Genomic DNA, 57,671 nt, shown 5'->3' with positions numbered 1-57,671 from the left:
TCAGCTTTTAGTATTAAAAACCCCAATAAAGTCCGTGCGCTGATCGGTGCATTTTGTATGGCAAATCCACGCAATTTTCATGCTCTTGATGGAAGTGGTTATCATTTTTTAACTGAAATGTTGGTAACACTCGATAAAATTAACCCACAAGTTGCCGCGCGTTTAGCAAATCCATTTACTCGCTGGAAACGTTATGACAAGCCCAGACAAACGTTGATGCGAGAGCAATTGGAGCAATTAGCTAAGCTCGATTTATCACGTGATTTAGCTGAAGTAGTTTCTAAAAGCCTGATGGTAAGCTAAGAAGCAGTTTTTAGCCTGGGTTACGGCGTTGCTTGTCCTGGGCTGCAACATAGAACTTGGCTGTCCTGTATCTCATTGCTAGAATGCAACTTTTGTATTTTCAGCGGGAAGCGAATTCAAATGGTTACAAAAATCAGTGGGATTTAAAGTGTAATAAAGTCCTAAACCCACCTCACATAAGAAAACGACAAGAATGAGCATACCAAACAGGATGCAAATAAACTGTTTATTTTTCCTCTTTTTTTCATGTATTTTATTGAGAATGGTTTCGTTACTGTGAAATAAGCGGTCGCTTATTATTTTAATTACTGATTCTACGATAGCATCATGACATTGATGATTTTCCAATGCATGTAATCTACTTATAGAGGTTTGTAGTACAACTATAGGTTCAGTTGCGATCACCGTTAGTGTGCATGTGCGGTTTTGAATAACCCTCATTTCATCAAGTGTTTGACCTGAGGTCAGGGTGTCGATCAATTCAGGGACCGCATTTTCATTTTCTTTTTTATAGAGTCCAACTGTTCCTGAAACAATAATAAAAAAATCATCATTTAGCTCTCCTTCCTTAAGCAAAATATCGCCTTTTCCGAAAGTAGATCGTGATGAAATTGCCATGAATGCTTGATAGTTTTCCTCAGATAAATGATTTAATAATGGGCTGTTCCTCAGGATATTATTTTCATTTTCGGAAAAGTCGCTCATTGAATTTTCCCTTAACTCAACAAGAGTATCTTATTATATCTCTCTGCTCTTCAGTATCATTAGGATATTGAGGAACAAAAGAGATCAGTTACTTTAATTATTTGTAGAGAGATACGTTTTTTTCAAGAAATTAATTATTTATTCGGTGATTACTTCATTGAAATATAGCTAATTCCTTGATAATTTGCCCTGTACATCTACTCACGCTTAATATCGCATAAGCAGTGTGGTTAGGATTAAATTACGACGAGGAAAGGAGTATAGGGTTCTGTTGCTTTACCAATTCTCTTGTTTTTCTGATAATGCAGTAATTTGTTGTGAGTTATAGTGCTTCAGATACAATCAACTAACCAGAATAGGAGGGTAAAGGTGTCTCAGCGTTTTGCAGTTATTGGTAATCCTATTGCACATAGTTTATCTCCGATAATTCATCAGTGTTTTGCTAAACAAATGAATGTGCAACTGACTTACGAAAAAATTAAGGCAGATGATTCGTCCTTTGAGCAACAAGTATCTGATTTTTTTACTCAAAATGGCAAGGGGATGAATGTTACTTTACCTTTCAAGCAGCGCGCTTTTGCGATGGCGCAACAGCATAGTCTACGGTGTAAAAAGGCTGGGGCTGCAAATACATTATGGATGCAAGCAAATCAATTACATGCAGACAATACTGATGGTGTGGGATTAATTCGTGATTTGCATCGACATATCTTGGTTGAGGGAAAGCGTGTATTAATCTTAGGGGCAGGCGGAGCGGCACGCGGAATAGTTTATCCCCTATTGGAGCATCAGCCTGCTGAACTGCTTATTGGGAATCGTACTTTATCCAAAGCGGAGGAGTTTCAACGTGCTTTTCCGCAAACTCGATGTGTGAGCTTGAATGAGATTGAGGGCCCCTTTGATATCGTGATTAATGCGACTTCTGCCAGTTTGGCAGGAGAGTTTGTAGTGTTGCCGACCGCATGCATGTCAGCAAAACCATTTTGTTATGATTTATCTTATAAGCAAAACGGCATAACAGCATTTGTCCAATATGCTAGAGAGTCAGGTTGTGACGCGGTAGACGGCCTGGGAATGTTGGTAGAACAAGCTGCTGAGGCTTTTTTTATTTGGCACGGCATGAAGCCTGAAACCCAAGAGGTACTGACCTTTTTGCATGAGTTAGCGTAGCTTGCTGAGGAAAAAGCGGAGAGTCACTTCCTGTTTAGGACACAAAAAGCATTCTTATGCCTATTTTGTCGAACACACGTTAATTAATTAAGTGATTCAAATCCGATACTAAAGTTTTTACTTGAATAGGATGGTAAAAATAAGCCTGCATCTTTGCTTTTGGACTGATGAGTATAATTTCTGCTCCATGACTCATTGGGGTGGTTGAGATCGTAACATGCAGCTGCTTTTGTAAGGAATTTATCGTCGACATTTCTCCTCTAAGGGCTATAAAATTTGAATTAAATTGATGAATAAATTGGTTTAACCTTTGCAAGGAATCATGTTCAGGATCAACCGAAATGAAAATAATTCGAGGCCTTTTCTTTTTAGCCAGGCTTTCATAAGTTTGATTTAGCGTTTGCATAGTAAAAGGACAAATCATGGGACACAAACTAAAGCCAAAAAATAGTAAAGACCAATGACCTTCTAGTTGTTTTTCTGTAAATAAATTCCCATGATGATCAATTAGTTCAAAATGAGTGATGGATTGAGGTTGATCGAAATAAATTCCACCATCCAGTTTGACTGCGCTTTGATGAAAGGCAAAGTAAACAATGAGACTTATTGTGAGAATTAAATAGAAAAGGATTATCGTAATAATTTTAGTCGATTTTTTAGTCACTTTATGCAAAATATTCAATATAAAATCCTGCTACACTTAAAACAAAATATAAAGAATATTAACGGAAATGTATACTGATACTGACTTTTTTCAAGTGAATCCCCTGCCACTTAATCAATTAATAGGGGTCTATGATCCCAAATTGGTTGTTCTCTCTTTTTTAGTGGCAATAATGGCCTCTTATATAGCACTTGATTCAACAGGTCGCTTAAGAGATCACAATAATACAAAACAAGATGCGAGACTCTGGTTAGTGGGTGGTTCTATTGCCATGGGATCTGGAATTTGGTCTATGCATTTTATTGGGATGCTCTCATTCTCTATCCCTGGTCTCATTTTAGAGTACGATTTGATTTGGACCGTTTTTTCTCTTTTTGTTGCTATTTTGGCTTCTTGGTTCGCCTTGTTTTTATTAAAAAAATCAATAATTAATATAATTCATCTTCTTGCAGGTGGTTTCATTTTAGGATTAGCGATTGCTTCTATGCATTACACTGGAATGGCAGCAATGCTTATTTCTTTAAATATTGCTTACCTGCCTAGTCTATTTTTGTTATCAATCCTAGTGGCAATTCTTGCTTCAGTAGCAGCGATTTGGTTTGCCCTAAAAAGTAATACGGTTATTTTAAAATTAAGAAGCAGGATTAAAATTTTATCGGCAATCACTATGGGCTTGGCGATTTGTGGGATGCATTATACAGGAATGGCTGCGTCAGTGTTTACTCCCCTATGTACGCCCATCAGTATAAGCAGTTACCAAGGGCTTAATCAAACCGTCTTGGCAACTATAATTGCTGCATTGACTATAGTCATTTTAGGGGTTGCCTTTTTGGCTTCTTCTTATAAAGAAGCTAAAAATCAGCATCAGTTTGAAAAAGCACGTGAATTAGGTATGGCGGAAATCTCAGCCTCTGTTTTGCACAATGTGGGTAACGTACTGAATTCGGTTAATATTTCAGTCGAAACGGTGATAGCGAGCCAGAATTCATCACCCTTAAAAGATATAAAAAAATTAGCTGATCTATTTAACACTCATAAAGAAGATTTAGCCCTCTTTCTAAGTCAAGATCCGCACGGCATTCATGTGGTGGCGTATATTAATGAATTAGCTCAGTGTTGGAGCAAAGAACATGAACTGCAGTCAGGAGAATTAAAAGAAATTTCTAAAAATGTGGGACTTATCAAAAGCATCATATCTACCCAACAAAATGTTATCAAAGTGGATGACTTTGAGGAGATTATTTCTATTAATGATCTAGTTGATGAGACGCTTCTCTTATCAGGCATTTACCTAAAAAAAGATATTAAAATTACGAAAGAATATGGTGATATCAAACCTATTGTGGTGGACAAGATAAAATTGTTTCAAGTTCTAGGTAATCTTATGTCTAATGCAAAGGATGCGCTACTCGAATCGTCAAATCTAAATAAAACGCTAATTGTTAAAACGAGTTTGACAAATTATAAAGATAAAATTGAAATCCAGGTTTTTGATAATGGTATTGGTATTGAAAAAGAAAATTTAGATAAAATTTTTATTTTTGGTTTTACAACGAAACAATCGGGTCATGGATTTGGCCTTCATGCCTCTGCACTTGCTATAAATGAGTTGGGGGGAGAAATTCATGCTAATAGTGAGGGTATTGAAAAGGGTGCTACTTTTACCATTTACTTACCTAATCGCAAAGCAAGTTTTCTCAAAAAGATGAGAGGAGTAAATCATGAATAATCAAAATGATTTTAAAATCTTAATTATTGATGATAATCCTGCCATTCATCTTGACTTTCAAAAAATATTAAAAATAAGAGAATCAAGTGTTGCACTTAACAAACTCAATCACCTGGTTTTTGGGGATAATATAGAAGACGACTTGAAAAAATCAGAATTTGATGAAATTGATTTTCCTGCTTTTCAAATAGACTGCGTTTCTCAAGGAGAGGAAGGGGTTCAATACGTTCAACGGGCTTTAGAGCAGGGAGCTCCTTATGCCCTAGCTTTTGTTGATATTCGCATGCCTCCTGGGTTAGACGGGATTGAAACCATTAAACGTCTTTGGGCATTAGATGAGGAAATACAGATTGTAATTTGCACTGCATACTCCGATTATACATGGGAGAAAACTGTAGCAGAATTAGGGCTGAGCGACAATTTATTAATTCTCAAAAAACCCTTTGATAGTATTTCTGTAAGGCAATTAGCCTGTTCTTTAACAAAAAAATGGCGATTGATGCAAGAATCAAAAAATCGCGAGAAAATTTTGGAAAAAACTGTTGAAGAACGAACGGTTTCCTTACAAAAAACATTAGCAGTGCTGGAATATCAGTCAACCCATGATAGCTTAACCAAATTACCCAATCGGACTTGGCTTGTCGACAGGATGAGGCAGGAAATTTCTCGGGCTCAAAAACATCATTCAATGTTTGCCGTGATTTTTATCGATCTTGATCGATTTAAACTTATCAATGATAGTTTTAACCATGAGACAGGCGATATCCTATTGAAATTAATAGCAGAACGCCTGACTGAGGCCACAAGAAATGAAGATATCATTGGACGTTTAAGTGGTGATGAATTTATTTTTATTTCTGTTTCAGCAGAAATACATAAAATTGAACATGTCGAACATATTGCAAAAAGAATTTTAGATACAATCAATAAAAGTCTACATATCGGCCATCAAGATATTATAATTTCTGCAAGTCTTGGGATCAGCATTTATCCCCAAGATGGTTCAACAGTTGAAGAGCTTTTGCATAATGCTGATCTAGCGATGTATCGGGCAAAGGGCTTAGGTGGGAATCAATTTCAATTATATACCTCTGAATTGCAAGAAAAATGTATTGGGCGTTTAGAAAAAGAATCCGATCTTCGTCGTGGACTAATTGAAAACGAATTTTTTTTAGAATATCAACCCCAATATGACAGTAAGAATCAGAAGTTAATTGGGGTCGAAGCATTAATTCGCTGGCAACATCCGCAAAAGGGTCTTGTATTACCTACGGATTTTATACCAGTTGCGGAAGAAACGGGGCTTATTGTACCAATAGGTGAATGGGTTATTCAGACTGCTTGCACTCAAAATAAAGATTGGCAAGACAAAGGAATCCAGCCCTTTCCTATTTCAGTAAATATTGCAACGAAACAACTCATACAACCTAATTTTGCTACTATGGTTAAAAAGATATTAAAAACAAGCAAATTAGAGCCTAAATATCTGAAAGTAGAAGTCACTGAAAATGTCATTATCAATACAGAAAATGTGATTGAATCAATTAATGAATTGAAGAAACTTGGTGTAAGTATTGTACTGGATGATTTTGGTATGGGTAATTCAGGGTTCAATTATCTGAATAAACTGCCCATTGATCAATTAAAAATTGCTCAATCATTTATAAAAAATATTAATTTTAACCGATCAGATGAAGTGATTCTGCAAGCAATTATCGATATAGCAAGCAATTTACACTTGGATTTAATTGCCGAGGGTGTTGAAACCCCCGCTCAGTTGGAGTATTTAGAATCACATAATTGCCATAAATTCCAAGGGTTTTATTTTAATAAACCGATGTCAGCCAAACGGCTAGAACATTACCTAAAAATTTGACACTGAAATAGGAGAGGCGCGGTTATTGCCCTGTTACGGATGGCTGTCGGATAATTTGGTTACTAAGAAAGTTACTCGAAAAAAGCCGTAACTTCCTTGGCATTATTAATCGTATCTTGAAAACCAAGCTCAAGTAATTCTCTTGTGTAGTCACGTTCGAAAAGCACAAAACTTAAAAGATCGCCTGAATGCTTTTTCTCTCCTAAGAAATTGAGGAGGTACCGCAGTAATGTAGGCAAGGCTTTAAAATGTATTTGAGCCAACGGTGCCAAGTCTCTACTGGGTCGTAAATGTAATGTTGTAATGGGGCGCCATGGCGAGCGGCGTTTTTTCCATATCGACAGAAGCATGGCAATTTCGTTCATTCGATTGACCATTTCAATATCGCGGTCAAGGTTATCTAAAAAAAGCGCATTTAACATATTCCCAAAAATATGAGAAAAGGGAATGTCATCATGATTGCGTAAATTTTCTTGCTCTACAAATGTGGGTAGTGCTCGAGTTCCTAAAATTAGGATTTTGTCTACTTCAAAACGAATGGAGCCGCGAAGAGGGGCAGCTAGGCCCACACTGCCATCGCCATAATGAAATCCATCGAGCAAAACTGTTGGAAAAAATAAAGGCAAGGCGCTGGATGCTAAAATATGCTCTGCCTCGAAGCTAACGCGCTTGCTGCCGTGCCGCGGGTAATTCCAGTCCGTGAATTCGGGATTGCTGTGCTCGTAAAAAGAAATAGTTTGGCGTGTTTCGTAACAACTACTAATTATTTCCAGTGTATTCAGATATCCATCGCTTATATTTTGCGCAATTTTGGTGAAATCAAGACCACCTTCAATCATTTCTTTCAGGGGGGTAGTATCAAGTAAATGAGCTGCCTGCCGCTGCTTGAGCATCATGGTGCTCATATTCCGCATCACGGATTTGCTTAATGCGAAGTTACTGGCTTTATAGACTTGTTGGCAATGAATTTCACTCCAAATGGTCTCTAGTTTATCAAGTGCCGTTGGAAAATCATCTGCATTTTCAGCAAGTACTGCTGCATTGATACTTCCCACGCTAACCCCGCTGACCATTTCAAAGGGTAACGTTTTAACTTGCAAAATATGACCAATTGCTTTCAGAACACCAGCCTGGTAGGCGCCTCGAGCACCACCACCTGCCAAATAAAGGGCTTTTTTAGACATAATGATTATTTTTATCGCATTTATTTAGTATCTATGTGAAATATAGTTGAATTTATGCTGAATTAGCAAGTCTACGTTTTTATTGTAAAAATTTCCACCAAAACGGAAAAGAAAATGGTATAGTATATGTTTTTGCGCAAAATGGTCAATTGGTGGTCGATATGGGAGAATTTGAGATTGCAAATACTCTATACAAGGCATCTGTACTACTTGAAGACATACAGCGTCCACTCGATTCTGATTTAGAGATCTCCACGAATAGGAAAAAACCTAAGAAATTTTTAAAAAAAATAGTGTCTTTAGCACAAATTATCAAAACTATGGGCGACTCCGGCAAGGCAATGATGCAGATTGGTTCTTCCATAAGGACCTTTAGTAAAATCAAACCTACGGCATCACTTACACAAGGATTGAATATTGGCGCAATTGCTTTTGCTGCATTAGATTTTTTTCTTATCCCTTTCATTTACCTTACTGCCTATCTCTTAGATGGAAAAGCTCCTGTTAACCGGAGTAATAATGCCAGGTGGCTTTTTTCTGCAATAGTGTTAGGACTGACAATAACCTCAATATGTGTTCCTGCTATAGCAGTAGCAATTGCTTTTACCACCGCTTCAATCTCATTGACTTTGAGCCTTTTTTTATTGGGGCAGGCACTACATGAATGCTATCACTTAAGTAAGGAGCGAAGAGCAACTAGAAAGTTAATTGCCGGTGCACAATCGCAAATAGAAAAGAGTCAAAACAAAGCATCTCGATTGAGAGCTGCTTTAGACGATGCGAGCACAGAACAGCAGCTTCAGTTGCACTACGCACAGATTATCTCGTTACAAGAAATTTTTAATCCGCAAAAAGAATATTTAATTAAACTGAAGTTGAAAGAATCAAAGTTAGACAAGAAAATAAAAAATGTTGGACTTGTACAAGTCATGGATAAAGGAGTTGGTTTGAGTTTATGTACAATGGCCATGAGCGGTTTGATTGTATCTTTATATTTCCCAGTAGCGGGTTTAGGAATATTAACTGCAGTATCCGCTATTTCGCTTACCTACCTTTTACTTCGACTGGCGTTACCGCTGCTGCAACTACTAGGAAGATGGATGATGAGCAAATTGGGACCTGGAGCTGGTGAGCACAACTCAAAAGACGACCCAGGACAAAAATATGAGCATAACAAGGAACCTTCAACTGATTTGATGATAGAGCATTTTTTTGGTAGTAAAAAAAATGCAACTGAATTCTTAAAAAGAATCCCCCGAAAAGATGAAGATTTATCATTAAAGAGTACGAGCACAATTTTTCAAACTGAGAAAAGCTCATTGAAAAGAAGAGATAAAAAAGAGTTAATATGCTCGGAATTAATTATTTGAAAATGATTCCATAAACTGAATTAGTCGATTTCAGAATAGTTTTCCTTCGCCTCACATCATTTTTGCTCTGGCGAGTTGTCAACAGCCCCTGATTTTTTAGTCCAAAAGCTCATTGCAAAAAATAGAAAACTCCTTTAACTTAAAAACTTACCCCTCAAAGGAAGAATACTCATGCTGAATATACTTCGCGAACAACCCCGTGCATTTCACATGATTTTTATGTTGGAATTATGGGAGCGGTTTGGGTTTTATACAGTTCAGGGGATTTTGACCTTGTTTTTTATTCGCTACTTGGGTTACAGCGATACGATTTCTTATTATACATTTGGCGCTTATTCAGCGCTAGTTTACGGGATGGTGGTTATTGGCGGGTACTTGGGAGATAGAATATTAGGTACCAAACGTACCATAGTCCTTGGTCTTATAACTTTGGCAGCAGGCTATTTTTCTTTAGCAATTACTGATAAAGAACATGTATTTTTTGCACTGGGTTTAATTTGTGTCGGAAATGGTCTATTTAAGGCCAATCCCTCGAATTTACTTGCCAAGTGTTATGAGGAGAATGATCCTCGTTTGCATGGCGGTTTTACTTTGTATTATATGGCAATCAATTTGGGCAGTATGATTGCACTATTTGCCGGTCCGGCGATTTCGAGTCGATATGGTTATTCTTATGCCTATATGATGAGTGCGATCGGTTTGCTCATGGGATTAGCTAATTATTGGCTGCAACACCAATTTGTTGCACACATTAATACTGATGCAGATAGACGGAAAATCTCGTTATCCCAGTGGTTGATGATCTTGTTTGGAATATTTTTGCTCACTGCGTGTTCTTCTTATTTATTACAACATGTGATGCTTGCTAAAAACTTATTTTGGTTTATAACGATTGCCGTCATCATTTACTATATATTTATGACGCGTAAAGAAAGCAAAACCTCACGAATGCGCATGCTCGTTGCCTTGGCGTTGATGTTAGAAGCAATTATTTTCTTTACTTTGTATCAACAAATGCCAACCTCACTGAATTTATTTGCCGTACATAATGTTATCCCGGTTTTCTTTGGAATCACAATTGATGCACAAAGCTTTCAGGCATTAAATCCCATCTGGATAGTATTGATGAGTCCTGTTTTGGCTTATTTTTATAACTTTTTCCACAGGAAAGGCATAGAGTTTTCCATTCCTTATAAATTTTCTTTGGGCATGACCATGTGCGGTGTGAGCTTTTTAATGCTTTTTTTTGCTCGCTATTTTTATACAGATCAAGGTATGGTTTCTTCCTGGTGGTTAATTATAAGCTATTTATTTCAAAGTCTTGGTGAATTATTGGTATCCGCTCTTGGGGTGGCAATGGTTGCAGAATTAGTCCCAACGCAAATTGCAGGTTTTGTGATGGGAATGTGGTTTTTAACTTCTGCTATAGCGGGGTTTATTGGTGCCACAGTTGCTTCTTATACTGCACTTCCCGAGCAAATTAAACCGGGGGTGGGATCTTTGATGATTTATACGCATGTATTTGCCTGTATTGGTATCGTCACTTTAATTATTGCACTGTTTATGTGGCTTTTATCGCCGCGATTAAGCCGTTATATTGCAATAAAGAAAACAGATTTACAGCAAGAAGCAAAAGAAGCAGAATATTCTGTATCTAAATGCTTTATGAGGCATACGGAACTAGAGTATCGTTCCAATGCGTCTTAAGAAAAAAGTAAAAACGTGAATAGAACTTTTCAATTTCGGTTACTCCGATAACCATCTCGAAAACTAGTTAACCTAAATTTCAACTAGCGAATTTAGGTTAACTGAATGATTTAGGCAACTGAAATTGTTTTTTTATCGCCAATGACCGCGCCAACCGCCTCCCCAGCCGACACCGCGCCAACCGACACCACGCCAGCCACCATACAAACCACGGCCACCCCAATAACCCAAGCCGCCATAACCCAGGCCACCATAACGCCATCCTGAATAGTAACGCCTCGGATAATAGGAGTAACTCGAGTAAGAGTAAGGATAGTAACTAGAATAATAATAGCTACTAGGGGTTGTTGTAGTAACATAACAGCCACTTAGAAAAAGTGTAGGTACAAACACTAATACTGCGATAATAAGTTTTTTCATGATCGCTTTCCTTGGTCAATGTTCGCACATTAATTATACTTCATGGTCATATTTTAATCAAAAAATATATTTATTCATATTTCAATCGTCCAGTTGGTAATTGCTTATCAATTAAGGTTTGTTTTAATATAACTTGAATAAACCATGTTCATATCGATAAATTCTATTGTTCTATCGTGCGTTTTTATGAAGTACGGTTGTAAGCAGTTATGAGAAAATGAATATTGAAATAAGTCTGCGTTCTCAAAAATTGATAAAGAAATATTTATTAGCCTCTGGTGTTCATCCTCATGAACTCCCCTCTATATCTTTGCCTACTGATTTTATAACTTTGATGTCTTGGCTCGATGAACAGCACATAAAAAATTCCAGAGAAGTTTCAAAAGAAAAAAAACAAAAAATTGAATTTATTCTTGTATCCTTGCGCACTGAGTTATTGCAAAATCTTCTCCATTCCCTGCAAGGAGATGATACCAATCTACCAAAAGAGGTTGAAAATAATACGAAGGATAAAATTAAATTTGCCTTACTCACAATGGCAGGTATTTTGGTGGCAGCATGTCAGGGATTTGATGGTATCGTGACGATGTTGAGTATTTTCAGTTTACCTTCATCGATAATTCTTGGTATTGGATTTGCGTTTTCATTTCTTTCTGTAATTGTTTTTTGTGGATTCGATTTAGTAAAAGTTTCGAATGTTTTGGGAATTAAGCTTAGCGATGCGCATAAGTTATTAGATGCATACTTGTTGCAATTGCAAATGATTAAATCCATAAGGAAGAAAATAGCCGATTATTATCTTTCAGATTTGTCTTCAAGTGATTTGAAACAATTGAAGCTTATAATTTCCATGTTGCAAAAACATTTTGCATCACTTACTAAAGCCAGTAAGCAATTTGAAGAAGCGCTAAAGAGTGAAAGCATTCAAACATTTAAAACCCTGATTTCAGGTGTCTCCGCATTGCTTTTTTTTGGTGGTGGTTTTTTTACAGGTCAATCAGTAGCTTTTTTTATGTCAGGCCTTATTCTTAATTCAGCAATTCCTGCTTTTTGGCCGGTAATTATTTTTAGTGCCATAGTGGGGTTAGCGGCATTGGGTCTTTATTGGTATATAGAGCGCCCTATGCTTGACAAGCTAGTGAGCAGTTGGTTTGGTTTGAATGAAGAGAGTGTACAGAAATTATGTGATAAGCATCTGATCATTAAAGAAGAAAAAAAGTTGGGAAATTTGCAGGGGAAAGTCATCAGCGCTGCCAGAATATCTAAAAGAATTGCACAATCAGGGCAACGTATAGAAGGGCATGAGGAGCGGGGAAATAATGGCTCTGTTTCTGGAAGAGTTGTAATAGGTACAAGAGTAAGTGCTAATTATTACACTTTTATTAAATCACCAAAGCCTCCAGGTGCGATACCTGCAATTGCCGTTGAGGACGAACATTTAGAAGATGCCTCATGTTGTTTTATATGAAGAGTATGAAATGTATCTGAACCATCCATCCTTCTGTGGTGAAGACATGAAAACTTACTTACCAAAAAGGAATCTTGAATTAGTAGCAGATTTTATTGTGCAGTTATTTTGAGTGGTGCAGAATAAATCAGGCTATTATTGGAGCATAGAAAAAGTTTCGCAAAGATTGCATGCCATTATATCCTGTGAATTTAATAATATTTGGCAGTTGATAAAAAAGGCACTAAACCGACATGCGAGAAGTGCCTTTTATTCATACCTTGAGTCGATCTCATAAAGCGTTACGTTTCGTCATTTTCTTTCGAATTGCTGGAGTCTAAAGAATTGGTTTAGTAAATAATAATAAGTTAAATATTTAACGTATCCTTTACAAAAGGGATCGTTATTTTTCGCTGTGCTGCAAGAGAGGCATCATCCAATCTGTTGAGTAAATTATGCAGATCATGCATATTTCTAGAGCATCTGTTTAGCAGGAATTGTCCAACACTTTCTGGTAGGTCAAACCCTCGCTTTAAAGCATGAAGTTTTAGAGTGCTAATTTTATCTTCGTCATTTAATTCCATTAACTGAATCACTAATCCCCAACTTAATCTAGAGCGCAAGTCTGCCAGTTGGATGGGAATTGTAGTTGGTGATTGATTTCCAGAAATGATTAAAACACCTTTTTCCATATCTTTGATTTTATTATATAAATGAAATAAAGCTTCTTCCCAGGCAGGGTCTTTGGCGATTACATCAATATCGTCAATACAGATTAGATCTTGCTCTTCCAGTCCTTCTATAGTTTGTGGCCCCCATTCTTTGAGGAGCGTCAAAGGGAGATAGATAGAGGAATGAGCATGGGCTGCTTGGCAACATGCTTGCAATAAATGAGTTTTACCGCTACCGGTATTGCCCCAGAGATAAAGCAAGCGATCTTCTTTATTCGTAAGCATGTTATGTAATTGCTGTTGCAGCAATTTATTACTTCCCCAATTAAAATCAGCCAGGGTTGCTTCATCATTTAATTGTATAGCTAATGCTAACTGCTTGTTCATTATGATGATTCTTTTTTGGGCCATGCTTTTCTGCCCCAGGTCCAAATATAATCAACATAAGTTATTGCTGTAGTCAGTGTCGTCAAAATGATCAGAACATTAAGCAGATAGGGTGGAAATTCAAAATAAGCCAATTCAAATAAACAAAAAGTGACTAGAGTCAGCTGTAATGCTGTATTAATTTTACTAAGCGATGTGGGTTGAAAGTCCAACTTACGACGAATAAATTGATACCAGGCAATTACTCCTAAGGAAATTGTCAAATCCCTGAGGAATACTAGAGCTACTAACCACCAAGGTAATACACCGATTAAGGCTAAAGAGATAAAGCTGGAAGCGATTAATAATTTATCAGCCAGCGGATCAACAAAAGAGCCAAAAAAACTTTGCCAGTTAAAACTCCGGGCTAAAAAACCATCTAACCCATCACTCAACCCAGCTAAAATAAATAAATAAAAAGCAATAACATACTCATGACGATACAAATAAAATAAAAACGGTACGATTAATAGCAGCCGCAATAAAGTCAGAGCATTTGGAATGTATTTTAATATCATAGGCCATACGATAATTTAATTACCCCTTGTTTGCCCAGTACCTTTTCAATATTAATTTTAGGGATTGGCTTCATGAAGGGGATATACGTTTGCGAAACAATATAGTCTAGTGTATACAATACTCGCAGTTCTGTCACTTATGTTTGTCTTGATTTTTACGATACATAACTACGGTGTTGCCAATCATTTGTACGAGTTCAGCATGAAGGTGCTCACATAACTCAGCAGCCATAATAAGTCGGTCTTCTTTTTCTGCCCCATTAATTTTTACTTTTATTAATTCATGTGCAAGCAAGGCGATGTCTGTTTCCGCAATAACTGCTTCAGTTAACCCTTTAGCTCCAAGAAGCACAACGGGTTTCAAATGATGCGCCTGGGCTTTAAGAGATTTTTTGAGTGAAGTATCCACGTAATGTTCCTTAGTATAAACAGACCCTAATGCACTGATTTTGGAGACTGAATGATAAAATGGTAAATTATTGCACGTTTTGCTGGGAAAAGGTAGTAAAATTCAGTATCATAGATCAAATTGATACTCAGTATAAATTTATGAAACGTACTAAAAGCAGCAAGCGATGGTTGCAAGAGCACTTTGATGATGTCTATGTAAAAAAAGCACAATTAGAGGGCTATCGCAGTCGTGCGGTATACAAATTAAAAGAAGTAGATGAGAAAGAGTCATTGCTCAAGCCCGGGATGACTGTGGTTGATCTCGGTGCGGCTCCAGGAGGATGGACTCAATATGTATCTGAACGGTTACAAGGTCGCGGACGCATAGTCGCATTGGATATTTTGCCTATGGATGCCTTACCCGATGTGGATTTTGTTCTTGGTGATTTCCGGGAAGATGAAGTGTTGCAAAAGCTTATAGACTTAATCCCAGAACAAAGCGTCGACTTGATATTATCAGATATGGCCCCAAATATGAGTGGAACCACGGCAATTGATATTCCGCGAGCAATGTATTTGGTGGAGCTTGCCTTTGATTTTGCGGAGAAAATGCTAAAGCCTGGTGGCTCTATGCTTATTAAAATTTTTCATGGGGCTGGCTTTGATGAGTTAGTAAAGCAGGCGAGATTTTCTTTTGAGAAAGTCGTGATTCGAAAGCCTTCGGCTTCCCGAGCTCGCTCAAAAGAAACCTATTTGCTGGCAAAGGGATACAATTTATAGTAACTTTATGATTTAAGAATTTTGATCATAAAATAATAGCTGCACGTCACTAACGAGGTTAATACTTTGAACGACATGGTTAAGAATTTGTTTTTATGGCTGATTATAGCGATCGTGCTTGTTTCAGTTTTCAGTAATTTCGGCCCTCGGAACTCGGTTGCTGAGAAACTTTCTTACAGCCAATTTTTGAAAGAAGTCGATCAAGGTATGGTTAATTCAGTGACCATCGAGGATGATAAGATCATCAAAGGGATGACTAAAAATAATAAGCGCTTTATTACTTATATGCCCATGCAAGATAATGCTTTGTTAGGTGAGTTACTGAAAAGCAAGGTCGAAGTAAGCGGTCAAGAAAAACAACAGGAAAGTTTCCTCCTCCATTTATTTATTAATTGGTTCCCGATGCTGCTTTTAATTGGGGTTTGGGTATTTTTTATGCGCCAAATGCAAGGCGGGGGTGGTCGAGGTGCTATGTCGTTTGGTCGTTCACGAGCACGTTTGCTTGGTGAAGACCAGGTTAAGGTAACTTTTGCGGATGTTGCAGGTGTCGATGAAGCGAAAGAGGAAGTTAAGGAATTAGTTGACTTTTTACGCGATCCTACCAAATTCCAAAATTTGGGCGGACGCATTCCTCGTGGTGTATTGTTAGTTGGTTCTCCCGGAACAGGTAAAACCCTTTTAGCGCGAGCTGTTGCTGGTGAGGCTAAAGTTCCCTTCTTTACAATTTCCGGTTCAGATTTTGTTGAAATGTTTGTTGGTGTGGGTGCATCTCGTGTCCGTGATATGTTTGAACAAGCAAAAAAACATGCTCCTTGCATTATTTTCATTGATGAAATTGATGCGGTAGGTCGTCATCGTGGCGCTGGTCTTGGTGGAGGTCATGATGAGCGTGAGCAAACCTTAAATCAATTACTGGTCGAAATGGACGGTTTTGAAGGAAGTGAGGGAGTTATTGTTGTTGCAGCCACAAACCGCCCAGATGTTCTGGATCCTGCATTATTACGTCCGGGTCGTTTCGATCGCCAGGTTGTAGTCCCGTTACCGGATATCCGTGGTCGCGAACAAATATTAAGGGTGCATTTGCAAAAGGTTCCAGTAGAGAGCAATGTGGACATTATGGCGATTGCTCGAGGCACTCCAGGGTTTTCTGGGGCAGATCTCGCAAATCTGGTGAATGAAGCAGCTTTATTTGCTGCCCGCGCAAATAAACGCAAAGTCAATATGATAGAACTAGATAAAGCAAAAGATAAAATTATGATGGGCGCTGAACGACGCTCCATGGTGATGGATGACAATGAGAAAAAACTGACTGCATATCATGAAGCAGGTCACGCAATCGTTGGCTTATCTGTACCAGAACACGATCCAGTTTATAAAGTTTCTATTATTCCAAGGGGCCGTGCTCTTGGTGTGACAATGTTTCTACCTGAACAAGATAGGTACAGTCATAGTAAACGTCGTTTGGAAAGTCAATTATCCAGCCTGTTTGGGGGCCGCATTGCAGAAGAGCTTATTTTTGGTCCGGAAAGCGTCACCACCGGGGCATCAAATGACATTATGCGTTCTACTGAAATAGCACGTAAAATGGTCACCACTTGGGGACTGTCAACTTTAGGCCCACTTACTTTTGGCGAAGAAGAAGAAGAAGTGTTCTTGGGTCGCTCAATGAATAAACATAAAGAAATGTCAGATAGAACCGCACAACAAATTGATGAAGAGGTGCGTGCAATTATTGACAGAAACTACCAGCGAGCTAAAGAAATTCTTGTTTCCAATATGGATAAGTTGCATTTAATGGCTGAAAGTTTAATTAAATACGAAACTATAGATTTCAATCAAATACAAGAGATTATGTCTGGGAAGGAACCTTCTCCACCCGAGGACTGGGGGTCATCAAAACCTCTGGATGGAGCTGAGGTGACAAATAACCCGCCAGAAAAACCTACAGAACATGAAGTGAGTGTAAATCCTGCTGAAGAGCACTGAGATTATTAGTGAGAGAAGCAGGTGAATTCACAGCAATTTTTAGGTTGGCTTGCACGTCAACGCCAACCTTTATTAGATAATCTACCCGAAAAACCATTAATTATGGGCATCTTGAATGTTACTCCGGATTCTTTTTCCGATGGGGGTAAATTTTTATCTTCGGAGAGGGCTTGTGAACATGCATTCCAGATTATACGCCAAGGAGCTGATTTAATTGATATTGGGGGACAATCTACCAGACCAGGTGCACAGCATGTTCCACTCGAGGTAGAATTGAATCGAGTTATTCCTGTCATCGAACAAATTCGTACTAGTTCAGATATTTGCATCTCGATTGATACAAATAAACCAGCAGTAATGGAAGCTGCTGTAAGTGCTGGTGCCAACGTAATTAATGATATTTATGCTTTACGCACTGAGGGCGCTCTCGAAATGGCTGCGAAACTAGCAGTTCCTGTTTGTCTGATGCACATGCAAGGAGCACCACATAATATGCAACAAAATCCATATTACCCAGATGGTGTGCTAACTGAAGTGACGCGTTTTTTTACAGAACGTATTACAATGTGTGAGCGTGTCGGCATTAAAAGAAACAATATAATTTTAGATCCAGGCTTTGGATTTGGAAAACGAGTACGAGATAATTTGCTCTTAGTTAAAAATCTTGATAGTTTTGCACCATTTAAAAGGCCTCTGCTTTTAGGGGTATCGCGCAAAAGTACTATTGGAGCGGTGCTTGCCAAAGAAGTGGATCAGCGGTTAATAGGTAGTATAGCGGTCGCAGTTTATGCTGCACTGAAAGGTGCTGGAATCATTAGAACGCATGATGTCGATGAAACTAATCAAGCGTTACATATGATTACCATGTTAGAGAAGGCCAATATATCAGCTCATGAGAGCTAAAAATTCTTGATAAGAGGTGGTTAAGGATGAGTCAACGTAAATATTTTGGTACGGATGGTATACGCGGACACGTGGGTTTATCAAATATTAACCCAGAGTTTGTATTAAAACTGGGTTGGGCGGTTGGTCGTGTGCTCGCTAATGGCCAACGTAAAAAAGTAGTGATTGGAAAAGATACCAGAGTATCAGGCTATATGTTGGAATCTGCTCTTGAAGCAGGACTATCCGCTGCCGGTGTTGACGTTGCTTTGCTTGGACCTATGCCCACTCCTGCTATAGCTTATCTAACCCAAACACTAAGAGCAAATGCAGGTATAGTCATCAGTGCATCACACAATCTCTTTGAAGATAACGGGATCAAGTTTTTTTCCTCTGAAGGAGGTAAATTACCTGATAGCGTCGAGCTAGAAATTGAGGCCGAACTGGAAAAGAAAATGCAAACAGTGCCTTCTCAGAATTTAGGGAAAGCAACACGAATTAATGATGCAAGTGGACGATATATAGAGTTTTGTAAATCCACTATTCCGTCATTAACGCGGTTATCCGGATTAAAAATTGTAGTTGATTGTGCAAATGGTGCGACCTACCATATTGCCCCAAATGTATTTTCTGAGCTTGGAGCTCAAGTAATTTCTATAGGTAATCGCCCTGATGGGTTTAATATTAACGAAGATTGTGGTTCAACATCTCCTGAACTACTAAGACAAAAAGTCGTGAGTACAGGCGCAGATATTGGTATTGGCCTGGATGGTGATGGCGATCGTGTCATACTCATTGATTCAGATGGTCGTTTAATTGATGGGGATCAAATACTTTACATTATTGCCAAAGATAGGCATCAGCGAGGTGTACTCAACGGTGGTGTAGTTGGTACCCAGATGAGCAATTATGGCTTAGAAACCGCTATTAAGAGTTTAGGTATTCCCTTTGTCCGAACACGTGTAGGTGATCGATATGTTTTAGAGGCTTTACGGGAAAAAGACTGGAAAATAGGTGGCGAAACTTCGGGGCATATCGTCTGCCTGGATAAAACTACAACAGGTGATGGGATAGTTGCTGCATTACAAGTATTATCAATTATGGTGAAGCAGGGTAAAACGCTACAGCAATTAATTCAGGGCATCAATCTATTACCACAAAGTTTAGTGAATTTAAAAACCAATTACGCTACCTTACTTGCAGAACACTCACAAGTAATCGAGGTAGTAAGGGCTTTAGAGTCAAGTCTAAATGGAGAGGGAAGAGTATTGCTCAGACCCTCAGGAACTGAACCATTATTGCGTGTTATGGTAGAAGGTATGGATGAGTCTATAGTGAGACAACACGCGCAAAAGCTATGTGATGATATAAGTCAAATTGAAAGAACTTTAGACATTCAGTGATAAATCAGACTTATGTATTGAAGCTTTTGATAAAAAAAATTGCGATAGGACTACACATCAGCAATTAGTTTGGGTATAGTCCGCAGTTGAAAATGAAGAGGCATTCTGATGAGACACAAGATAGTTGCTGGCAACTGGAAAATGAACGGGCAGCTGCAGCAGGTGATTCAATTAAGTAAGGAACTTAAAGAATTACTTAAATCTATGAACAATGTGCAAGTGATCGTAATGCCTCCTGCGATTTATATTTCGCAAGCTAGAGATATTCTTGCTGACTGTACAATTGATATAGGTGCCCAGAATGTGTATCCCAAGGATTTTGGTGCTTACACTGGCGAGATATCAGCACCTATGTTAAAGGATTTTAACTGCCGCTATGTTTTGGTAGGGCACTCTGAGAGAAGACATTTTTTTCACGAGGATGAAAATTTTGTGGCACAAAAATTCCACCATGTAAAAGAACATGGTATGATACCGATTCTTTGTGTCGGTGAAACGTTAGCTGAACGTGAAAAGGGACAGACAGAACAAGCAATTGCCAAGCAACTGCTTGCAGTAAGTAAACACGATAAAAATTGTTTTCGTGATTGTGTTATAGCTTACGAACCCGTTTGGGCAATAGGTACAGGAAAAACTGCATCACCAGAACAGGCACAGGAAGTACATCAGTTCATTAGAAATCTGGTTGCAGAAATAAATCATAGCGATGCTGAGTGTTTATCACTTCTTTACGGAGGAAGTGTGAACGAAAATAATGCCAGGGAGTTATTTGCCATGCCCGATGTAGATGGTGGCTTGGTTGGCGGTGCATCGTTGAACGCGAAACAGTTTGTGGAAATTGTGAAATGTATCAATTGATATTAATGATTCATGTAATTGTTGCTGTAGTCTTAATAGGCCTGGTTCTTATCCAGCATGGTAAAGGTGCTGATATTGGTGCGGCTTTTGGATCTGGAGCTTCGAATACCTTATTTGGAAGCCAGGGTACAGGTGGATTTTTATTTAAACTAACTGGTGGTTTGGCGCTGACGTTTTTTGTCACCAGTTTATTGTTATCCTATTTGGTGTCTGTGCAATATCAAAAAGCGGATCAGCAAATAATTCCTCAACAAACAAGTGTACCTGCGAATTCAGTACCAGTACCAGTAGATAACGGTAAGAAAAAATAAATAAAATATTCTTTTTCTACACATAAATGTAGAGAAGATTAGGAATGAATTAATAATTATTAATAAAGAATTGCCGAAGTGGTGGAATTGGTAGACACGCCGTCTTGAGGGGGCGGTGGCGAAAGCCGTGCCGGTTCGAGTCCGGCCTTCGGCACCATTTTAATCCGTACAAGGTGAAAAAATGCTATCTCAATATTTACCTGTTCTTATTTTCATAATTATCGGATTGGCATTGGGCTTAGCAATGTTAGGGGCAGGTTCTCTTCTTTCAAAGCACAATCCCGATAGTGCCAAGAACGCTCCCTACGAATGTGGGTTTGGTGCATTTGAGAGTTCCCATATTCCATTTGATGTTCGCTTTTATCTAGTTGCAATATTATTTATTATTTTTGATTTAGAAACTGCATTTTTCTTTCCGTGGGCTTTAGCTTTACGCAAAATTGGTTGGTTTGGTTTTGCTGGAATGATGTTATTTTTAGGATTGTTAGTGATTGGCTTTATTTATGAATGGAAACGAGGCGCATTAGATTGGGAATAATCTAAGAATGCGAAATAGAACTTGTTTGCAATTCTACTGTCCTTACTGCAAGGCCGCGATTTCCTGTGCCCTGATATGCACCTACTTTTAAGTATGTTGCAGCGGTGCTCGAAATCAACGCCTCAGGACTTAATCAAGCTAATTGTAAACGGGTTTAATTCACTTCTGATCGTAACTTCATAAAGAAGAAATCAATCAGAAGTGGTTTTTTTTTATTAATAATTTTACTGCTTAGAGGCTAGCTATGGCGGTTGCAGAATTGCAAAAAAGTGGCTTTGTAACGACTTCAGTCGAAAAACTTCTCGGATGGGCACGTAGTGGTTCTATGTGGCCTATGACTTTTGGATTGGCATGTTGTGCAGTAGAAATGATGCATGTAGGTGCAGCACGCTATGACCTGGATCGGTTTGGAATTATATTTCGTCCCAGTCCACGGCAATCGGATGTAATGATAGTTGCTGGTACTTTATGCAATAAAATGGCTCCTGCCTTGCGTAAAGTTTACGATCAAATGCCTGAGCCACGATGGGTAATTTCCATGGGCTCTTGTGCGAATGGAGGTGGCTATTACCATTACTCCTATTCTGTAGTTCGAGGGTGTGATCGTATTGTGCCAGTTGATGTATACGTGCCAGGCTGTCCTCCAACTGCTGAAGCATTACTGTATGGCATTATTCAATTGCAGAACAAAATCAGGCATAAAAAAATCTTAGAAGCTTAAGCTCATCAAAGGTGCAAAATAGATGACAAAAAATGATTATTTGGTTGAACAACTCAAAACAGAACTGGCGACTCAAATTAATGATATTACTGTCGCTTATGATGAGGTAACCATTGAGTGTGATGCATCAAATTTAAAAGCAATAATGTTGGAGCTACGTGATCTAGAAGCGTTTTGTTTTGATCAGCTTATTGATTTGTGTGCCGTGGATTATTTGCTTTATGGTGAATATGATTGGGAAACTGATTCCGCGACTGAAAGCGGGTTTTCTCGGGGAGTAGAGCGTCAAGAATTTAAGGTTTATGCTCTCAATAAACCACGTTTTGCTGTAGTATATCATTTACTTTCAACAAAACTAAACCATCGATTACGTGTTAAGGTATTCGTTGATGAGTCTCATTTAATAGTTCCGTCAGTACATCATTTATGGAAAGGCGCAAATTGGTTTGAGCGCGAAGCCTATGATTTATATGGTATTTTATTTGAAGGACACCCTGATTTAAGACGTATTTTGACAGATTATGGCTTTATTGGACATCCATTTCGTAAAGATTTCCCACTCAGTGGTCATGTTGAAATGCGCTATGACGCAAAATTTGAAAAGGTCATATACGCTCCAGTAGATATTGAACCCAGAGTTTTAGTGCCCAAGGTTATTCGTAATGATAACCGTTATATTGGTGATGAAAGGGGCGAATAATGATTGAATTAAAGAATTACACCTTAAACTTTGGTCCACAACATCCTGCCGCGCATGGTGTTCTACGCTTAGTTCTCGAGCTTGAAGGTGAAACCATAGTTCGTGCAGACCCTCATATAGGATTATTGCATCGTGCTACAGAAAAACTAGCAGAAACAAAACCGTACATCCAATCGATCGGCTACATGGATAGACTCGATTACGTGTCCATGATGTGTAATGAGCATGCTTATGTGCGTGCAATCGAAAAACTTTTAGGTATAGAAGCTCCGATTCGCGCTCAATACATCCGTACAATGTTTGATGAAATAACTCGTATTTTGAATCATCTGTTATGGCTGGGTGCTATCGCACTGGATATTGGTGCGATGACTGTGTTTTTATATTGTTTCAGAGAGCGCGAAGATTTATTTGATTGCTATGAAGCTGTTTCAGGGGCACGAATGCATGCTACCTATTATAGACCTGGTGGTGTTGCACGAGATCTTCCTGATACTATGCCTAAATACAAAGCATCAAGATGGCATAACGAGCGTGAAGTTGACAAGCTTAATGAAGATAGAAGCGGTAGTTTGCTTGATTTTCTGTGGGCATTCACTGAACGATTCCCTCGCTGTGTTGATGAATATGAAACTTTATTAACCGAGAACAGAATTTGGAAACAACGTACCGTAGACATCGGTGTTGTTTCACCAGAAGAAGCTTTGCAATGGGGATTTACAGGGCCAATGCTTCGTGGTTCAGGTGTTGCTTGGGACTTACGTAAAAAGCAAAGTTATGCGGTATATGACCGCGTGGATTTTGATATCCCAGTAGGTAAAACGGGTGATTGTTATGATCGCTACTTGGTACGTGTTGAAGAGTTAAGACAATCAAATCGTATTATCAGACAATGCATCGAGTGGCTCAGAGCGAATCCCGGCCCTGTCCGTCTTGATGACCATAAGGTGACACCGCCGCGTCGTGTGGAAATGAAAGAAGATATGGAGTCATTAATTCATCACTTTAAATTGTTCACCGAAGGTTTTTGTGTGCCATGCGGGGAAGTTTATAGCGCGGTTGAGGCACCAAAGGGTGAGTTTGGTATTTATATGGTTTCAGATGGTGCTAATAAACCCTATAGACTGAAAATTCGCGCTCCTGGGTTTGCCCATCTGTCCAGCTACGATGCAATGACTCGCGGACACATGATCGCTGATGGAGTCGCTATTTTAGCGAGTCAGGATATAGTATTTGGTGAAATTGATCGTTAATTTGTGACATGTCAGTTCTTACGATTATTAAAATGACATTCCAGAAAATTGCAATTTAAATTAATAAAGGTTTAGAAATGTCTGATAATTCAGCAAAAATATTACATCAATTGGTGTCCGCTTCACGAATAAAGGACATTGATCATTGGATAGCGAAATATCCAAAAGATCAAAAGCAATCGGCTGTAATGAGTACTCTGCGTATTGTTCAAGAAGAGCACGGTCATTTAACGACAGAATTAATGGATGCTGTAGCTGAGTATCTCGAGATGCCTTCTATTGCCGTATATGAAGTTGCTAGTTTTTATACTATGTACGAACACAAGCAGGTTGGGAGACATTCGATAAACGTATGTACCAATATCTCGTGCATGTTACGTGACTCGGCTGCAATTGTTAATTATTTAGAAAAAAAATTAAGCATAAAATTAGGTGAAACGACAGATGATGGACGTTTTACTTTAAGATCTGTTGAGTGTTTAGGTGCCTGTGTTAACGCACCAATGATGCAGGTGGACAAGGATTATCATGAAAATCTGACTCCTGAATCTATAGATAAAGTGTTGGAAGAATACCAATAAAAGCTAGAGGTGGTTACCGTGGTTGAATTAAATCAAGTTTGTTATCGAACATTTCATCTACCAGAGCCTTGGACGCTATCTGCTTACGAAAGTGTTGGTGGGTATAGTGCATGGAGAAAAATACTAAAAGAGCAAACTTCTCCACAGGCAATTATTGATGAATTAAAAACATCTGCCTTGCGAGGTAGAGGAGGAGCAGGATTTCCAACCGGATTAAAATGGAGTTTTATGAATCGTAACAGTCCGGTACAGAAGTATGTGGTATGTAATTCCGACGAAGGCGAACCGGGTACATGTAAGGACCGTGAAATTCTTACATCAAATCCTCATCAGCTTATTGAAGGAATGGCGATTGCCGGATATACCATGGGCTCCACTGTAGGATATAACTACATTCGCGGTGAATTTTGGTTGCCTTATGAACGTACAGAAGCTGCGCTGCAAGAAGCTTATGCAGCAGGTTTGCTTGGTAAGAATATTTTAGGCTCCGGTATTGATTTTGATTTGTATAATCACTTGGGTGCTGGCGCTTATATATGCGGTGAAGAGACTGCATTGCTTAACTCCCTAGAAGGGAAAAAAGGTCAACCGAGATTTAAACCCCCATTTCCTGCTAACTATGGTTTATACGGCAAACCTACAACTATAAATAATACCGAAACCTTTGCTTCTGTTCCGGTTATTATGGAAAAAGGCGGCGAGTGGTTTTTAAAAATTGGCAAGCCCAATAATGGTGGAGCTAAATGCTTTAGCGTGAGCGGGCATGTTAATAAACCTGGAAATTATGAAATTCCCTTAGGAACGCCATTCAAAACACTTCTTGAACTTGCTGGTGGAGTGATCAAGGGGCGAAAAATTAAAGCAGTGATCCCTGGCGGTTCGTCCATGCGTGTACTACCTGGTGACATAATGATGGAACTTGATATGGACTATGACAGCATACAAAAAGCAGGTTCAGGATTAGGTTCTGGTGCGGTCATTATTATGGATGAAACAACCTGTATGGTTGATGCATTATACCGCATTTCTGAGTTTTATATGGATGAGTCTTGCGGTCAATGCACTCCATGTCGTGAGGGTACAGGCTGGTTAGTCCGATTATTGCACCGTATTAAAGAAGGCCATGGTGAGCCTGGGGATGTAGAAAAACTAGTCAATGTTGCGAATAATATCGAAGGACGCACTATTTGTGCACTAGGCGAGGCAGCAGCTTGGCCTGTACAAAGTTTTGTAAAGCATTTCCGCGATGAATTTGAATATTTCGTTAAGCATAAACGCTCGATCGTCGCAGCATAATTAAAAAGGTTTAACCATGACTACAACTATTGAAATCGACGGTAATACATTTGAAGCAGAAAACGGTAAAATGATCATCGAAGTTGCCGATGAGGCAGGTATTCATATTCCACGTTTTTGCTATCACAAAAAATTATCTGTAGCTGCAAATTGTCGCATGTGTTTAGTTGAGGTAGAAAATGGCCGCAAGCCAGTTCCTGCATGCGCAACTCCAATTACCGATGGAATGAAGGTATATACCAAATCGAAAGAAGCATTACATTCTCAAAAAGTAGTCATGGAGTTTCTTCTTATAAACCATCCCCTGGACTGTCCCATTTGCGATCAGGGTGGAGAGTGTGAATTGCAGGATATTTCAATGGGATATGGAGCTGATGAATCAGAATATAAAGAAACCAAAAGATCAGTAGATGATGATAACTTAGGAACGTTGATTTCAACTGAAATGACTCGCTGTATCCATTGTACGCGCTGTGTTCGCTTTGGTGAGGAAATCGCTGGATTAAGAGAGTTAGGTGCAACAGGCCGTGGTGAACACATGCAAATTGGAACCTATGTTCAGCACAGTATGAAATCAGAAGTTTCTGGTAATATTATCGATTTATGTCCTGTTGGTGCGTTAACTTCAAAACCATTTCGTTTTACTGCGAGAGCTTGGGAGCTTGCCCAGCATGATGGTGTAGCACCGCATGATTGTCTCGGTTCAAACATTTATCTGCACACGCGTCGAAATCAGTTAATGCGTATTGTTCCTAAGGAAAATGAGGCAATAAATGAAACTTGGCTTGCTGACAGAGACCGATTTAGTTATTTGGGATTAAATAGTCCACTAAGAGCCAGTAAACCTCAGATTAAGCGTAATGGACAATGGGAAATTGTCGATTGGGAAACGGCTCTAAAATTTACCGCAGAAGGACTGGCTCGTGTCATAAAACAAAATGGCACTGAGCAAGTGGCGGCTTTTTGTTCGAGCTCCTCTACATTGGAGGAAATGTATTTGCTGCAAAAATTAATGCGTGACATTGGTGTTCATAATCTTGATCACCGATTGCAGCAAGTAGATTTTAAAGATCAGGACCGTCAGGCGACCACACCAAAAAGCTCATTGCCATATGCAGAGGTTGAATTAAAAAATACAATAGTGCTTCTTGGCTGCAACATTGATCGAGAAGTTCCTCTAGCTGGTGTAAGAGTACGTAAGGCTGCTCGTAATGGAGCTCAAATTTATGCCATAAATCCAGTAGATTTTGAATATCGTTTTGAACTTAGTGATCGATTCATTATTTCACCCTTGGAAATGCCAATGCAGCTTGCTAAGCTGGCTTTAGCTCTTGCTGGCGATATAAAAAATCTACCTACAGAAGTGCAAAAACTATTGATAGGTCTTGAGCCAGATAAAGCAACTCAACGTGTTGCCAAAGCATTGAAAGACGAGCAGGCCTGCTTAATCACTGGTGCCCTTTGTGAAAATCATCCTGAGGCGGCTTTATTGCGCACATTAGTTTTCCATATCGAGAAATTAAGTGGGGCTAAAGTTTTAAGGCTTACCCATGGTGCAAACACAGCAGGTGCTTGGATGGCGGGAATGGTCCCTCATCGAACCACTGCCGGCAAAGCAGACTCGACTCCAGGTATGGATGTACAAACAGCACTGAACGCAAAACTTAAAGCATATTTTCTAATGGGAGTGGAGCCAGGTTTTGATTTTGCAAATCCTTATGGCGCAAGACAATCCATGTTGGGTGCGGAATTCGTTGTATTAATGTCAGCTTATAATCATGAGTCAATGCACGATTATGCCGATGTCATTTTACCCATGGCGCCATATGCTGAAACCTCTGGCACATACATTAATATTGATAATACCTGGCAAACAGTAAAAGGGGCTTTGACTCCTCATGGTGAATCTCGGCCTGCATGGAAAATATTGAGAGTACTTGGTAACTTATTGCATTGTGATGGCTTTGAATATCTGTCAACCGAAGATATCTTGTCAGAAATTAAAAATAGTGTTGCAATCACAATGGAGCAAGAATATAAACCCTATTATCCTGAGAGCTTGCCTCTAATTGATCAATCATTGATTCGAGTAGGTGAGTGGCCACTCTATCGTAGCGACGCAATTGTTAGAAACGCTATAGAGCTGCAATTATGCGCCGCTGCTGAATCAGCATGCATACGTATCAATCCGACGACTGCAGATAGATTGAAATTAGACGATGTTGCTACTGTATCTCAGGGAGATATTGAGATAACATTGCCGCTTAAACGTGATGAACGCATTGCGGCAGATGTTGTATGGGTAGCAAACGCGATGCCTGAAACAGTTGATTTGGGTCATTCATTTGCTGCAATAACTATTAAGCGCTAGGCAGGTAAGAAAATGCTGCAAGATATTGGCATATTAATTTGGATCATCATTAAAATATTAGTAATCGTAGTGCCATTGCTACTATGTGTTGCTTATTTAATCTATGCAGAGCGTAAGGTTATTGGCTACATACAAGCACGCATAGGACCAAATCGTGTGGGTGTACGCGGATTGCTCCAGCCAATTGCGGATTTAATAAAGCTAATTACTAAAGAAATTATTATACCTACACGTTCTAATAAATATCTTTTTATAGCTGCACCGTTGTTTGCATTGGTTCCTGCTTTGGCAGGTTGGGCCGTTATTCCCTTTCAGGAAGGCATAGTCCTAGCAAATATTAATGCGGGTGTACTTTATATTTTTGCAATGAGCTCACTTGGAGTCTATGGCGTTTTAATCGCTGGATGGGCGTCTAACTCCAAGTATGCTATGTTTGGCGCTTTAAGAAGTACTGCACAAACTGTGTCTTATGAGATTGCTATGGGCTTTGCTTTAGTAGGTGTGCTGTTGGCTGCAGGCAGCATGAATCTCACGGATATTGTTAATTCACAAAAAGGCGGCATTTTACATTGGTGGTTTATTCCCTTGCTTCCATTGTTTTTCGTGTTCTGGATTGCTGGAATCGCCGAAACAAATAGGGCGCCTTTCGATTTGGCTGAAGGTGAGTCTGAAATTGTTGCGGGATTCCATGTGGAATATTCTGGAATAGGGTTCGCACTGTTCTTTTTATCCGAGTATGCGAGCATGATCCTCATCTCGGTACTCCTCAGTATCCTGTTTTTAGGTGGTTGGATGTCACCATTTGAAGGGATTCCATTTTTAGAGAACATATTTTTTGTTGTACCCGGATTTGTTTGGTTAATCGTAAAAGTTTGCTTTTTCCTATATGTGTATTTATGGATAAGAGCTACTTTTCCTCGTTATCGTTATGACCAGCTTATGCGTTTAGGTTGGAAGGTACTCATTCCGGTCACCATTGTTTGGATTATTGTAACTGCGTTAATGGTTGTTACACATGTTAAACCTTGGTTTTAATGATTAATAGAGAAGCCGATGAAAAAAGCATATCAATATATTAAATACTACATACGCAGTTTTCTTTTAATAGAATTATTGCAGGGCTTAAAGCTAACTGGTAAATATTTTTTTAAGAAAAAAATAACAGTACAGTTTCCAGAGGAGCAAACCCCAATTTCTCCCCGTTTTAGAGGAGCACTTGCTTTACGCCGTTATCCAAATGGCGAAGAGCGTTGCATTGCGTGCAAATTATGTGAAGCAGTTTGTCCAGCGCTGGCAATAACCATAGAATCAGAACAACGTGAGGACGGCTCGCGTCGTACAACGAGATATGATATTGATGTGTTTAAATGCATTAATTGTGGTTTATGTGAAGAATCTTGCCCTGTAGATTCAATAGTTGTTACGCCAATACATCATTACCATGTCAGTGAACGTGGTCAAAATATTATGACTAAAGAGAAGCTCCTTGCTATTGGTGATTTGATGGAGCCGAAACTTGCAGCAGATAGAGCTGCAGACGAAAAATACCGATAACGGGGTAAAGTATGCATGAATTACTAATTCAGATTATTTTTTATGTTTTTGCAGCTATAGCAGTAGGTGCTGCGTTTATGGTAATTATTCAAGACAATCCTGTTCGCAGCGTTTTATTTCTTGTAGTTACTTTTTTTGCAAGCGCCATATTATGGATGCTAGCCCAAGCAGAGTTTCTCGCACTAATTTTAGTATTGGTGTATGTGGGAGCCGTGATGACACTGTTCCTGTTTGTTGTGATGATGCTTAATATTGATGTTGAAATCATTAAGAGTCATTACAGAAGATATTTACCTTTTGGTTTAATTCTTGTTGCTTTATTAACAGGGCTCTTAATGGTATCCATTCCTGAAGGTACATTTAAGGCAAATGTTGAAACGAAAAGCAACGAGGTAATGAGTACGCAATTCCTTAATAGCAGTACTAGCCAAAACAATTCTGAAGTACAGCCCATATCAAATACTGAAGCGTTGGGCCTGGTTCTGTATACAGACTATTTGCTCGCTTTTGAAATTGCGGCTGCACTGTTATTAATTGCAATTATTTCTGCAATTACCTTGGTACATAGAGGTCCCAGAAAATCGAAAAGGCAGGACGTAAAACAACAAATTTTGACACGTAGAAATGAGCGGGTTGAATTAATTAGTATGAAAGCAGAAAAATAAGGTTGGGGAATTCCATATGATACCTGTTAATGATTATTTGATTCTGGGAGCGATTTTATTCGGCTTTGGTCTTATTGGTATAATGATGAATCGTAGAAACATCATTTTGTTGCTAGTATGTATCGAATTAATGTTGCTTGCTGTAAATACGAATTTCGTAGCTTTTTCCCATTATTATAACGAAATTGGTGGTCAAGTTTTTGTCTTTTTTATTTTAACAGTTGCTGCTGCAGAAGCGGCAATAGGATTAGCCATAGTGATGCTGCTATTTAGAAATAGAGGCAACATTGACGTTGATAAGATGAATCATTTAAAAGGTTAACATTGTGAGTATCCAACAACTTTGTCTAATAGTCGTTTTAGCTCCCTTAGCAGGTTCCATAATTGCCGGTTTTTTTCGTAATCAAATCGGTAAATCTGGAGCTCATACAGCTACTATTTTGGGAGTTACAATTTCTTTTGTAGTGTCACTGTATATTGCTTGGCAATTATTTTCAGGAGCTATTTCAACTGAAAACTCAGTGGTTTACCATTGGGCAGATGGTGGATTAATTCTTCCGTTTGAATTCAATATAGGTTTTTTGATTGACCCTCTTAGCGTCGTTATGCTTGTTACTGTAAATTTCGTTTCTTTGCTGGTGCATATTTACAGTATTGGATATATGGCAGAGGACGATGGTTACCAGCGCTTTTTTAGTTATATTTCCTTATTTACCTTCATGATGTTGATGTTAGTGAGTGCCAACAATTTTCTGCAATTATTCTTTGGTTGGGAAGGTGTAGGGTTAGTTTCTTACCTGCTTATCGGATTCTGGTACCAAAAAGAATCAGCGATTGAAGGAAGTCTTAAAGCATTCATCGTGAACCGCGTGGGGGATTTTGGTTTTCTATTAGGTATTGCTTTGATTTTTGCTTATACAGGAAGTATCGATTATGAAACTGTTTTCAAAAGCGTAAGCTATCTTACAAGTCAAAATATAGAATTATTTCAAGGCCACCCTTGGTCTTTAGTTACTGTGATTTGTCTCGCCTTATACGTTGGGGCTATGGGTAAATCTGCACAAGTTCCATTGCATGTATGGTTACCTGAGTCGATGGAAGGCCCAACACCTATTTCCGCACTGATACATGCTGCAACCATGGTTACAGCTGGGGTATTCATGATTGCACGTATTTCGCCTCTAATTGAGTTTTCTACTACGGCATTAAGCGTGGTTCTGGTTATTGGTGCAACCGGAGCACTCTTTACAGGTATTTTAGCGGTGGTAATGAATGACATTAAACGCGTTGTAGCGTATTCAACTTTGTCGCAGCTTGGCTATATGATGGTTGGCATGGGTGCTTCTGCTTATAGTGCAGGAATGTTTCACCTGCTCACACATGCTTGTTTTAAAGCGCTTTTGTTCCTTGGAGCTGGTTCAGTAATCATGGGAATGCACCATGAACAGGATATGCGAAAAATGGGTGGCTTATGGAATAAAATGCCAATTACATATGTGACCTTCATAATTGGCTCTCTGGCTCTTTGTGCTTTCCCACCGTTTGCGGGTTTTTATTCGAAAGATACTATTATTGAAGCGACTCAGCTATCACAAATTCCAGGCAGTAGTTATGCTTACTTTTGTGTGGTTGTTGGTGCTGGGGTTACTGCTCTATATACCTTTAGATCCTTATTTATGACGTTTCATGGTAAGCCACGTATGGATGAGCATACTTTAAGTCATATTCATGAGTCACCATGGGTAGTTTGGCTGCCACTTGTTTTACTTGCTATTCCTTCAATTATGCTGGGTTATGTGTTGTACATGCCAATGCTTTTTGATAATCCAACTATTTTAAGCTCCTCTTTATTTGTTCTGCCGCAACATAATGTTTTGGCAGAACTCGCTCATGAAATTACCTCTCCCTTTGAAAGTATGTTGCATTCAGTATTTTCGCTGACGTTTTGGATTACAATAGCGGGGATTGTTATTGCTTGGGTTTGTTATATCGCTGTTCCATCGATTCCAGGCTACTTGGCACGTTCCTTTTCGCTCGTTTACAAAATACTTATTAATAAATATGGCTTCGATGCGTTTAATAATTTAGTTTTTGTAAAAGGATCTAAGGGCATAGGAACTGTATTTTACAGTGTGGGTGATCAAAAGATGATTGATGGTTTGGTTGTAAACGGTAGCAGTCGACTGATTAGGTGGTTTTCAACCAAAGGTCGTGCGGTACAAAGTGGTTATCTGTACCATTATGCAGCGGTAATGGTTTTTGGATTGCTTGGATTTTTATGCTGGTTGATACTCGGCTGAATATAGGGTGAAGGTATGCATTATTTGCTCAATTTACTAATTTGGTTGCCAGTAATAGGCGGTGTTTTTGTTCTTCTTGCTGGAGACGATCGTAGCCCGAATATTTCACGTTATTTGGCTTTGTTTACCATAATACTTTGTTTGCTACTTTGTATTCCGCTTGTTGCAGGTTTTGATCCTAAAGTATTAGGGATGCAATATTTGGAAGAGTTTCAATGGATGCCGGCTTTAGGAATTAGCTATAGCTTGGGTATTGATGGCATGTCTTTACTTTTGATTGTCCTTACTGTTTTTACGAGTTTGGTTGTAATATTAGCTACCTGGGAGAGTATAACTAACAGAGTTTCTCAATATTTGGCTGCATTCTTAATTATGCAGGGCTTATTGGTTGGTGTTTTCTCGGCTTTAGATGCAATCGTATTCTATGTGTTCTGGGAGGCTACACTAATCCCGATGTACTTGATCATTGGTATTTGGGGTTCTGATAATCGCGTCTATGCGGCGATTAAATTCTTCTTATATACCTTTTTAGGCTCAGTGCTCATGTTGGCAAGCTTTTTATACATGGGCTATATAGCAGGCACATTCAATATTGAAGCCTTCTATGCAATTAAACTGGGAATGACGGCACAGACATTGATTTTTATCGCGTTTTTCCTTGGTTTTGCAATAAAGATACCCATGTTTCCTGTCCATACCTGGTTGCCTGATGCACATACTGAAGCTCCAGCAGGAGGTTCAATAGTATTGGCAGCAATTTTACTAAAGCTCGGTGCTTACGGTTTTATCCGTTTCTCCTTGCCCATAGTCCCAGATGCCTGTAGCCGTTATGCGAGTATTATGATTGCCCTATCTTTAATTGCAGTCGTTTATATTGCCCTTGTTGCAATCATCCAAAAGGATATGAAACGTTTAATTGCATATTCTTCAATTTCACATATGGGATTTGTGACATTAGGTTCCTTTGCTATTTTTGCAATTGCAAAACAAACAGGATTGAGTGCTGCGGGGCTCATATTGGAAGGTGCAATTGTAGTCATGATTTCTCATGCCTTCGTCTCAAGTGCTCTTTTTGCCGGTGTAGGCTTTATTTATGATCGGATGCATACCCGGCGTTTAGTTGATTTCGGTGGAATAGTGAATACCATGCCAATCTTTGCATCGTTCTTTATGCTTTTCTGTATGGCAAATGCAGGGTTACCAGGTACATCAGGGTTTGTTGGTGAATTTATGGTGATTCTAGGCTCACTTAAAGCGGGTTTTTGGGTAACATTTTGGGCAGCTACCACGCTAATTACAGCGGCTGGATACAATCTTTGGATGTACAAACGTGTTATTTTTGGTCCTATAGCAAATGAAAAAGTTGCCGAACTAAAAGATCTTTCGGGCTATGAGCTAAGTGCTTATGTCCTACTTGCTTTGATGGTTATCGCTATGGGCGTTTATCCTAAGCCAATGTTGGAGTATATACATCAAACAGTAAGTCATACTCTGGCATTAGCAAGTCAATCAAAATTGTAATCAAGGTTAATCAATATGACAGCATTACTTGAAAATATCCATGTAGCCCTTCCGGAAATAGTTCTATTAACCGCAGCATGTATTGCGTTACTTGCTGATTTATTTTTGCGGGAGCGCTGTAAATCAATTGCCTATTTTATATCGTGTATCGGTTTGGTTTTGGCTGCTGTTGTGAGTTTCCTTTATATAGGTACTTTTAAGGTTATTACACTGAATGGTCTATTTATCAGCGATGATATTGCAAATTTAATGAAGTTTTTTATATACCTTTCAGTATTGTTGAGTTTTATTTATTCAAAAAAATATATAGATGAACGGCAAATGCCTTCTGGTGATTACTATATTTTGGGAATGTTTTCTACCTTAGGAATGATGATTCTCGTCTCGGCGCATTCATTGCTCACTATTTTTCTTGGTTTGGAATTATTGTCATTGCCTTTATATGCCATGACTGCTATCAGGAGAACAGATGGTGATGCTTCTGAAGCAGCAATGAAGTACTTTGTAATGGGCTCAATTGCGTCTGCCATGCTCTTATACGGTATTTCGCTAATTTATGGTGCGACTGGAAAGCTCGATTTACTTGAAGTTGCAAATGCAATTGCTGCAAACTGGCAGCAACAAAACACCTTAGTTGTTTTTGCTCTCGTCTTTATCCTATCAGGAGTTGCATTTAAATTGGCAGCAGTCCCTTTTCATATGTGGGCGCCCGATGTATATCAAGGGGCTCCAAGTTCAGTTACTTTATTTATTAGTGCGGCACCAAAGATTGCAGCAGTCGGGATGACATTCAGATTGCTTACTATTGGTTTGGAAGATATTAGTGCCCAGTGGCAACAAATTTTGTTGGTAATTACCTTGCTTTCAACGGGGTTGGGGAACTTATTTGCTGTGGTGCAAACCAGCATCAAACGCCTACTTGCTTATTCAGCAATATCACATATTGGCTATGCGCTGTTTGGTATTTTAGCCGCAACCAGCGCAGGATATTCAGCAGCACTCTACTATATTTTGGTTTATGGAATAACTTCTGCGGCTGCATTTGGCCTAGTAGTCCTAATGTCCACACAAGGAATGGAAATTGACAATATTGATGATTTAAAGGGTCTTAACAAAAGAAATCCCTGGCTCGCATTTTTGATGTTAATTATTATGTTTTCACTTGCAGGCGTTCCACCTACTGTTGGTTTCTTTACTAAATTACTTGTACTCAAAGCGCTGGTTGATGCTCAAATGACTTGGGTTGCTGTACTTGGTTTGTTGTTTACTGTAATTGGTGCTTATTACTATTTAAGAGTTGTTAAAATCATGTATTTTGACAAACCCGTACAGCCTGAGCCAGTAATTTTGAGTAAAGGAAATGTTTTAGTACTTTCCCTCAATTGTTTATCGCTACTTTATTTAGGTATTTTTCCAAGTGCCTTAATTGTGGCTTGTATTAACGCTTTTGGTAGCTAAAAATAAATTAATTCTGTTTTTAATACTATGGAATACATATTTATTTATAATCTTAAGCGAAAGTACTTGCTAAGAGTACGCACTATCAGTATACTTGCCATCAGTTGACGCGGGGTGGAGCAGCCTGGTAGCTCGTCGGGCTCATAACCCGAAGGTCGTAGGTTCAAATCCTGCCCCCGCTACCACTTATTAAGAACCCCATTTATGGGGTTTTTTATTATGTATAATTTGTAACTGCACCAAAAGATAGTAGTAGCCCAGTAAAGCCAAGGCCACGCTCGGAACTAATTGCTTTAAAGAAATCACTTCCCGAGTTTAGTCCTTGTCCAAACTCAGGCTACCCTACTGTATTTGTATTTGGCATATATGCCCTTTTTAGTTTATTAATACTATGATACAAGATGAATTGGAACATTTATTAGCTCCCACGATTTCCGATATGGGCTATGAGTTTTGGGGATGTGAATACCTTTCACAAGGTAGGCATTCCTTGTTGCGTGTATATATTGATAAAACTGATGGAATAGGAATTGAAGACTGTGAGGCTGTAAGCCATCAAATTAGTGCTTTACTTGATGTGGAAGATCCTATTTCCGGAAATTACAGTTTGGAAGTATCATCACCCGGCATCCCAAGGCCTTTATTTAAAAGTTGGCAATATCAACGCTATATAGGGCATGAAGTACAAGTAAAAACTTATAAGCCGCTAGACGGTAAACGTAAATTAATAGGTACTATTGTTTCAGCATCTGAGAATTCTTTAGTACTGAGCATAAATAACGAAGATCAAGAGTTACTTTTTTCAAATATTGTGAAAGCAAATTTGACAGTATAGAGAGGCGAACAATGAGCAAAGAATTGTTACTGGTTGCAGAGGCGTTATCAAACGAAAGAGGTGTAAGTAAAGATGTTATTATACTTGCCATTCAGGCCGCATTGGAGTCTGCAACTCGCAAGATCTTTGGTTTGGATATAGGTGTAAGAATTAAGTTAGATCCTCGTACAGGTGAGTATGAAACCTTTAGGTATTGGGATGTTGTTAATGAGGATGAGCTAGAGCACCCTGATCGCCAATTAACTGTTGAACAAGCAAAAGAGCGCAATCCAGCCATAAAAGTAGGTGATCATATAGAAGAGTCAATACCTTCAATTGAATTTGGAAGAATTGAAGCGCAAACAGCTCGCCAAGTTATTATGCAAAAAGTTAGAGAGGCTGAGCGTGAGTTAGTCATCGATCAATTCAGAAGTAAACTAGGACAGTTGATTTATGGAACTGTGAAGAAAGTAACTCGTGATAATATTATTATTGATCTAGGTGGTAAAGCAGAAGCATTTTTACCACGTAGTGAGATGTTGCCGCATGAAATGTTCCGTCCAAATGATCGTGTCCGTGCCTATTTATACGAGATTACGCCTCAAGCTCGCGGGCCACAATTATTTGTAAGCCGTACCCGCAATGAAATGCTGATTGAGCTTTTCCGTATTGAAGTACCTGAAATAGGTGAGAATGTTATTGAAGTTAAAGCAGCAGCCCGCGATCCGGGCAATAGAGCTAAAATTGCAGTTAAAACAAATGATGGACGAATTGATCCTGTCGGTGCTTGTGTTGGTATGCGTGGCGCCCGAGTTCAGGCTGTTTCCAGCGAACTTGGTGGAGAGAGAGTAGATATAATACTATGGGATGATAATCCGGCCCAGCTAGTCATTAATGCAATGGCTCCAGCAGAAATTTCTTCTATTGTTGTTGATGAAGACACGCATACTATGGACTTAGCTGTTGAAAAAGATCAACTATCCCAGGCAATTGGTCGAAATGGGCAAAATGTTCGTTTGGCAAGCCAGTTAACAGGATGGACTTTGAATGTTATGACTGCAGACGAGTTTGAAAATAAAAATTTAGAAGAGTCGAGTAAAATTGTTAAATTATTTACTTCTGCGCTCGAAATTGATGATGAAATTGCTACGTTGTTAGTAGCACATGGTTTTTCTTCTCTTGAAGAAATTGCTTACGTGCCTAAAGAAGAATTACTTGCTATAGAAGAATTTGACGAAGAAATTGTTGAAGAATTAAGAAATAGAGCAAACGATAAATTACTCACTATGGCTCTTTCTTCAGGAAAAGAGCTATCTGGCTCACCTGATGAATCACTTCTCTCAATGGAAGGTATGACCGACGAGCTCGCTAATAAATTAGCAGCGAAGGGGATTTCTTCTATGGAAGATTTAGCTGAGCAATCTGTAGATGAGTTGTTGGAAATTGAAGGAATGACTGAAGAAAAGGCCGGTGCTTTAATTATGAAGGCCAGAGAACCATGGTTTTTATAAGGCTATGGATTTATTATAAATTAATGTAGTGCAAATATGCAGTTCATTCTTAAATAATGAATATAACTGCTGAAAGGGGATTAAAATATGGCGGATGTGACGGTTAAACAATTAGCTCAAGTCGTTGGTATTCCGGTTGAACGCTTATTGAACCAGTTACAGGAAGCAGGGTTGTCTTTTTCTGATGACCAACAGACTGTGAATGAAGAGCAAAAACGGATCCTACTTAATCATCTGAAGAAAACTTCTCTGCGTGACGTAAATGTTTCGCCGGAAAGGATTACTTTGAGGAGAAAAAGCTTATCACAAGTTACTGTTGGCCACGATGCGCATAGTGGTAAAACTGTGAGTGTTGAAGTCCGTAAGAAAAAGGTATTTGTAAAACGCACCCCATTGGTGGAGCAACCTGAAATTGAAGAACCAACTGTTATGCCTGAGGAAAATCAGAGTGTACCAGAGCAATATCCTGCTGAGGTTGTTCTTGATACTGCATCTGTGCCTGAAACTGCTCCTGAGAAAGAAGAACATGTTGCTGAAACTGCAGTTACTGAGCCAGTTGAAGTAAAGGTTGCAACAAAAGAACAACTCGAATCGGAAGAGAAGTCAGAAGGTGAGGCGGCTGCAGAGCGCTCAGAATCCTATAGTGCAGAAGTTTTAGAAAACACAAGTACACTTAAAGAGGTAGAAGACTCTCCAAAAAAAGAAGAGCACAAAGTTGAAAAGCAATCTAAAAAGAAACATGTAGAGAAAGCAGTTGAACCAGATGCACCAGACTTTAGAAAAGCTAAGAAAAAGCCTAAATATCAATCTGCTTATGATCGAGATGAAGAAGAGCAAGAAATACATAGACGTGGTGGACGTAGTAAATTTAAAAAACGTAAGGGTTTTGAGAAATCAGACAAATTAAGAGAGGCTGAAGAATCATTAACACATGGTTTTGCATTACCGACCGCACCTGTAGTAAAAGAGATTTTAATACCTGAAACTGTTACTGTTGCCGAGTTAGCGAAAAGAATGTCTGTAAAAGCTGCCGAAGTGATTAAGGTGATGATGTCACTTGGCGCTATGGCAACCATAAACCAGGTTATTGACCAAGAAACAGCAGTCATCGTAGTAGAAGAGATGGGACATAAGGCTCGTATCATTAAAGAAGATGCAATTGAAGTCGGTTTGGGAGAGTCGATTACTAAGGGAAGTCATACAGAGTCCAGAGCACCTGTAGTTACGATTATGGGACATGTGGATCATGGTAAGACTTCTTTGCTTGACTATATTCGTCGAACTAAAGTTGCTATTGGCGAAGCAGGCGGTATTACACAACATATTGGCGCATACCATGTGAGCACTCCCAAAGGTGATGTTACTTTCTTAGATACCCCTGGCCATGCTGCATTTACAGCGATGAGAGCTCGAGGCGCACAGGTTACGGATATCGTTATTTTGATTGTTGCTGCAGATGATGGAGTTAAGCCGCAAACTATAGAAGCCATCCAACATGCGAAAGCTGCAAAGGTACCGATCATCGTTGCAATTAACAAAATGGATAAACCTGATGCGGATCCGGAACGGGTGATGAATGAATTAACTGTACATGAAGTAATTCCTGAAGCTTGGGGCGGTGATACCATGTTTATCAATATCTCTGCTAAATCAGGTTTGGGGATTGATGATCTGCTTGATGCCATATTACTACAATCTGAAGTTTTAGAGCTGACGGCTGTTACTGATGGTGCTGCCAAGGGTGTTGTTATCGAATCACGTTTAGATAAAGGTAGAGGTCCTGTGGCCACCGTATTGGTTCAAAGTGGCACACTCCATAAAGGTGATATATTGCTTGCTGGGTTTCAGTATGGGCGTGTACGCGCCCTTGTCGGTGATAATGGAGATATGGTTGACCATGCTGGTCCATCAATTCCTGTTGAGGTTCTTGGTTTATCAGCAATTCCTCATGCCGGAGATGAGGCGGTTGTTGTTCCAGATGAGAAAAAAGCAAGGGAAGTGGCTTTGTTCCGCCAAGGTAAATTCCGTGATGTTAAACTTGCTAGACGTCAGAAATCAACCATTGAAGGGATTATGGAAAATATGGCTGCTGGCGAGTCGAAAGTGCTTAACGTTGTACTTAAGGCAGATGTTCAGGGTTCTCTTGAAGCCATTTCAGACGCTTTAGTGAAGCTATCTACAGATGAAGTTAAGGTTGAGGTCATTTCAAGTGGTGTTGGTGGTATTACCGAATCTGATGTTCATTTGGCCATAGCATCTAGTGCGATTTTAGTTGGTTTTAACGTCAGGGCAGATAGCAGTGCTAAGAAATTAGCAGAGCATGAATCAGTCCAGCTACATTATTATAGCGTTATATATGATATTGTTGATCAGATTAAAGGTGCATTGACTGGCATGCTTGCTCCACAATTTAAAGAAGAAATTATTGGTATTGCTGAAGTACGTGACGTATTCAAATCACCCAAAATTGGTGCGATTGCGGGTTGTATGGTCGTTGAAGGTGCTATTAAGCGAAATAACCCAATTCGTGTGTTGCGTGCCAACGTAGTTATCTATGAAGGAACTTTGGAGTCATTACGAAGATTTAAGGATGACGTAGTAGAGGTTCGCCAAGGGTTCGAATGCGGTATTGGAGTCAAAAACTACAATGATGTGAAGCCAGGTGATCTAATTGAAGTGTATGAAACAGTAGAAATTAAGCGTGATTTATAAAGATGGGTCATAATTTTAAACGTACAGATCGGGTCGCTGAGATGATTCAGCGGAAACTAGCTCAAATAATACCTAAAGAAGTAAAAGATCCGCGCTTAACAGGTTTTGTGACCATATCAGCAGTGAAAGTTGCTGCTGATTTGGGTCATGCCAAAGTATATTTTACCGTCTTCAACGATGATAAAAAAACGGCAGAAACTATTTTAAATGCTGCTGCTAGCTATTTGCGTAGTGCTTTGGCGCGAAGTATTACATTGCGTACAGTTCCTCAGCTTCATTTTGTATATGATGAATCAATCGAATATGGACAACACTTAAGCCGTCTAATCGATAAAGTGAATCCCCCAACCTCCGATGATAATGAAAGTGATTAACCCCCTGGCAATAGATGGAGTTTTATTGCTCAATAAATCGGAAGGGATGACATCAAATACGGCTCTGCAGAAAGCAAAAAAACTATTAGGAGCGCCAAAAGCAGGCCACACTGGAAGTCTAGATCCTCTTGCTACGGGAATGTTACCTCTTTGCTTTGGTGAAGCGACTAAAGTATGTCAGTTTTTGCTTGATGCAGATAAATGTTACCAGACTACTGGACTATTAGGGGTCAAAACAAACACTGCTGATGCAACAGGCGAAGTAATTGCTCGAGTGGATGTGTTTAATATTCCAGAGGAAAATTTATTGCAAGTATTGATGCAGCATACAGGACATATAAAGCAGACGCCCTCTATGTTCTCCGCATTAAAACATAATGGAGTCCCTCTTTATCGTATGGCCAGAAAGGGGATCAATATTGAAAGAGCAGCACGTGAAATCCTCATTCATAATTTACTACTTAACGCTTTTGATGGAATTCAATTCTCATTAACCGTGACATGCAGTAAAGGAACATATATTCGTAATTTAGTTGAAGACATTGGTGACGCTTTAGGTGTAGGGGCTCATGTGACTCAGTTACATCGAGTTTATACAGCCGGTTTGGAAAATATGCCCATGTATTCGCTAGATGAATTAGAGCACATGTCTATACCCGAGAGGATTGCTTGCATAATTCCTATGGATAGAGCAGTTGACCATTTAGATCCAATGACTCTTTCGGACGATGAAATAATCGCAATTCGTCAAGGCAGAATAGTAGCAAATAGAGCAGATGTTGAAATAACAGATTGTGTTCGTCTTTATGATAAAAAAGCACAATTTATTGGGTTAGGTGAACGGAATACACAAGGTGGTATTAAAGCGAAACGATTACTTTCTTTTTAATCTTTCTAAGATACAAAAGAGAAATTGTAACCAAAATATGAGTTTTTTTGCACAAAAACAATTTTCAGTACTTGTTTCGTTGGACATGCCTTGGTAGAATGTTCGCCTTTAAATGAATATTTAGTAGTTCCGGGAGTGTATAATGTCGCTAAGCAGCGCAGATAAAGCAGTAATTGTTAATGAATACAAGCGTTCTGATAAGGATACAGGTTCACCTGAAGTTCAGGTTTCTATCATTACAAGCCGTATCAAATATTTAACTGAGCACTTTAAAGAACACAAAAAAGATTTTCATTCTCGACGTGGACTGCAAGAACTCGTTAATAAGCGTCGTAAGTTGTTAAAATATTTAAAGCGTAACGATGAAGCTCGTTATCAAACGTTGATACAAAGTCTCGAACTTAGAGATTCCTATTGATTGATGAGCAAATACATTTCTTTAGAAATAGAAATGTACTTTTATAAAAAATACTTTAAATAAAGGCGCAATTTTCTGCGCCTTTTTTTCGTTATAATTACTTGATGAGGAAGATTACGTGGCTAAGTTTACGAAAGAAATAGCATTTGGTGACCACACTCTTATATTGGAAACTGGTGAAATTGCACGACAAGCAGATGGAGCAGTATTAGCCAATATGAATGGTACTCAAGTATTAGCTACTGTAGTTGGTAAAAAGGAAGGCGGGGAAGAAAATGGGTTTTTTCCATTAACAGTAAATTACCAGGAAAAGTTTTATTCGGTAGGCAAAATACCGGGAGGATTTAATAAACGTGAAGGTAGGCCAACAGAGAATGAAACATTAATTTCACGACTTATTGATCGTCCTATTCGTCCGTTGTTTCCAGATGGTTTTTGTAACGAAGTACAAGTCATCGTCACTGTTCTTTCTTTAAATCCAGAAGTTTCTCCTGATATTGTGGCAATGGTAGCCTCTTCCGCGGCTTTAGCTCTTTCTGGGGTTCCTTTTAACGGGCCAATAGGAGCTGCTCGTGTTGGCTATAAAGACGGCATATACCTATTAAATCCAAGCCGTAAAGATTTAGAGCAATCAAGACTGGACTTAGTCGTTGCAGGTACCAAAGATGCTATTTTGATGGTTGAATCAGAAGCAAAAGAATTAAGCGAAGATATTATGCGCGGTGCGATCATGTTTGGCCATGAAATGATGAGAAACGTGATCAAAGCAATCGAAGAGCTTGCCGCGCAGGCAGGAAAAGCACGTTGGGAATGGACGCCAGCTGAAGTTGATTCTTCTTTACAAGAACGAGTTGCAGACATGATGAAACAAGAAGTTGAGTCTGCATATCTGATTAAAGACAAGCAAGAGCGTTACCAGCGCCTTGATGAATTAAAAGAGCAAGCAATCGCTGCATTACAAGCTGAGAATGATGAGTTAAAAGCGGATGTTATTGGCAATATATTTGTTGAAATCGAGCGCGCTACAGTACGCAATCGAATTCTTGACGGTGAGCCGCGAATTGATGGTCGCGATCATAAAACAGTTCGTCCTATTGCTATCCGTACAAAACTTTTGGAAAGAACACATGGCTCTGTTTTGTTTACTCGTGGTGAAACACAGGCTATTGTTGTCGCTACTTTAGGTAATGAGCGTGATGCACAAATTTTAGATAATATTGCAGGAGAAACAAAAGACCGCTTTATGCTGCATTATAATTTCCCTCCTTATTCAGTAGGAGAAACAGGCATGGTTGGCAGTCCTAAACGTAGAGAAATTGGACATGGCCGTTTGGCAAAACGAGCAATCATGGCTGTGTTGCCTGAAGCAAATGAATTTCCCTATGTGTTACGAGTTGTCTCTGAAATTACTGAATCGAATGGATCAAGCTCAATGGCTACAGTATGCGGAACCAGTCTTGCACTAATGGATGCAGGTGTTCCTTTAAAAGCACCTGTTGCTGGAGTCGCAATGGGTTTGATTAAAGAAGGTGATCGTTATGCTGTGTTAACTGATATATTAGGTGATGAGGATCATTTAGGGGATATGGACTTTAAAGTAGCTGGTACTGAACATGGAATCACCGCATTACAAATGGATATCAAAATTCACGGAATTACCAATGAAATTATGGAGCAGGCATTAGATCAAGCCTTAGCCGGCCGCTTACATATTCTTGGTGTGATGAATAATGCCTTATCTGAGCATAGAGAAGAATTATCTCAACATGCGCCACGCATCACCACGATGAAGGTTGCTGAAGACAAAATACGAACCATTATTGGTAAAGGCGGAGCAACGATTAAGGGGTTAATTGAGAGTACAGGTGTGTCTATAGATATAGATGATACAGGTGTAATTCAGTTATTTTCTCCAGATATACTTGCATTGGAAGAAGCACAAAAACAAATTAAAGCATTAATCGCAGAAATTGAAGTGGGCCAAACCTATCAAGGCAAAGTAAGTAAGATTGTTGATTTTGGCGCTTTTATTAATCTTTTACCTGGAAAAGACGGATTACTCCATATTTCCCAAATCTGCAGTGACCGCTCACAAAAAGTCGAATCTGTATTGCAAGAGGGTCAAGATATTGAGGTATTTGTTGCTGGCATTGATAAGCAAGGTCGTGTGAAGCTTGAGTGGAAAGAGAAGCCGCAGGCAGAGGCGACAACCACTGCCCCTGCTGAAGAAAAGCATCATGAAGTTGCAGATATGAACAATCAAGGCACAGAAGAAGAGTAGTATATAGCCACGTCTTTAGGCGTGGGAATATTCAAATATGACCTGGGTGGCGTGAAGCATCGAGCACCCAGGAGTTGCATGTGGAAATTCCCCCGGGTTATGCTTCGATTCACCATGCTACTATACGAGGAGTGAGACACTTCACCCGGGATACTAGTGGGTTTAGTTATTCCGAGTTAAGGTTAAAAACTCAGATCGACTTGTTGGATTATTCCGCATGTCGCCAAGCATAACTGAAGTAGTCATTATTGAGTTTTGTTTTTCAACACCACGCATCATCATGCACAGATGTTTGGCTTCAATAACCACAGCCACCCCGCGTGCGCCGGTAATAGCTTCTAAGCAGCTTGCTATTTCTGTAGTTAATCGTTCCTGAATTTGCAAGCGTCGAGCAAAATAATCAACAATACGTGCTATTTTTGATAAGCCTATTACTTTCCCATTGGGTATGTATCCCACATGACATTTACCAAGAAAAGGAAGTAAATGGTGTTCGCACATGGAATACATTTCGATATCTTTCAAAATGACCATTTCACTCATGTCAGAGTCAAAAAGCGCATCGTTAATAATTTCTTCCAGGCTCTCATTGTAACCCTTGGTCAAATAACGCATGGCATTGGCAGCACGTAAAGGAGTGTCAACTAACCCCTCTCGAGTTACGTCTTCACCTAATTGTATTAACAGTTCTTTATATAATTTTTCCATAGTTTTTTCCTACCCCGGGGGCCAAGTCATGTGACGTCCGCCCAGTAAATGTAAATGAATGTGAAATACTGTTTGGCCACCATCGGGATTAATATTAAAAACTAATCGGTATCCTGCGTCACTTATTCCTTCAGTTTGGGCAATATCTTTTGCCCCTAAAATCATTTTTCCCAACAGGGCCTGGTTTTCATCTCTGGTATCATTCAGCGTAGCAATATGTTGCTTCGGAATAATCAGCACATGTTTAGGAGCTTGCGGGTTGAGATCACGAAAAGCCATTATCTCATCGTCTTCAAAAACCACTGATGCAGGAATCGCACCTTGTGCAATTTTGCAAAACAAGCAATTCATAAGTAATCTCATTTTAATTAAAAGATATATTATACATCGCAATAATTATAATGCGACAGCTTCTCTTTGCCTTTTGATGTATTTTTTCGCATAATAGCCGCTTTGCATTGCAATTTTGAATTTGTGCAATGATTTTTTTTAAATGAGTTAAATTCAGCGGGTTAAGAACGGTTTTACTTTTGAATCATTCCTGATGTTTTAACAGGATAACCTATGTTGAATAATCTAAAAGACAGATTTTCTGCTCTTTGGTTATAGCTAAATTAAAATGTCGTTATATTTTATTTCGATGAGAGGGGAGAAGAATAAATGAGCTTGATGAGAATTAATAGTGGTCGTGATTTACCAAAAGAAATTAATGTAATTATTGAAATCCCTATGCATAGTGAGCCCGTAAAATATGAAGTCGATAAAGAATCCGGGGTCTTATTTGTCGATCGTTTTTTAACTACTCCCATGTTCTATCCTGTCAATTACGGTTACGTTCCTCACACACTGTCAGAAGATGGAGACCCTGTTGATGTTCTTGTGGTGACCCCAGTTCCTCTGGTAGGTGGATCAGTAATTCCTTGTCGACCTGTAGGTATGTTAAAAATGACTGATGAGTCAGGTGTTGATGCTAAAATTTTGGCTGTTCCTACAAATAAGTTAACTAAAATTTATGAGTCAATTAAGACTCATGAAGACATGCCACAGCATCTACTAAATTCCTTAGAGCACTTTTTCAGCCATTATAAAGACTTGGAAGAAGGTAAATGGGTTAAATTAAATGGTTGGGTTGGTCCTGATGCTGCGTTTGAAGAGATTATATCCAGCGTAGCTCGTTTTAATAGTAAACAGCACAAATAGTGAAAGTTATTTTCTCGCCTGGCGAATAAAATTACTGGTTCTGGGTTAAAGACATTCAGTGATTTAACCCAATTGAACGAGTATCTCTTGCCTTTGATCAACCAAAAATAAACCTTAATAAGGCTGCAAAATTGACTCTATCTCGCTTTCTTTGAAACCATATGATACTTTATTTCGTGTTATATAAGTTTGAGGAAATTCGGTGACATACCATCTTTCTACATTGTTTATCATCCTGCTTTTTTTAATTCTCTTGGCTGCTTTCTTTGCAGCCACTGAAATCGGTATGATGTCGATTAATCGCTATAAGTTAAAACATCTAGTCAAGAAAGAGAATAAACAAGCATCAAGAGTGAATCAGATACTCTCTCGACCCGATCGACTTTTGAGTGTTGTATTAATCGGTAATACTTTGGCAAATATTCTTGCTTCAACAATTGCAACGTTGATTGGCCAACATATTTATGGTGATGCTGGTATTGCTATAGCTACCGCACTTTTGACGTTAATCATTTTGGTATTTGCTGAAATGATACCGAAAACATTCGCGGCGATTTATCCACAACAAGTTGCATTTGCTACTTCACTGCCTTTGCAAATACTCCAATTGATTTTTGCACCTGTAGTGTATCTCTGTGTATCCATGTCAAATGGGGTGTTACGTATATTCCGCATCTCAATTGATAAGATACAAAAAGAATCACTGACAGGTGAAGAATTGCGCTCCGTAGTGCATGAGGCAGGAGGGTTATTGCCAGTTGAGCATAAAAGTATGCTGATTAGCTTATTGGATTTGGAGCAAGCTACTGTAGAAGATATTATGATTCCTAAGTCAGATATTGTGGGTATCGATATAGAAGAACCTTGGGCAGAAATCTTGTATCAATTGGAAACAGCAAAACATACCCGTCTGCCTTTATATCGCGCTTCAATTGATGATTTGGTAGGAATGATCCACGTGCGTGATGTGTTAAATCTGGCTATAGAAAATGAGTTGGATCTTGATAGTTTATTGAAAGCAGCAGATGAACCCTATTATATTCCTGAGGCTACATCCCTCAACATTCAGATTTTAAATTTCAGAAAAATGAAAAGACGCAGTTCTTTTGTAGTCGATGAATATGGAAATATTCAGGGCTTAGTTACTATGGAAGATATACTCGAAGAAATTGTAGGGGAGTTTACTACTGATGTTGCTGCGCTTAGTCGTGATATCATCCCGCAAAGTGATGGCTCAGTTATAGTTGATGCTGGTTTAACATTACGCCATTTAAACCGATTAATGGGATGGAACTTACCCATGATAGGGCCTAAAACGTTAAGTGGTTTAATTGTTGAGCATCTTGGATACATCCCTCCAGCGGAATCATGTTTAACTATAGAAAACTATCGCATGGAAATATTAAAGGTCGGTGATAATACGATTAAAAGCATTAAGGTTTTTAAAATCAGTAAGAAGCGTTAATAAAAAATAATGCTATTATCCTAGAAAAATCGGTAACCGTTAGCTTGTGGAATAAGCTTCAAACTTTTTTTCCTAGGATGATACTACATCACTTTCTTTTAAAGTGATTACTTGTGCAGTAAACATATAACCCCCATTGCGGATGGTTTTAATTAATGCGGGTTTTTTTGCATCAACCTCTATTTTCTGGCGAAGCCGACTTATTTGTACATCAATCCTGCGATCAAAAGGATTTAGATCGCTGTTTTTAGTGATGTGTAATAGAAGTTCTCTATCCAAGACTCGTTGAGGTTGCTGAACAAAAGTAAGTAGCAAGTCATATTCACCAGCGCTTAGAGATAATTCTTCGCTGGTATTATCACGAAATACTTGTCGTGAGGCTGGATAAAGCCGCCAGTTGGCAAAAAGAAAAATTTCTTTTTCATGTTCAGATTGTTGTTGTGCCCGTAAGACCCGTCGGTTAATGGCGCTCACTCGTGCATGAAGTTCTCTTGGTAATAGCGGTTTTATAATGAAGTCATCTGCTCCTGCTTCAAGTACTTTGATACAGGCTTCTTCATCTGGGGTATTATTTATAATTAATAAAGGTACAGGATAGTTTGTATAGAATTGATGAAGCGCCTGGAGATCATTTTTTAAAATAGACCAATTAATCAGAATTGCGATAGGTTTCCCTAGCCCATTTTGCATGGGAAGTAATTGATTTTGTTGTACTATGCTTATGTTAAATTGTGCAAAATATTTCTTGAGATCCTCACTCATAGGATCGTTATCAATAAATAAAAGATAACTTGGTAGTGGCATTAATTTAAGTCCAGTTTGCTTCGCAGTATTTTTCTATAATTTTGGCAAGATTAGTATCGACTTGCAATTATTTTCGCTATTATTCTAGGAGTTATTGGCTCCATTTGCTATCCCTGCTGTATATAGGCTCTATCATAAAATATTTTCAGGATGACTTAGGAGAAAGGATGATGCAAAATAAGGCTAAGTTTTCAATTTCCACGGATCAAGCTCATCCACCTTCAAATCAATTACACCAATTATTTTCCACGTTACAGCTTAATGTATGGTTAGAGGGTTTCGTTAATTTTTGGAATAGAAGCAGGGTGTCCTCCATTGATTCAGTAGCTGTAGTACATGACTGGAATTTGGAACAGTTGCAAGCTGCATTAGATTATTTTTCTAATGCAGAATTCGTGGGTTTGGTTAATACAATTTTCTTCTATAAGTTGCATCCGGAGCAATTATTTACAGATGCAATCCATCCTGAAAAGTTAGTTTCAATTCATATGCGTTTGGAAGTGTTACATTACTATATCGAATTAATGCAGCAACAATTGTATGAAGTTGCTTTGCAAAATGCCTTGATTCCAAAAATCGATTATTTTTTGCATGATGATGAATTGCCCTCGGGCATCATGATTGAAGCAAATGAAGAGTTTAGGCAAATGATCCAAACCGCTGTGAGAAGAATAAAACCAAACTCGAATTTAACGCGCACAAAACGAGTGATTGATGGTTTGTTTGGCCTAAGGCAGGCTTATAAATTTTGCTTTAATCCGAATCGCTTTATTGATGCAGTAATGATTTTACAGCACCATTTACTGTCCGAGCACTTGGAACCAAAACAAAGTTCGATTATTTTTCAAGAAAAAATGGTGGACTTATACAGTCAGCTAACTACTGCGGATTGTGTGGATTTATATGGGTATTTTGCCAATAATGACACGCATGATTTACTCAATACGTTTTTTAATATCACTAGCGGAGGTACTTTAGAGTGGTTGCCTTTATTGAATAACGAAGAAACATCAGCGGTAATTGAGGTATTTAATGCCATGTGTTGTGTTATGGAAGCGTTACGTATCGAATTAAGAAAGAGGCATTTGCTTACTGAACCTTATCGGTATGATGTAACAAAACCCAATATGGAAATAGATCAGCGACACCGTAATGCGGTATTTAGAGTAATTAAAATTTATAAATACATCCAGGCAATTCCTCAAGATGTTATGGAGCAATTATTTCAATATATGGAGCAGACCGATTGAGTTTTAATAGAGTGCTGCTCCTTTTGAACAACTATCAGTAGGGAACTGGCGGTGTTGCACTGGCACCATGCTCTAGTAGTAAAGCAGTTATTTTTTCCATATCCCCAGTTTCACTAAGGCTGGTTTCACTCAATTGTAGCGGTGTAAGATTATGGTTATCTTTCGCATTAATATCTATATCCGTATTCTCGATGAGCCAACGGACTAGCTTTAAATTACCTGATTTTACTGCATGATGCAGGACACTAAAGCCAGAAGAGTCTGTAATGTTCGTTTGTGCTCCGTGTTGCAAAAGGATTTGTACTGTAGAAAGTCTTCCTAATTCAGCAGCAATCATTAACGGGGTTTTCCCTGTAAAATCCGGGATGTCCTTATTTGTAGTTAGCTTGCAACACTCTTCGAGGATATCCTGGCTGCCGTAGCGAGCGGCATAATGTAGTGCCGCCCAACCACTAGAGTCCACTAAAATAGTACCGTCTTTGATGTGCAGTAAAGGAATAACGCATTGAATTTGATCGTTTAGAATTGCGGTATGTATTGGGTAATGAGTATGTTTATTTGGTATGTAGGCTAGCTCCGCATGAGTTACTAAAATTTCTTTAATTAAGGAATCAAAACCGTGCTGTGCCATTTTATGTAAAACCGTATCACCATTTTTATCTTGATTTAAGAGCTGATTGCCTTTTTCTTTTAATAAACTAAAAATTTTTATTTTATTTTCTCGTAATTCATCTTCATACAGAATAGGTAAAATCAATGCACTAAATAAAGGATATTGTTTCTGCTTATTAATAATGCATGGATCTGCACCTAAAGAAAGTAGCATCTGTACTGTATTAATATTCCCTTCCAAAGCGGCTTGATGCAGGGGAGTTAATCCATTTGTATTTTTAGCATTTAATAATGTCTTATCGGGTTGTAAAGAGTAAAGAACACGATCAAAACCCATATAAGATAAAAAAGACACTAAATTATCGCCATTGAAATTTTGATTGGGTTTACTCATATCATGAGCAGATTCTGGATGAACAAAATCTAAATAAAATTCAGTTACTTGTTTGTATTGTTCAAACTGCTCGTTTTCTCCTCCTGAGGGATGAAGCTCAGTAGATATATTCTTTTGAAACCATGCTTGTAACAATTCTAATTTTTTAGATAGGGGTTGAGCCGCACTTATTCCTATCTCTAAGCATAATAAATCAAAATTCATTTTGTTGTCCTTTAATTATCATATTATTTAAACTCGATTGATCTTGTATTTTCATCTCTTTCAGTAAGGTCCTCTTCTTTTGCTTTTTGATGTTTCGGCTTTATTTGTTCATGAAATTGCTTTTTGAAATCTTGAAAGCTTTTGGCCGCTTTCTTAGAGTCAATTTCATGGTTTTCTGTAAAATAGACTTTACCGCCTTTGCCCCAATGGCGATGAGAAGCCAGTGCTTTCATTACCTCTTGCGATTTTGGAGAATCAAAAAAGTGCAAGCGCTCTTCTACTGATAATTTGCTCATTTCTCGCTCAATTCTTTCTGCCTTCGCATTTTTTCCTACTGTAAATGGACCGACTCCTTCTCTAAATTTGCTAATTTCAGATCGTATCTTTTGAACAGGACCATCTTCGGCTTTCAAAGCACTGACCGTTCTTTGTAAATCGAGTAAAATTGTTTGTCGAGCTTCTCTTCCATAGGTACCATTAATCAGTTCTTGTTTCTCGTTTATATATTGCCTCATCATTTTATCATCTTTACCAAATTTCAAGGCTTTAAGTTCAGTAAAAACATCTTTAAATTCAGGATTATTAATCAAAAATAATCGATCGAGAGCTTCGCGTACCGGCATGCGTTTAGCAGGATCCGGGTTAACCAGTCCTACAATTAATTCCTTATAAGCAGGGCCGTTTATCATTGAAAATATCTGTGGAGTAAAATCAAATTTTGCACCGTCATGTCCCTGAGGAACTTTGCCGGCGGCATAAATATACAAGTTTTTTCCAAGAATGTATGCATGAACAGCATCAGCATCAAGTGTGGTTTCCTTTGGGTAAGCTATCAAATCATCAAACTCGGGAGGACGAAACCCCTTAGTATCTAAAAAACTACCGTATGCATTTTGGGGAAGTCCTAAGCGATACTTTCCTTTTTCATCGGTAAAAACAAAACTCTTAGTATCGCCCATTTGCACTTGGTCTAGGTCATCTATTAGCCAGTTGGTCAGCTTTGAATCAGGAAACATGCATCCTGCTTCTTGAATATCTAACAAGGTCCTTGCCATTTGTTCAAAAATATCACCCGTGAATTTTTCTACTTCAGTCCATTTTTTTAATTGTTGGCGATGATCGACTACACTTCCTCCTCCACAATATTCTGTAACCTGAATACTGCGAGTAATTGTGTCCCCAGTGGCGCGGTCTAAGCATGTTGCCATTCTGTCCGTATGTAGCGGGATAAATCTATCCTGTAGTTTTTCGCGTAAATGCGTCTCTACATTTCGCGGCATGCTTAAGCGATAATCTACTTTTAGGACAAGTTCGCTATTATCACTTATATTGGTGATTTTAAAATTTTTAGAGTTTCCACCACCTAAATAACTAATCTCATGCTCTTTAAGAAATTTACGAAAGGCTTCCGCCTCAGGGCTTTTATCAGATTTTTCATAGAGGTTCACTAGCTCTTTCTTGAAATCTTTCGCCACTAACTCTGCCTTCGTTAAGCCTTTACTGGTGTTGTTCACCAAGATATCTAATAGTTTATCTGCCTTTTCAGGTGACATGTTGGCAATTAATTCTGAAAGTGGTGAAGAGTGGCTTGGAGAGGTAACTAAAGAAGTAACCCCCAAGCTAGCATATTGATGCTGTATTTCTTTAAATAAAAATGCATGGGCTTCGCGATAAGCAGGAGACTCTGCAAAATGCTTTTGTCTATATTTACAATCGAACTCTTGAATTTTTGTTTGTATTTGTTTTAAAAAATCTCTCTTTTCAGCGTCATTTATTTCTAGATTATAATTGTCTATGAGAATATTTATTTCTGTAGTAAATCGCTCTATATCCTTAGGTGGCAACGCACCGGGCTCAAAAGGAGTTAGGGACTGCATCTCTCGTTTAGGCGGAAGTTTTGGTTTTTGCCTAATAAACCCAGTAATTTTGGCGAACATACGCTTCCCGTTAAATACAATTACCGTCTACATACTTATAATTCTATCAGTCTTTTCAAAAAAAGGGCAAAAAGGAGATGCAAAAGATAAATTCTTCATTTAGAGCTTGAGTTCGATGTCTTACTAGGACGTTTTTGACGACATATTCCATCTCCCGTGTTTTGAGATGGTTAGGCGGTTTTTCTTACACAGTATGATTCTGTAAGGATTAATTAACGTTTTTTTCTTTTTCCTTCTAACAAAAACGAACATAAATATTTAATGATTAAGGCTCCCAGTTTTCTTTCCCTGCCCGATTGTGTCAGTGGAATACCAATTTTTCGCGATATTCTGGCTTTAAGTGCGGAGATGCCAATAAGTCTTTTCCATGAAAATCCACCACGATTCATTTTCTAACTCTCATAACAGCAAGAAGGTGAGTATACTCTTGTTTTGGGGTTGAAAGTAAAATAATGCGTTTATTCGTGATCATCAGAAGACGGACTATTTATATGCCAATTATAAATATAACTGTCGATGCTGTTGATATGTTTTAGTTGGCTTAACAATGGCTCTTTCGCAAATTGCAATAAATGAAAGATTACATCATGCTTGGTTCCGCCGAAATCTTCTTCATACCAGTCGTATAATTTTGAGATGATGAGCTTTCCTTCGATGACATTTACACCTCTAAGTGAATTAATGTAAGTAGAGGCAGCTTGGTTTAATTGCTCTTCAATAAGTTTACCCTGATAGATTTTTCTACTAAGATTTGGGGCACCAATAGTACCATTGTTTATAGCATAATGGGTGCGAGGATCATTCCAGATCGCTCGAATAATGCGATTATTAATGTCATCTAAAGTTAATGTAGTATCTTTAATTGTGATTAGATTCGCTCCCCAGGGGCCTATACTGAATAACCCGGGTGAAATATTAATTTCTTGGACCGAAGTAACGGGATAATAATTGGCTATGATTTGTACGGTTAGAGCATTGTAAACATTAATCCAAAAGGCTAATTGTTCATCGCGGTTGTAGTTATTAATATCAATTTCTGACATATTTTTTAAATAATCTTTAAGCAAATTCAGGTCTGTTTGCGTCATATGAGCGTAATCAACCAGATTGATGTTTTCTTCACTCGTGACAATGCGGCGATTTAGAAAATCTTGCCAAAGTTTATGAGAAATAATTTCTGTAGATAGAGGGTTATTTACCGCCCATTTGGGCCATAAGCTCTTGTAAAAAGACGCATTTGCTAGTCCGGAAACAAGGAGCATCACTATGAAAATGTATTTATTGCGTTTGCGGAATACGGTTTTAAACATGAATTATTGCTCTATTGCGAAGGGCATTTCCTATAGTATTGCCATCCAAAAATTCTAATTCTCCTCCAGAAGGAATACCATGTGCCAATTGGGTAATGTTTACTGACAAATCACGCAAAAGCTGGTGAATGAAATGAATGGTGGTTTGCCCTTCCACACTAGGGCTTAATGCTAATATCACTTCTTTGATTTCTTCTTGTATGATAAGACTTTTTAGTCGTGGTAACCCTATGTCTTCCGGTCCTAACCCATCCAATGGAGATATTTTTCCCATGAGAACAAAATACTTACCTTGAAAGGCATTGCTTTGTTCTATGGCAGATACATCAGCAGGGCTTTCTACAACACAAAGCAAGGAAGAATCTCGATTTGGATTTTGACAGAGGCTGCAAACTTTTTGTTCTGTATAGTTTGCACAGCGCTCACAATGATGGATGTTGTTCATTGCTTGCTCTAGACACGATGCAAGGTGTAACCCTCTCTGTCTCTGATGCTGGAGCAAATGAAACACCATACGCTGTGCTGATTTTGGACCTACGCCTGGCAGACAGCGGAGCGCTTCTACCAAGCGATTTAACATATCCATCTTTAGGACTATTCCTTATCGCCCTTATCGCCGCCCATTAAATCAGTTGGAATATTTAGACCAGCTGTTAATTGACTGATTTTTTCTTTAGATGCTTTTTCAATTTTTCGTACTGCATCGTTGATTGCTGCGGCAACTAAATCTTCCAACATTTCTACATCTTCTTCCATCATTGTAGGTTTGATTTTCACTTCAGTGGCATCATGTCGGCCATTCATTTTAATAACCACCATGCCGCCACCTGCTTCGCCAGTGACAACTAATTGACTTAGCTGTTGCTGCGCTTCTTGCATACGTTGTTGCATTTTTTGCGCTTCTTTCATCAGGTTGCCAAGATTTTGATTCATATCCATTATTAAGGCCTCATATGTTTAGATTTAAATTCGATATATTATAAGTCATCTTTCAGCGGGACAATAGAATTTTTGACCAATTCTGCTGAAAATTCTTGTTGAAGTTGCTGAAACATGGGGTCATTGTGTAATGCAGCTTCTGCTTTAAGCTGTTTTTGTTGTGTTGCCTGCTCTTTTTGCTGCGCCGGAGAGGATTGAACTGACTCATCACTGTTAAGAATAATTTTTACTGGATTTTGATAATATTGACCTAGTGCCATTTCAATACGTGAGAGTATCGTCGGGGTAAACAGGGATTGGTGCCCTTTGGATACACGGAAAGTGATCTCGCGTCCATTTTTTGCAACTAATTCTGCATTTTCTGCTGCGTTAAGTGCTAAGCCTGTAAGTTTGAGATGAGGTATAATATCTGACCAATCGCTATCCCCTTGGTCAACGACCTGCGTTTGCTCTGTCTCTTCTTTATTCTCTGAATCTGGATCAGAATTCGTTAGATGCTGAATTTGCTTTTCCGAATCGCTTAAAGGTGCCTGTTCTTGTGGAGAAAGAGGCAACTGTAGCGTAGATGGCAAGGACGTTTTATAGGATGCTAAAGGTGGAGGTGATTTTTTAGGCACTGGCCTAAACGTTAGCATTCGTAACACCGTCATATTAAAGCCAATAACTAAAGTTGGAGCGAGATGAATTTCCTCGCGTCCTTTAAGTCCAATTTGATAAAACAGCTGGATGTCTTCAGCTGAAATATGTTGTGCCAGAGTGATTATTTCCGGCGGAGGACTAATCAGCGGATTATTATCTCCAATAGTTTGATATATTGCTATTTGGTGAAGATAGTGAAGGAGCTCATCCAGAACATACTGAAAATGCCCTCCTTCGATTGAGATACACTGGCTGATTTTTAATACAGCAGAGGCATTTTGCTCCGCTAATGCACGTAGCATCTCCAGGGCATAGTCTTGTTGAGTATAGCCCAGGATCATTTTGACATCATCTGCACGTAATTGGCTATCACAACCCGTGATGGCTTGATCTAAAAGACTTAAGGCATCACGCATACTACCGCGAGCCGCTTGTGCCAATATATCTGCAGCTTCAATTTCAAAATCAAGTTGTTCTTCATTAAGAATCAACTGTAACCGATGGCTGATTAACTCAGTAGCCAGGTGTTTTAGATTAAATTGTAAGCAACGAGATAATACAGTGACAGGAAGCTTTTGTGGATCTGTTGTAGCTAAAATAAATTTAACATGCGCTGGCGGCTCTTCAAGAGTTTTGAGAAGTGCATTAAAACTATGCTGGGAAAGCATGTGTACTTCATCAATTAAATAGATTTTAAAACGGCCAATAGCTGGTGCATACTGTACGTTATCCAATAAATCACGGGTATCCTCAACTCGAGTTTTGGATGCACCATCAATTTCGATTAAATCGATAAAGCGGCCTTGTTCAATTGAGCTACAGATGGAGCATTGTAAGCAGGGGTCTGAGCTGATTCCTTTTTCACAATTTAGTGATTTAGCTAAGATACGGGCAATACTAGTCTTTCCTACACCGCGAGTGCCGGTAAAAAGGTAGGCATGATGTAATCGTTGCTGATTCAGCGCATTGATTAATGCCTTATTTATGTGGTCTTGGCCAACCAGTTGGGAAAAGGTGCGTGGTCGCCATTTGCGGGCTAGTGCCAGATAGCTCATACATGTTTTCGTAAGTTGGGCGGCAGCTCTAAGAGCCGCACTTCGGCGCTCGAATCAATCGTTACCGCTGCTCCCTTCCGGGCCTGACGGGGTTCACAATCTATCGCCGCGAAGGGACCAATAGAGCCACCATAGTTGAATGGTGAAGATTAACAAAAAAAGATAGGGATAGCCAGATCTACTGGAAATTAATTCTCTAAACGCTTGAATTCCTAAAACAAGTCACTACATTAATATATGTACATCGGTGGAATGAAACATTTTTATGAGCTAATTTTTTAAAAAAAAAGAAAAAAGTGTTTGACACTGAGAGCGAAATCAGTAGAATACGCAGCACGCCTTCGGGGCGGGTTCATTAAGAATGAGAGAAGACAAACTGTGTGGGCACTTTAGAGAC

Annotated in this window: 53 protein-coding genes, 2 tRNA genes, 1 other RNA gene and 1 pseudogene (1 of these 57 running past the window's edge); 40 read left to right on the top strand and 17 right to left on the bottom strand. The window is 38.8% G+C overall.

What is annotated here, in order from left to right:
• On the top strand, positions 1-303 hold the 3' portion of the coding sequence (pepN, locus tag Lpar_RS02970) for an aminopeptidase N (RefSeq protein ID WP_058516513.1). It extends 2,283 nt beyond the left edge of the window; the window shows 303 of its 2,586 coding nt (coding positions 2,284-2,586); the start codon falls outside the window, past its left edge; its stop codon occupies positions 301-303.
• Between the two features lie 78 nt (positions 304-381).
• Here pepN and Lpar_RS02965 read toward each other — a convergent pair whose 3' ends face one another.
• A complete protein-coding gene (locus Lpar_RS02965; protein WP_058516512.1) occupies positions 382-1,008 on the bottom strand; it encodes a Crp/Fnr family transcriptional regulator in 627 nt (208 codons plus the stop codon).
• A 369-nt stretch (positions 1,009-1,377) separates the two neighbouring features.
• Between Lpar_RS02965 and aroE the strand changes: the two genes are divergently transcribed.
• On the top strand, positions 1,378-2,178 hold the full coding sequence (gene aroE, locus Lpar_RS02960; protein ID WP_058516511.1) for a shikimate dehydrogenase: 801 nt from the start codon (positions 1,378-1,380) through the stop codon (positions 2,176-2,178).
• A gap of 79 nt (positions 2,179-2,257) precedes the next feature.
• Here the strand turns inward: aroE and Lpar_RS02955 are convergent, their stop codons facing one another.
• Complete coding sequence (locus Lpar_RS02955) at positions 2,258-2,860, bottom strand: SCO family protein (protein WP_058516510.1); 603 nt, start codon at positions 2,858-2,860, stop codon at positions 2,258-2,260.
• A 49-nt stretch (positions 2,861-2,909) separates the two neighbouring features.
• On the opposite strand from Lpar_RS02955, the gene Lpar_RS02950 reads away from it, so the two are divergent.
• Positions 2,910-4,571, top strand: a complete 1,662-nt coding sequence (locus Lpar_RS02950; RefSeq protein ID WP_058516509.1) for an MHYT domain-containing protein — start codon at positions 2,910-2,912, stop codon at positions 4,569-4,571.
• Entirely contained in the window at positions 4,564-6,447 is a 1,884-nt protein-coding gene (locus Lpar_RS02945; protein WP_058516508.1) for a two-component system response regulator, read from the top strand. The genes Lpar_RS02950 and Lpar_RS02945 overlap by 8 nt, the downstream gene beginning before the upstream one ends.
• Before the next feature lie 71 nt (positions 6,448-6,518).
• Here Lpar_RS02945 and Lpar_RS02940 read toward each other — a convergent pair whose 3' ends face one another.
• Positions 6,519-7,631: a patatin-like phospholipase family protein gene (locus Lpar_RS02940; RefSeq protein WP_058516507.1), complete on the bottom strand. Its 1,113-nt coding sequence runs from the start codon at positions 7,629-7,631 to the stop codon at positions 6,519-6,521.
• A gap of 161 nt (positions 7,632-7,792) precedes the next feature.
• Here Lpar_RS02940 and Lpar_RS02935 point away from each other — a divergent pair, with 161 nt between their 5' ends.
• Both Lpar_RS02935 and Lpar_RS02930 read left to right on the top strand, forming a co-directional pair.
• Positions 7,793-9,001 carry a hypothetical protein gene (locus Lpar_RS02935; RefSeq protein ID WP_058516506.1) on the top strand — a complete coding sequence of 403 codons (1,209 nt, stop codon included), beginning with the start codon at positions 7,793-7,795 and terminating at the stop codon, positions 8,999-9,001.
• Positions 9,002-9,172: 171 nt separating this feature from the next.
• Entirely contained in the window at positions 9,173-10,708 is a 1,536-nt protein-coding gene (locus Lpar_RS02930; protein WP_058516505.1) for an oligopeptide:H+ symporter, read from the top strand.
• 132 nt (positions 10,709-10,840) lie between these two features.
• Here the strand turns inward: Lpar_RS02930 and Lpar_RS02925 are convergent, their stop codons facing one another.
• A complete protein-coding gene (locus tag Lpar_RS02925) occupies positions 10,841-11,128 on the bottom strand; it encodes a hypothetical protein (RefSeq protein ID WP_082650324.1) in 288 nt (95 codons plus the stop codon).
• Between the two features lie 217 nt (positions 11,129-11,345).
• Between Lpar_RS02925 and Lpar_RS02920 the strand changes: the two genes are divergently transcribed.
• Positions 11,346-12,596, top strand: a complete 1,251-nt coding sequence (locus tag Lpar_RS02920; protein WP_058516503.1) for a hypothetical protein — start codon at positions 11,346-11,348, stop codon at positions 12,594-12,596.
• Positions 12,597-12,943: 347 nt separating this feature from the next.
• Here the strand turns inward: Lpar_RS02920 and hda are convergent, their stop codons facing one another.
• The 3 genes from hda to yhbY all read right to left on the bottom strand — a co-directional run bounded on the left by hda (position 12,944) and on the right by yhbY (position 14,599).
• On the bottom strand, positions 12,944-13,633 hold the full coding sequence (gene hda / locus Lpar_RS02915; RefSeq protein WP_058517054.1) for a DnaA regulatory inactivator Hda: 690 nt from the start codon (positions 13,631-13,633) through the stop codon (positions 12,944-12,946).
• On the bottom strand, positions 13,633-14,190 hold the full coding sequence (locus tag Lpar_RS02910) for a CDP-alcohol phosphatidyltransferase family protein (protein ID WP_058516502.1): 558 nt from the start codon (positions 14,188-14,190) through the stop codon (positions 13,633-13,635). The genes hda and Lpar_RS02910 overlap by 1 nt, the downstream gene beginning before the upstream one ends.
• A gap of 133 nt (positions 14,191-14,323) precedes the next feature.
• Positions 14,324-14,599, bottom strand: a complete 276-nt coding sequence (gene yhbY, locus Lpar_RS02905) for a ribosome assembly RNA-binding protein YhbY (protein ID WP_058516501.1) — start codon at positions 14,597-14,599, stop codon at positions 14,324-14,326.
• Between the two features lie 140 nt (positions 14,600-14,739).
• Between yhbY and rlmE the strand changes: the two genes are divergently transcribed.
• The 30 genes and pseudogenes from rlmE (at position 14,740) to pnp (ending at position 44,757) form a co-directional block, all read left to right on the top strand.
• Entirely contained in the window at positions 14,740-15,360 is a 621-nt protein-coding gene (rlmE, locus tag Lpar_RS02900; protein ID WP_058517053.1) for a 23S rRNA (uridine(2552)-2'-O)-methyltransferase RlmE, read from the top strand.
• A 75-nt stretch (positions 15,361-15,435) separates the two neighbouring features.
• A complete protein-coding gene (ftsH, locus tag Lpar_RS02895; protein ID WP_058516500.1) occupies positions 15,436-17,346 on the top strand; it encodes an ATP-dependent zinc metalloprotease FtsH in 1,911 nt (636 codons plus the stop codon).
• A gap of 21 nt (positions 17,347-17,367) precedes the next feature.
• Complete coding sequence (gene folP / locus Lpar_RS02890) at positions 17,368-18,249, top strand: dihydropteroate synthase (RefSeq protein ID WP_058516499.1); 882 nt, start codon at positions 17,368-17,370, stop codon at positions 18,247-18,249.
• 26 nt (positions 18,250-18,275) lie between these two features.
• On the top strand, positions 18,276-19,631 hold the full coding sequence (glmM, locus tag Lpar_RS02885; RefSeq protein WP_058516498.1) for a phosphoglucosamine mutase: 1,356 nt from the start codon (positions 18,276-18,278) through the stop codon (positions 19,629-19,631).
• Positions 19,632-19,739: 108 nt separating this feature from the next.
• On the top strand, positions 19,740-20,489 hold the full coding sequence (gene tpiA / locus Lpar_RS02880) for a triose-phosphate isomerase (protein ID WP_058516497.1): 750 nt from the start codon (positions 19,740-19,742) through the stop codon (positions 20,487-20,489).
• Entirely contained in the window at positions 20,477-20,800 is a 324-nt protein-coding gene (gene secG, locus Lpar_RS02875) for a preprotein translocase subunit SecG (protein WP_058516496.1), read from the top strand. The genes tpiA and secG overlap by 13 nt, the downstream gene beginning before the upstream one ends.
• 72 nt (positions 20,801-20,872) lie before the next feature.
• Positions 20,873-20,957 (top strand) — tRNA-Leu (locus Lpar_RS02870).
• 24 nt (positions 20,958-20,981) lie between these two features.
• Complete coding sequence (locus Lpar_RS02865; protein WP_058516495.1) at positions 20,982-21,338, top strand: NADH-quinone oxidoreductase subunit A; 357 nt, start codon at positions 20,982-20,984, stop codon at positions 21,336-21,338.
• 244 nt (positions 21,339-21,582) lie between these two features.
• Positions 21,583-22,059: a NuoB/complex I 20 kDa subunit family protein gene (locus Lpar_RS02860; protein ID WP_019232910.1), complete on the top strand. Its 477-nt coding sequence runs from the start codon at positions 21,583-21,585 to the stop codon at positions 22,057-22,059.
• Between the two features lie 22 nt (positions 22,060-22,081).
• Positions 22,082-22,759 (top strand): NADH-quinone oxidoreductase subunit C, encoded by a 678-nt coding sequence (locus Lpar_RS02855; protein ID WP_058516494.1) that lies wholly within the window; start codon positions 22,082-22,084, stop codon positions 22,757-22,759.
• Positions 22,759-24,012, top strand: a complete 1,254-nt coding sequence (locus tag Lpar_RS02850; RefSeq protein WP_058516493.1) for an NADH-quinone oxidoreductase subunit D — start codon at positions 22,759-22,761, stop codon at positions 24,010-24,012. Before Lpar_RS02855 ends, Lpar_RS02850 begins: the two co-directional genes overlap by 1 nt.
• Before the next feature lie 77 nt (positions 24,013-24,089).
• Complete coding sequence (nuoE, locus tag Lpar_RS02845; protein ID WP_058516492.1) at positions 24,090-24,593, top strand: NADH-quinone oxidoreductase subunit NuoE; 504 nt, start codon at positions 24,090-24,092, stop codon at positions 24,591-24,593.
• An 18-nt stretch (positions 24,594-24,611) separates the two neighbouring features.
• Entirely contained in the window at positions 24,612-25,889 is a 1,278-nt protein-coding gene (gene nuoF, locus Lpar_RS02840) for an NADH-quinone oxidoreductase subunit NuoF (protein WP_058516491.1), read from the top strand.
• Between the two features lie 16 nt (positions 25,890-25,905).
• Positions 25,906-28,260 carry an NADH-quinone oxidoreductase subunit NuoG gene (gene nuoG, locus Lpar_RS02835; protein ID WP_058516490.1) on the top strand — a complete coding sequence of 785 codons (2,355 nt, stop codon included), beginning with the start codon at positions 25,906-25,908 and terminating at the stop codon, positions 28,258-28,260.
• Between the two features lie 12 nt (positions 28,261-28,272).
• Positions 28,273-29,295 (top strand): NADH-quinone oxidoreductase subunit NuoH, encoded by a 1,023-nt coding sequence (gene nuoH / locus Lpar_RS02830; protein ID WP_058516489.1) that lies wholly within the window; start codon positions 28,273-28,275, stop codon positions 29,293-29,295.
• A gap of 18 nt (positions 29,296-29,313) precedes the next feature.
• Positions 29,314-29,814 (top strand): NADH-quinone oxidoreductase subunit NuoI, encoded by a 501-nt coding sequence (nuoI, locus tag Lpar_RS02825; protein WP_058516488.1) that lies wholly within the window; start codon positions 29,314-29,316, stop codon positions 29,812-29,814.
• An 11-nt stretch (positions 29,815-29,825) separates the two neighbouring features.
• Positions 29,826-30,479 (top strand): NADH-quinone oxidoreductase subunit J, encoded by a 654-nt coding sequence (locus Lpar_RS02820; protein ID WP_058516487.1) that lies wholly within the window; start codon positions 29,826-29,828, stop codon positions 30,477-30,479.
• Between the two features lie 16 nt (positions 30,480-30,495).
• A complete protein-coding gene (nuoK, locus tag Lpar_RS02815) occupies positions 30,496-30,801 on the top strand; it encodes an NADH-quinone oxidoreductase subunit NuoK (protein ID WP_058516486.1) in 306 nt (101 codons plus the stop codon).
• Positions 30,802-30,805: 4 nt separating this feature from the next.
• Complete coding sequence (gene nuoL, locus Lpar_RS02810) at positions 30,806-32,779, top strand: NADH-quinone oxidoreductase subunit L (protein WP_058516485.1); 1,974 nt, start codon at positions 30,806-30,808, stop codon at positions 32,777-32,779.
• Positions 32,780-32,794: 15 nt separating this feature from the next.
• On the top strand, positions 32,795-34,300 hold the full coding sequence (locus Lpar_RS02805; protein WP_058516484.1) for a complex I subunit 4 family protein: 1,506 nt from the start codon (positions 32,795-32,797) through the stop codon (positions 34,298-34,300).
• 15 nt (positions 34,301-34,315) lie between these two features.
• Complete coding sequence (nuoN, locus tag Lpar_RS02800; RefSeq protein WP_058516483.1) at positions 34,316-35,758, top strand: NADH-quinone oxidoreductase subunit NuoN; 1,443 nt, start codon at positions 34,316-34,318, stop codon at positions 35,756-35,758.
• 108 nt (positions 35,759-35,866) lie between these two features.
• A tRNA-Met gene (locus Lpar_RS02795) sits at positions 35,867-35,943 on the top strand.
• A gap of 206 nt (positions 35,944-36,149) precedes the next feature.
• Positions 36,150-36,593, top strand: coding sequence for a ribosome maturation factor RimP (gene rimP / locus Lpar_RS02790; RefSeq protein ID WP_058516482.1), 444 nt, complete (start codon positions 36,150-36,152; stop codon positions 36,591-36,593).
• Positions 36,594-36,604: 11 nt separating this feature from the next.
• Positions 36,605-38,083 (top strand): transcription termination factor NusA, encoded by a 1,479-nt coding sequence (gene nusA / locus Lpar_RS02785; protein ID WP_058516481.1) that lies wholly within the window; start codon positions 36,605-36,607, stop codon positions 38,081-38,083.
• 87 nt (positions 38,084-38,170) lie between these two features.
• Positions 38,171-38,416 (top strand): annotated as a pseudogene (locus Lpar_RS19645) (translation initiation factor IF-2 N-terminal domain-containing protein); the annotation flags it as partial.
• 12 nt (positions 38,417-38,428) lie between these two features.
• The gene (infB, locus tag Lpar_RS02780; protein WP_420324250.1) at positions 38,429-40,795 is read left to right on the top strand and encodes a translation initiation factor IF-2; all 2,367 of its coding nucleotides are present in this window, start codon (positions 38,429-38,431) and stop codon (positions 40,793-40,795) included.
• A 2-nt stretch (positions 40,796-40,797) separates the two neighbouring features.
• Positions 40,798-41,169 carry a 30S ribosome-binding factor RbfA gene (gene rbfA, locus Lpar_RS02775; protein ID WP_058516479.1) on the top strand — a complete coding sequence of 124 codons (372 nt, stop codon included), beginning with the start codon at positions 40,798-40,800 and terminating at the stop codon, positions 41,167-41,169.
• Positions 41,156-42,058, top strand: a complete 903-nt coding sequence (truB, locus tag Lpar_RS02770) for a tRNA pseudouridine(55) synthase TruB (protein ID WP_058516478.1) — start codon at positions 41,156-41,158, stop codon at positions 42,056-42,058. The genes rbfA and truB overlap by 14 nt, the downstream gene beginning before the upstream one ends.
• A 142-nt stretch (positions 42,059-42,200) precedes the next feature.
• A complete protein-coding gene (gene rpsO, locus Lpar_RS02765) occupies positions 42,201-42,476 on the top strand; it encodes a 30S ribosomal protein S15 (protein ID WP_058516477.1) in 276 nt (91 codons plus the stop codon).
• A 118-nt stretch (positions 42,477-42,594) separates the two neighbouring features.
• Positions 42,595-44,757 (top strand): polyribonucleotide nucleotidyltransferase, encoded by a 2,163-nt coding sequence (gene pnp, locus Lpar_RS02760; RefSeq protein ID WP_058516476.1) that lies wholly within the window; start codon positions 42,595-42,597, stop codon positions 44,755-44,757.
• Positions 44,758-44,919: 162 nt separating this feature from the next.
• Here pnp and folE read toward each other — a convergent pair whose 3' ends face one another.
• The gene (folE, locus tag Lpar_RS02755; protein ID WP_058516475.1) at positions 44,920-45,465 is read right to left on the bottom strand and encodes a GTP cyclohydrolase I FolE; all 546 of its coding nucleotides are present in this window, start codon (positions 45,463-45,465) and stop codon (positions 44,920-44,922) included.
• 9 nt (positions 45,466-45,474) lie between these two features.
• Positions 45,475-45,816 (bottom strand): histidine triad nucleotide-binding protein, encoded by a 342-nt coding sequence (locus tag Lpar_RS02750; RefSeq protein WP_058516474.1) that lies wholly within the window; start codon positions 45,814-45,816, stop codon positions 45,475-45,477.
• A 309-nt stretch (positions 45,817-46,125) separates the two neighbouring features.
• Here Lpar_RS02750 and ppa point away from each other — a divergent pair, with 309 nt between their 5' ends.
• Both ppa and Lpar_RS02740 read left to right on the top strand, forming a co-directional pair.
• Positions 46,126-46,665 (top strand): inorganic diphosphatase, encoded by a 540-nt coding sequence (gene ppa / locus Lpar_RS02745; protein WP_058516473.1) that lies wholly within the window; start codon positions 46,126-46,128, stop codon positions 46,663-46,665.
• Positions 46,666-46,867: 202 nt separating this feature from the next.
• Positions 46,868-48,130 carry an HlyC/CorC family transporter gene (locus Lpar_RS02740; RefSeq protein WP_058516472.1) on the top strand — a complete coding sequence of 421 codons (1,263 nt, stop codon included), beginning with the start codon at positions 46,868-46,870 and terminating at the stop codon, positions 48,128-48,130.
• A 72-nt stretch (positions 48,131-48,202) separates the two neighbouring features.
• Here Lpar_RS02740 and Lpar_RS02735 read toward each other — a convergent pair whose 3' ends face one another.
• Positions 48,203-48,934 (bottom strand): winged helix-turn-helix domain-containing protein, encoded by a 732-nt coding sequence (locus Lpar_RS02735; protein WP_058516471.1) that lies wholly within the window; start codon positions 48,932-48,934, stop codon positions 48,203-48,205.
• Positions 48,935-49,101: 167 nt separating this feature from the next.
• On the opposite strand from Lpar_RS02735, the gene Lpar_RS02730 reads away from it, so the two are divergent.
• Complete coding sequence (locus tag Lpar_RS02730) at positions 49,102-50,184, top strand: hypothetical protein (protein ID WP_058516470.1); 1,083 nt, start codon at positions 49,102-49,104, stop codon at positions 50,182-50,184.
• A gap of 34 nt (positions 50,185-50,218) precedes the next feature.
• On the opposite strand, the gene Lpar_RS02725 is transcribed toward Lpar_RS02730, so the two are convergent.
• The 7 genes from Lpar_RS02725 to ffs form a co-directional block, all read right to left on the bottom strand.
• A complete protein-coding gene (locus Lpar_RS02725) occupies positions 50,219-51,394 on the bottom strand; it encodes an ankyrin repeat domain-containing protein (RefSeq protein WP_058516469.1) in 1,176 nt (391 codons plus the stop codon).
• Positions 51,395-51,417: 23 nt separating this feature from the next.
• Positions 51,418-53,331 carry a protein kinase family protein gene (locus tag Lpar_RS02720; protein ID WP_058516468.1) on the bottom strand — a complete coding sequence of 638 codons (1,914 nt, stop codon included), beginning with the start codon at positions 53,329-53,331 and terminating at the stop codon, positions 51,418-51,420.
• Positions 53,332-53,789: 458 nt separating this feature from the next.
• A complete protein-coding gene (locus Lpar_RS02715; RefSeq protein ID WP_058516467.1) occupies positions 53,790-54,641 on the bottom strand; it encodes a DUF547 domain-containing protein in 852 nt (283 codons plus the stop codon).
• A complete protein-coding gene (gene recR, locus Lpar_RS02710) occupies positions 54,634-55,227 on the bottom strand; it encodes a recombination mediator RecR (RefSeq protein WP_058516466.1) in 594 nt (197 codons plus the stop codon). Before recR ends, Lpar_RS02715 begins: the two co-directional genes overlap by 8 nt.
• An 8-nt stretch (positions 55,228-55,235) precedes the next feature.
• Complete coding sequence (locus Lpar_RS02705) at positions 55,236-55,580, bottom strand: YbaB/EbfC family nucleoid-associated protein (RefSeq protein ID WP_019232941.1); 345 nt, start codon at positions 55,578-55,580, stop codon at positions 55,236-55,238.
• 38 nt (positions 55,581-55,618) lie between these two features.
• The gene (dnaX, locus tag Lpar_RS02700) at positions 55,619-57,274 is read right to left on the bottom strand and encodes a DNA polymerase III subunit gamma/tau (protein ID WP_058516465.1); all 1,656 of its coding nucleotides are present in this window, start codon (positions 57,272-57,274) and stop codon (positions 55,619-55,621) included.
• A 26-nt stretch (positions 57,275-57,300) separates the two neighbouring features.
• Positions 57,301-57,397, bottom strand: an RNA gene (gene ffs / locus Lpar_RS18290) — signal recognition particle sRNA small type.
• Positions 57,398-57,671 lie beyond the last annotated feature (274 nt).

The organism is Legionella parisiensis (genome assembly GCF_001467945.1).
Lineage (GTDB): Bacteria > Pseudomonadota > Gammaproteobacteria > Legionellales > Legionellaceae > Legionella > Legionella parisiensis.
Note: the sequence above shows the minus strand (reverse complement) of the source record. Positions and strands in the feature narration are given on the sequence as shown.

Bases quoted from the DNA above. Each gene is read 5' to 3' on its own strand.
- Lpar_RS02930 (WP_058516505.1), top strand. From the start codon at position 9,173: ATGCTGAATATACTTCGCGAACAACCCCGTGCATTTCACATGATTTTT.
- Lpar_RS02725 (WP_058516469.1), bottom strand. From the start codon at position 51,394: ATGAATTTTGATTTATTATGCTTAGAGATAGGAATAAGTGCGGCTCAA.
- rpsO (WP_058516477.1), top strand. From the start codon at position 42,201: ATGTCGCTAAGCAGCGCAGATAAAGCAGTAATTGTTAATGAATACAAG.
- Lpar_RS02920 (WP_058516503.1), top strand. From the start codon at position 11,346: ATGAATATTGAAATAAGTCTGCGTTCTCAAAAATTGATAAAGAAATAT.
- Lpar_RS02820 (WP_058516487.1), top strand. From the start codon at position 29,826: ATGCATGAATTACTAATTCAGATTATTTTTTATGTTTTTGCAGCTATA.
- hda (WP_058517054.1), bottom strand. From the start codon at position 13,633: ATGAACAAGCAGTTAGCATTAGCTATACAATTAAATGATGAAGCAACC.
- nuoG (WP_058516490.1), top strand. From the start codon at position 25,906: ATGACTACAACTATTGAAATCGACGGTAATACATTTGAAGCAGAAAAC.
- Lpar_RS02925 (WP_082650324.1), bottom strand. From the start codon at position 11,128: ATGAAAAAACTTATTATCGCAGTATTAGTGTTTGTACCTACACTTTTT.
- tpiA (WP_058516497.1), top strand. From the start codon at position 19,740: ATGAGACACAAGATAGTTGCTGGCAACTGGAAAATGAACGGGCAGCTG.
- Lpar_RS02850 (WP_058516493.1), top strand. From the start codon at position 22,759: ATGATTGAATTAAAGAATTACACCTTAAACTTTGGTCCACAACATCCT.
- Lpar_RS02945 (WP_058516508.1), top strand. From the start codon at position 4,564: ATGAATAATCAAAATGATTTTAAAATCTTAATTATTGATGATAATCCT.
- rimP (WP_058516482.1), top strand. From the start codon at position 36,150: ATGATACAAGATGAATTGGAACATTTATTAGCTCCCACGATTTCCGAT.
- Lpar_RS02705 (WP_019232941.1), bottom strand. From the start codon at position 55,580: ATGGATATGAATCAAAATCTTGGCAACCTGATGAAAGAAGCGCAAAAA.
- Lpar_RS02935 (WP_058516506.1), top strand. From the start codon at position 7,793: ATGGGAGAATTTGAGATTGCAAATACTCTATACAAGGCATCTGTACTA.
- Lpar_RS02865 (WP_058516495.1), top strand. From the start codon at position 20,982: ATGCTATCTCAATATTTACCTGTTCTTATTTTCATAATTATCGGATTG.
- nusA (WP_058516481.1), top strand. From the start codon at position 36,605: ATGAGCAAAGAATTGTTACTGGTTGCAGAGGCGTTATCAAACGAAAGA.
- Lpar_RS02855 (WP_058516494.1), top strand. From the start codon at position 22,082: ATGACAAAAAATGATTATTTGGTTGAACAACTCAAAACAGAACTGGCG.
- nuoH (WP_058516489.1), top strand. From the start codon at position 28,273: ATGCTGCAAGATATTGGCATATTAATTTGGATCATCATTAAAATATTA.
- nuoK (WP_058516486.1), top strand. From the start codon at position 30,496: ATGATACCTGTTAATGATTATTTGATTCTGGGAGCGATTTTATTCGGC.
- Lpar_RS02965 (WP_058516512.1), bottom strand. From the start codon at position 1,008: ATGAGCGACTTTTCCGAAAATGAAAATAATATCCTGAGGAACAGCCCA.
- glmM (WP_058516498.1), top strand. From the start codon at position 18,276: ATGAGTCAACGTAAATATTTTGGTACGGATGGTATACGCGGACACGTG.
- Lpar_RS02715 (WP_058516467.1), bottom strand. From the start codon at position 54,641: ATGTTTAAAACCGTATTCCGCAAACGCAATAAATACATTTTCATAGTG.
- nuoI (WP_058516488.1), top strand. From the start codon at position 29,314: ATGAAAAAAGCATATCAATATATTAAATACTACATACGCAGTTTTCTT.
- Lpar_RS02805 (WP_058516484.1), top strand. From the start codon at position 32,795: ATGCATTATTTGCTCAATTTACTAATTTGGTTGCCAGTAATAGGCGGT.
- Lpar_RS02720 (WP_058516468.1), bottom strand. From the start codon at position 53,331: ATGTTCGCCAAAATTACTGGGTTTATTAGGCAAAAACCAAAACTTCCG.
- rbfA (WP_058516479.1), top strand. From the start codon at position 40,798: ATGGGTCATAATTTTAAACGTACAGATCGGGTCGCTGAGATGATTCAG.
- Lpar_RS02910 (WP_058516502.1), bottom strand. From the start codon at position 14,190: ATGATATTAAAATACATTCCAAATGCTCTGACTTTATTGCGGCTGCTA.
- Lpar_RS02730 (WP_058516470.1), top strand. From the start codon at position 49,102: ATGATGCAAAATAAGGCTAAGTTTTCAATTTCCACGGATCAAGCTCAT.
- rlmE (WP_058517053.1), top strand. From the start codon at position 14,740: ATGAAACGTACTAAAAGCAGCAAGCGATGGTTGCAAGAGCACTTTGAT.
- nuoE (WP_058516492.1), top strand. From the start codon at position 24,090: ATGTCTGATAATTCAGCAAAAATATTACATCAATTGGTGTCCGCTTCA.
- Lpar_RS02940 (WP_058516507.1), bottom strand. From the start codon at position 7,631: ATGTCTAAAAAAGCCCTTTATTTGGCAGGTGGTGGTGCTCGAGGCGCC.
- Lpar_RS02750 (WP_058516474.1), bottom strand. From the start codon at position 45,816: ATGAATTGCTTGTTTTGCAAAATTGCACAAGGTGCGATTCCTGCATCA.
- ftsH (WP_058516500.1), top strand. From the start codon at position 15,436: ATGGTTAAGAATTTGTTTTTATGGCTGATTATAGCGATCGTGCTTGTT.
- secG (WP_058516496.1), top strand. From the start codon at position 20,477: ATGTATCAATTGATATTAATGATTCATGTAATTGTTGCTGTAGTCTTA.
- ppa (WP_058516473.1), top strand. From the start codon at position 46,126: ATGAGCTTGATGAGAATTAATAGTGGTCGTGATTTACCAAAAGAAATT.
- Lpar_RS02735 (WP_058516471.1), bottom strand. From the start codon at position 48,934: ATGCCACTACCAAGTTATCTTTTATTTATTGATAACGATCCTATGAGT.
- truB (WP_058516478.1), top strand. From the start codon at position 41,156: ATGAAAGTGATTAACCCCCTGGCAATAGATGGAGTTTTATTGCTCAAT.
- dnaX (WP_058516465.1), bottom strand. From the start codon at position 57,274: ATGAGCTATCTGGCACTAGCCCGCAAATGGCGACCACGCACCTTTTCC.
- folE (WP_058516475.1), bottom strand. From the start codon at position 45,465: ATGGAAAAATTATATAAAGAACTGTTAATACAATTAGGTGAAGACGTA.
- Lpar_RS02950 (WP_058516509.1), top strand. From the start codon at position 2,910: ATGTATACTGATACTGACTTTTTTCAAGTGAATCCCCTGCCACTTAAT.
- nuoN (WP_058516483.1), top strand. From the start codon at position 34,316: ATGACAGCATTACTTGAAAATATCCATGTAGCCCTTCCGGAAATAGTT.
- Lpar_RS02860 (WP_019232910.1), top strand. From the start codon at position 21,583: ATGGCGGTTGCAGAATTGCAAAAAAGTGGCTTTGTAACGACTTCAGTC.
- recR (WP_058516466.1), bottom strand. From the start codon at position 55,227: ATGGATATGTTAAATCGCTTGGTAGAAGCGCTCCGCTGTCTGCCAGGC.